Consider the following 57671-nt stretch of genomic DNA (forward strand, 5'->3'; position numbering starts at 1 on the left):
CCGTCCTGAAACGGACCCTGTTCCCGATGGACGACCACCGGTGGGAGACTGGGCAACGGCTAAAGTTGAAAAAAGCATCAGAAGAGTTAAAAGTCGGATTGTCATGATTGGCAACAGATGGTTTTTGATTATAATTTTAGATACAACAACAATCCGGAATGTTTAATTCGATGAAAACCATACTGCTGGGATTAATTTTTTTTATGGCCACTCCTCAAACACTGACCGATTTTCCACTGGTTAAGTCGGCGACTGGAAAGGTGGTCCGGTTATCGGTCCCCCCTCCGGATGGAAATCAGATTCTTCCCAGACCAATAGATGTCTGGTTGCCACCAGGTTATGGTCAGGACACCTCGGCTCACTATCCGGTTTTATACATGCACGATGGTCAGAATCTGTTTGATTCTGCCTTGTCTTTTATTGGTGTGGATTGGGGGGTGGATGAGTGGATGACCCGGTTGATCAACGAGGGAAAAATTCGTCCGGCCATTGTGGTTGGTATCTGGAACAGTCCCGAACGGGTTGCTGACTACATGCCGGAAAAACCAGTGAAAACCTTAAACCGATCCATCCTTTCAGAGTTATTTAAACGATTTACCGATCTGAACAAGAGTGATGATTATCTGAAGTATCTGGTTTTCACGCTTAAGCCTGAAATCGACAGGCAATTCAGAACAATGCCAGATGCCCCCAATACGATCATCATGGGATCGAGCATGGGAGGGTTAATTTCATTGTATGCCATGTGCGAGTACCCAGCTGTTTTTGGAAGTGCCGGTTGTGTAAGCACACATTGGCCGGCTGCTGACGGACTGGTGCTTGGATATCTGAAAACCAACCTTCCCAACCCCGGATACAACCGATGGTACTTCGATTTCGGGACTGAGACGCTGGACAAGGATTACGAACCATTTCAGGTCAGAGCGGATACCATCATGCAACAAGCCGGGTATCAACCGGGTAAGGATTGGATCACCCTGAAGTTTGAAGGCGCCGATCACTCTGAACGATCCTGGAACAAGCGCCTGGACAATCCCTTGTTGTTTCTGCTCGGACGCTAATTCCGGCTCAGTTTCTCAATCCGTTTTCTGATTTCGGATTCACAAACTTTACAGAAGGCTGGTCGGTTTCTCGAAAACATGATACAATCGATTTCGGGTCTGTAAACACCTTTTGCCAGATAGCCTCCTCCCTCAAACGCACCGGTTATTCCCATCAGTGAATCAGGGGAGAGGAAAAACCTGGTGAGTTGCTTTTCATGGCGGAACAAGGCTTCCATCTCAGAAACTGGTGCTCCCGACGCGGTCAGTTCCCTCCTCTTTTTCTGGATTTCCACCATGGCCGAGTCATAGCCCGATTGATTCCATGGAGTTGGAATCCGGACGCCTGGCGACAGCAAGGATTCCCATTTGGGCCTTCCGCCCGGAAGTGAGGACAGGTTTGGTTCACGGGGTTCCGGACCTGCCTTAACCACGTACGCAATCTGAGAAGTGTAGTATTCATCTCCCAATCCGGCGAATGAATGTCCGAATTCATGAATAAATACGTAGGGAGATTGTTCATTATCAGAGGCTGAAACCGCATAAAGGTTGTAAATACCACCACCTCCATATTTCCTGCTATTCACCAGAACCAACAAGACATCCCAGGGATAGGAAGCTGCCAGGTTCATGATCATTCCTGGATCTGAGCTGAGAATATACCGGTCAGAATTGAAAAAATTATAGGTAAAACCCAGAGGGCCCTGTGCCCATTTCTGATTAACCGGGTCCGGAATTCCTTCCGTTTCTGATGGGATCATGGCAGCACGAAGGTTAAACCGGTCTTTCATGGAGAGAAATGGTTCTGTGTTGAATAAATGACCGGAAAGACGGCCTGCGTCGTTAAAAAATTTCGCAGTATCAGCCTCGGTGTATCCATCCCCCAGAATCAGTACATCCACCTTTCCCTGGGGTTCTCCTGATAAAAAGAAGTCTCTTCCAACCTGTCTGACGGGCGGCGAGAATGGAACCAGACCAGAATCCGGAACCCTTAAGCTCAACATGGGATGAAAGATACCGAGAGAGTCATTCCAGACAGACAGAACCAGATCGGCTGACACAACCGGTTTTGGAAAACGAACCGATTCCCGAAAAATCTGAACAACCGAGTCGAGTCCATCCTGAGTGGTTTTATATTCACCGAAAATGCTGTTGAATTCTGTAGCGTAGAGAACGGTTCCGGAGTTCATAATCTTCAGCTCGGCGCGGTAAAGTGCATGGCCAGCCAGTGAGTCTGAAAGGTCCTCAGGTCCGGGCCAGGGTCCTTCTGTTACCCATCGGTCCGGAACCACCTTTTCTTCCCAGGCATGCCCGACATGGGAATATTCAAAACGGATGGTGGTTGAAAAATCGAGGTTCCGTTGAGTGGAGCATGACAACCCCGTAAAAACCAGAATGAGTAATAAAAAAATTCTGAACATGGTAAAATCTCCCTTCAGGCAATATACAACTTCTTTTCCTGCTTTGAATCGGTTAAAAACAGGCCGATATTCTGAACACGAACAACCCATATTATGAATGCCCCTGCTTCTTTTCTCAACCCGCTGATCCCTGTTTTCAGGTTTTGTCCTTCATGCGGTAAACAGACCTTCTCACCAGAAAGTGAAAAATCATTTTCCTGTTCTGCGTGTGGACTCCGTTATTTTATCAATTCGGCCTGTGCTGTTGCTGTAATTCTGATCAACGACAACGGAGAGCTTTTACTCACGCGACGTGCCTTTGAACCAGCCAAAGGTTTACTGGATCTTCCCGGCGGATTTGTGGATATCGGCGAACCTGCAGAAGCAGCGATGAGACGTGAAATCCGGGAGGAATTGGGTTTGGAGCTTTCCTCTCTATCATTTCTGTGTTCCCGACCCAACCGGTATGATTATGCAGGGGTTACCTATTATACCACCGATCTGACATTTACTTCCCCTCTTCCTTCTGGCACCCATCTTTCACTTTCTGATGAAATCGATTCTGTGGAATGGGTCCGACCCGAATTGATTCCTTTTGACCGCATCGGTCTGGAATCGATCAGGGAGATTCTGCGTTACTATCAAACCAAACAGACCGGAGCATACCGATGAAAAAAATCACCTGGAGTTTTCTGATCATCCTGATCGGCTGGAGTGTCTCACTACATGCCTCGCTTTCCCCTGAAGCCCTGCTTTCTCTGAAACAGGTCAGTTCTGCAAGCATGCATCCGAACGGACAGCTGATTGCTTACACCCTGATGATTCCCCGTTCGGCTGGCGACAAACCCGGCCCCGCCTATAATGAATTGTGGGTTTATGATATCAAAACCGGCAAGTCACGTCCCTTCATTACCGGAAAGGTGAATGTGAGGTCGGTGGAATGGTCAGTCAACGGCGAGTCCATTCTGTTCCTTACCACGCGGGGTTCGGTTCCCCAGGTTTTTGGAATTTCATTGGCTGGCGGTGAAGCACAAGCACTGACCAACCACCCAACAGCAATCAGGGCGTTTCGTGAATCGGGCGATGGGAAAACACTTTACTTCACTTCACAGGAACCCGAGGATCCTTCTCAGAAGAAATTGAAGGACCAGGGATATGATTTCATTTATTTCGAGGAAAACTGGACACACATCAACCTGTATGAATCAAAACGTGATGCAACAGGGACCTTCGGCTCGGCCAACCGACTGACAGACGGGATCACCGTCAGAGAGTTTGAACTCAGTCCGGACGAAAAAACGATTGCTTTTTCGGGAACCCCTAAAAACCTGATTGATGATGAATATGTGGATAACCGGATTTACCTCCTTGATCTTTCGACCGGTACCTATAACCGGTTCAGTTCAAACAAGGGAAAACTCGGCACTTTTTCATGGTCTTCCGACTCAAAGTCCCTTGTTTATACAGGTGCTTTTGATGAAAATGATCATGCAGTCAGCCAGTTATTTTACCATCCGCTTGGAACAAAAGAAGCGATTAATCTGACTCCCGCTTCTTACCGGGGACATATCAGTGAGGCAACCTGGGCAGATCCATCCACCATTTTGTATCTCGCCGCTGAAGGGACCTCCACCTCATTGTATTCGGTTTCGCCTGATGGTAAAAAAAGGCAGAAGGTGTTCGATACAGCGTCTTCCGGGTTGGTATTCAGCTTTCCAGATGAATCGCGTGATCGTAAACGCCTGACCATGGTTGCTTCCACTCCAATGTCCCCGAATGAATTGTATATGGTTTCGCGGGGTGAAAAACCGGAACGGCTCACGGTTTCCAATCCTGTTCTGGCATCGGCCACCCTGGGAAAACAGGAAGTGATCACCTATTCTGCTTCTGATGGAGTTCAAATTGAAGGCCTGTTGATCTACCCCGTCGGATATGAAAAAGGGAAAACATACCCACTGATCACCATCGTACATGGTGGACCTGAATCCCATTATTCAAATGGTTGGATTACCGGGTACGGGCAACCAGGACAGGTATTTGCTGCCAAGGGGTATCTGGTATTTTATCCGAATTACCGGGCCAGTACAGGTTATGGTCTTGAATTCGCCCGTGCTGGATTCGGAGATGCGGCGGGACGTGAATTTGATGATATCGCCGATGGAATCCGGTTCCTGTTCAGGCAGGGCCTGGCCGACTCCCTTCGTTCAGGAATGATGGGCGGTTCCTATGGTGGATACGCTTCCGCCTGGTTTGGAACCCGTTACACCGATCTGGTCAGAGCAGTCCATATGTTCGTTGGTATCAGCAACGTTATATCCAAAACCGGAACCACCGATATTCCCCGGGAGGAATTACTGGTTCATGCAGGAAAGCCCATCGATGAAACCTGGGATTTTTCCCTGAGAAGAAGTCCCATCTATTATGCCGGACAGAGTAAAACAGCCTTTTTAATATCGGGTGGAACCGAGGATACCCGTGTGCATCCTGGTCAGAGCCTTGAAATGTACAGGGCATTGAAGCGACACAACCATCCGGCTGTCCGCCTGGTTCAGTATCCCGGTGAACCACATGGCAATCTGAAGCAAACCAGCCGTGCAGATTTTCTTTTCCGCACCCTTGCCTGGATGGATTGGTACGTCCGGGATCTGAAGCCGCTGAATGGACCGATGCCACCACTCGACATCAGTCATTCCTATGGGTTAAAATGAAAAAGGGGGCCTTGCCCCCTTTTTTACTTTTTCGTTGTAAGTCCCAAAGGAATATATAATGGACACCAGGCAATCAATGAGGTGGCAAAAAAGACCAGACCAATCAATCCCCACCAGGATTCAAAAACATAACCTGCACCCATGATACCGATACCGGCAATTGCACGAATGATGCGATCAATGGTTCCAATATTCTGTTTCATCAGTTATTTCCTTTTTTTGGTAATGTTTCCGATTAGAGTGTAAAGTTTTAAAAAGGTGTCAGGAAAAGTCCGATATGAATCAAGACCGTCTGAATAAGTTACTGCAATTTTTGGAAAAGGATCCTGATGATTCCTTTACCCGTTATGCGATTGCGCTTGAATACCAGAAATCGGGACAGACAGAAGAAGCCATCCGGTATTACACCCGGTTAGCAGAAATCAATCCGGCCTATCTTGGAACCTGGTACCAATTGGGCTGGTGTTATGAAAAAACCGGAAATGAAGAAAAGGCCAGGGAAACCTACCGTCTTGGAATTCAGCAAGCACGACTGCAGGGTAACCAGCATACCCTCGCCGAACTTCAGAATGCGCTGATGAAACTGGAGTTGGGCGAGGATATTTAATTCATATCAGTCGTCATTCCGGACGACCGGGTACTTGTCCTTCAGAGAAGTTTTGAGTTTTTCATAAGCGGCCTGCCGGGTCAGGGCGATTGCCTTTGCAGACAGATCTGCCTCTTCGGGACGCACTTCACGCTTATCGGTCACCATCAGAATATGGAAACCACCGGGTGATCTGAAAATATCGGATACTTTATTTTTTTCCATTGAAAAAGCGACTTCTTCAATATGGCTGATCAGGGTTCCACGGCGGATGTATCCAAGATCTCCGCCGAAACGAGCAGATCCATCTTCGGAGTACAACCTTGCCAATTTTGAAAAACCAGCTGTGCCACTTCCTTCAGCTTGTTTTCTGACCTGATCGAGTCGGCGGTAAGCCGATTCAACCTGCTCTTTCGGGGCAGAAACCGGAACTTTCACCATAATCTGAGATACTTTGATTTCAGGAAATACATCGGATTGTTTCAGAGAATCCATGATGGCGGAAGATGCAACGGTAATGGAATCGGTAATGGTAGCTTTCAGAAAGGCATTCACTCGGCTGGCATCCCTCAGATCATTCATCCAGTCTTCCTCTGTGATACCACTTTCACGCAATTTTTGCTCAAAGACTGAATCGGACTGAACGGAGGCCTTAATCATCTGTGATTGGCGATTAACAAAGGCGGTGTCGTACTCGAACCCCGCTTCTCTGGCTGCAAGCGTCAGACGGGCATTGTTAATCATTTCCTCCAGCAACATATCAGTCAACCGGACACTATCCTCGCTGGAATAGTTGCCAATCCGTTCAAGGGCTTGTTTCACAGCCAACTGATACCGGGTTTTCTTAATGGGATAATCACCTACTCTAAGCAGTTCATCATCCGATGTGCCCGAACAGGAGAATAAGATCAGGGTTGAGAGCGAGAGGTAAAGAAACGTTTTCATAGACTTCCGATGAATTGATAAAATAAAAAAAGGGGAAGGTGTCCCCGTACCTTCCCCTTTGACAAACGGGATAAGGTGTCCCCACTCCTTATCCCTGACAGGTGGAGTAAAGTGTCCCCATACTTTACCCCTTGCTATTGGTGATGCCAGGCTTGTAGGATCCCGACACCACACCAATTTGGAACAAATTTAAAAGGCGATGGTATGATTGTCAATACGGGCTGGTCAGGATTTTTTTTACAGCGAGGCATCTCCGCGCCAGACCTGGTATCCCCCGGCCAGATAGTAAACTTTACTGAACCTGTTTTTAGCCAGCAGAATGGCAGCTTTTTTAGAACGCGATCCACTTTCACAATAAATCACCACCGGACGGTCCCGGTAGCTTTGCAACCGCAGATCATCCGGCTTCAGTTGCTTCAGTTCAATATTGATTGACCCGCCGATTTTCCCAAGTTTCAGTTCAGGTTCCGTACGGACATCAACAAGAAGAAAATCCTTATTCGGCTTATTGGTTTTCATGTACAGTTTCAGTTCGGCCACATTCAAACGCTCGAAATGTCCGCCTTTGAACCTGATATAAAACTGCTCGCTATATTTCCAAATGATAATTGCCGCAACGGCCAGAATAATGATAATACTAAAATCCATAGGTTTCCTGTCTGAAAGAGTGCAAAGATACTACAGCCGGTGAAAATCCCCCAGAACCCCTTCTATTCCATCCTGACGCTGCTGCCATTCGGATTGCAATCCAATTTTCCTGATTGCAAAATCGGCCGTTTCGGTCAGGGTCCTGAATGAGTAAACTGGCATATCGGGAAGTGTGGAAAGAAATTCACGGTTCTTCCCTGCCAGAATCCGGCTGTCCAAAACGGTTATCAACCCCTTATCTGTGTCTGACCGGATGAGTCTTCCTGCCCCCTGCCGGAATTTTAACCGGGCGATTCCATGGTACCAATTCCAGAAACCTGCACCTTCAACTGCCTGTCGGTGTCTGATTTCAGGATCATCAACCGGGCTGAAAGGTAATTTGACAATAATGACCTGGGAACAGGTGGAGCCCGGAAAATCGACACCGGTCCAGAGGCGATCCACACCTATCAGAACCGACTGCTCCAGATTGGTGAATTGTCTGATCTGATCCACACTCGCTCCTTCCTGCCGGATTACGAGGATCCCGGTCTGTTCGAGCGGGTCGGCAATGGCCTGGTAGATGGCTTCCATCTGCTCGTAACTGGTACACAGGATCAGAGTTCGTCCATTGGTGACCGCACTTAAATACCCACAGGTCGCACTAACCTGGCTGATCCATTGGTTCTTCAATGACGGATCACCGGCCCGGAAAGATTGAATCCAGGTGGTGACCCCAATGGCCGCCTGTTCCTGATAGTGAAAGGGTGATTCGATGACGTTGGTGACGACGGGTACGGACCGGATACCCAATTCATTGCAAAAGAAATCGAAGGACTGGTCCAGCGTCAGAGTTGCGCTGGTAAAAACCCAGGAGGGCACCTGATCGAACATGTGACCAGAAAACTGATTTCCGATATAAACAGCCTTTTTGCCAAGATACCAGTCCTTTTCCCTGAGCAACAGATAGTGACACCAAGCTGAGGACGGATAATCTCTGGAAAACTCGGACAGGCCGGAAATGACCTGATCGAGACGGTTTATAAAAACCAGAAAAGTGGGATTGACGGAAGGTCTGATGGATAACGTACCCGCCTCTTTCCATTCCGAAATCAGTCCACGGATATCCTGAAGGGGTTCAAGAAGCGGCTTGATCCAGGCCGTTAAGGAATAGGACGATTCAATCTCAGGAAAATCGGGAAGGTAAGCGGTCGACTTCCCTTTCATATGAACCGAAAACCATCGGTTTACCTGATGAATACCCTCTTCAACCTGATGAAACAGGGTGGCCAGATCGAAGCCGGCGTTGGGATGCCCATTCACACTGAGGCCTGTGTGCCAGCCCGGCTGATGCCGGCTTCCCCTTGCAAGCGAAAGCAACCGCCAGCAGTCACGGGCCCCTACCTCGGTACTCATACTGCTTCTCAGAAAACCCGGAAACAAGTCGGCTTCATCAACAATGACCGTCCTGCAGGTTTCCAGCAGAAAATCTGGCATGTTAAAAAATTTGGCGTGATTGATAATCACCAACTGTGACCGCCCCGCTTCTTTCAGAACCTGATCATAAACACAATGACCAAAATACTCACAGGTCGATTTGAAACATGACACATCAGAACGGACCATTTCAATGATATCGGACAACCCCGGGATCATTTGGTATAAGGCTTCAGGAATAGATTCCAGATCCACATAATCCCGGTAGGCCGTCAGGTGTATGAGATAAACCAGAACAAAATAGTCCGCCTCATTATGCCGACCGATTCCCTCCTCGGTCAGAAGACGCAACCGGCGCCTGACCGATCCCAGACAGCAATAATTCTGCCGGCCCTTCAGAATGGCGGTTTCAATGGAGCGGAATGCTTCGGGGAACCATTTTTTCAGTGACCTGATTTCCTTCCAGAAAATCTGGTGCTGGAGGTTCTTCAAAGCGGTTGAAACAATGATACGCTGGCCCGGATTTAACCGTAAAAATTCCATGGCGGGAATCAGATAACCAAGGGATTTACCGGTTCCGGTACCTGCTTCAATGAGCAACGGATCCCCCTGATTGATTGCACTGACAACAGAGCCGGCATATTGAATCTGCTGAGGTCTGGCCCGGAATTTTCCAGAGGTTTTCGCGGGAAGACCGGTCTGGAAATAATCGACGACCAACGCTTCATTCACCGGTGCCATGCTCATGGCAGGCATTCGCTGATCGGCCCCGGGTTTCATTCGCAGTAAATTTCTCAGATAGGCATCCAAAGAAGTCAGTTGTACAGACATGAGTCCGGCCTGATCGCCTCGGATGGCTTGAAATTGATCCAATCCGGCGAGCACGGAAGCAAAAAACCGGAATAATCCGGAAGATTCTTCCAGTGGTTTCATCAACGTGGCCAGAGTGGCCAGGTGCTGGTCGGTGCCGATCGCATGGTTATAGAATCGGAGAAGATCGGTCAACCGGTTCATCTGAGGTGCTTTCCCGGGCTGGTGCAATGTATGATGGACCAGCGACCACAGATCGGAGGGGTGTGCACTCTCGCGTTGGGGATGAGTGATCTGAAACATCAACCGAAGATCGATCCAGTTACCCGCCGGCCAGGCTGGATTGTAAGCTTTTAATCGCCGGATCAGGGAAGGTTCATTCCAGAAGAGAACGAAATCGGAGCCGGCGATTTCCTGTTCAAGCAGCGCCAGCATTCCGGACCGGGTGGCCTGCCTGATTGAAAAACCGGCCTCTTCTGCATGTTTCTTTTCTGATGGGGTGAGCGGATCTGAATCGGAGCAGAAAAGCTGAAGTTGGGTGGTTTCCCGGTCACTGACCATGTCGGATACCTGAATACGGGTGATCCGGTCGGTAAACCGGGAAGGTCCCGTCTCGGTTATTTCCACCAGCGTGACCCGAATGACCGGTTTAAACATTTCCGGCGTCGTCATTGAAATTGCCCGGTTTCTCACTGGAGGTTACTTTTGCATCATGTTAAAATGGATCATCGTCTTATCAGTATTCGGAATCAACCTGACCATTGATCAGGTTTCAAAATCCTTGGCCCGTCTCCATCTGGAGTACCTGGTTTCCACCAGCTACTTTTCGGATTTCTTACGGATAATCTACGTGGAAAATACGGGGGTTGCTTTGTCCTTTGGCAGTGACTGGTCTCCGATGGTCCGGTTTCTCTTATTTAATGTTCTGGTCCTGATTATTCTGATTGTCCTGATTGTTTATCTGATCAGAACGTTTCATGAACAAACCACTCTGAAACTGATTGCCTTCTCCCTGATCTTGTCGGGAGGAGTGGGCAATCTCATTGACCGGTTCATGAGAGAAGGTGCTGTGACTGATTTTCTGAATGTCGGATTTGGCACCTTCCGGACGGCCATCTTCAACTGGGCCGATTTTTGTGTTACCACCGGATTGCTGATCCTTCTGGCACTCAGCATTATTGAAACGATCCGGTTGCGCCGGCAGGAGAATCCCGCCTGAACCATTTCCTATTCTGGTTTATGGCCACCGTTCGTGCCGGATTCATTGCGGCCGGGCTCTGGCTACTCTTTGCTTCCGATTCCACAGCCGACCCGTTTCTCAGAATTTTATTCGGAATTGTGCTGATTCTGTTTGGTGCTTTCAGGCTGATCAGGCAATTCAGTTAAAGCTCCACTTCCAACCCCTTCACCCCATCGGGCAGCCACCAACCCTGAACCGGTTCCCAACCTGCTTCTGCAGTCCAGACGATCAATCCATTCACGACTATCTGAACAGGCCGGTCCCCTTCCACGATCCTGAAAGAAGCCCGTTCTCCCGGATTCAGAAAGCGGGTGGAATGGTCATGCCGCGAGCCAACGGGACAAAACGTACCCGGCACGACGGACACCCACCCGGCCACTTTATCAAAAGCCTGTTCCGGGTAATAAAACGTTGAAGCCCCGTTCATGAGGTGGTTTTTAAGGATTTCGGCCGACTCATCCCCGGTCAACTGAACCGATGTCCCCGGCCGGAGGACACCAGGAGTTCCTTTCACAACTACCTTTGCTGAAAGCGGATGCAATGCACCGATATCTGCAACCAGACCCACCAGGCGCTCATGGCCATTTATCTGTTCCATTGGGACCATGTTAATAGCCAGATCGGCTTTAAATGTCTGACTTCCCGCCGATTGAACCATCAGGTCTGTCAGTTTCAGGTCGGCCAGCAACGGGCCATTAAACGGAATTGCTTCATACCCTTCCGGAGACCCGTTCTTCCAGTTTCCCGAGGCAATATCAACCAATGAGCAAAGGAACAGATGAAGGTTTAACTGCCGTACAAAGGGTTTATCGGGATTCTCATCTCCGCCCGATTCGATCAGAATGGTGGAAACTCCCCACTTTTGCATGTTATCACCAAAACAACGGCTGCCGAAGGCGTCATCGTACTTTCCGGTATGATTGGGTCCGGCCACACGGTCAAGTTCCTTTGCCAGTCGCGAGATGAGGCATTTAGCCCGGTCTCTGACCTCGTTGTTATCGCGATTCAGATTAAAGGCCGGAGCCAGTAAACTGATTCTGGCCACCTTTCCGGTATTTCCAACCGTGTATCTCGGATTCTGATCATGCAGATTAAAACCCCAATGCGGATCAAACTGATCTTTCTCTGATTTGAGAATCCGGGCCTCTGAAGATGCCAGTGCACCTGCATCTCTGTTCAGGTCGATTCCGGCGGCATTCCGTCTCTGAAAACGTTGTGCTCCATCGGGATTCAGCATTGGAATGCACCGGATGGTGACGGAAGATCTGAGTGATTGAATGACAGGCAGATCTGGGTACTGATGTAAAAGAGACCATAAATCGAGAAGAGCAAGCGTTGCGGTTGGCTCATTCCCATGCATCTGACTCCACATGAGGATCCGGATGGGGCCGTCTCCCCAGGTCAACCGGTGAACCGGCCGGCCCTCCATGCTGAAGCCCGCCACCTCCGGACTGAACCCAAGAATGGATTCCAGATGGCTGGTTAGTTCCGGTTGGGTAATCCGGCGGGATTGAGCTGGTAGAAACCGATACTTTTCTTCGAAGATTTTTGAGGCGAAATCGGTTAAAGACTGGTTCATAGCCACGGTCCGCTGTCGAGTTCAGAGCGACGGAATCCGCCGATCCAGGTATCTTCAACCGATCCGGGGAAGGTAAATCCTTCGAAAGGAGACCATCCGCATTGAGTTCTTAAGCCGTTCTGCTTGATGGTTACCGGCTTTTTCATATTCAGAACGGTCAGATTGGCCATATAACCGGGTTTGATTTCTCCAAGACCTGCTCCGATTCTGGAAGGATCGAGAAATGGTGCAGAAAAACGACCCGGGTTTACTGCACAGACCTGCTCAATAATGGAAACCGGTACCTGTTTTTCACTGATGAGCCAGGTTACAAAGGCCCCGTAGGTATCGAGATGGGTAACCCCTGAGGTTCCTTTTTCCTTTTCTTCCCTGCTGTGAGGGGCATGATCGGTGGCCAGGTAGTCAATATCTCCGTTTTTAAGCGCATCCAGAAGCATGTCTTTATCCCGGTTTTCCCGGAGGGGCGGATTCATCTGAAGCCATTTGTGATTGGCAGGTGTCAGCATGGACTGATCGAAGAACAAGTGTGTGGGAGTGACCTCACAGGTAACATCGACCCCTTCCATCTTGGCACGAAGGATTTTTTGAAGACCATCACCGGTTGAGTAATGACAAAGTTTTCCACGCAGCCCATAAGTGCGGATCAGTGCAAGTGCAAGATCGGTGGCCCTGATCTCGGCCATTGCAGGGCGGCGACGTTCGTGTGTGGATTGTTCCCTGTTCAGATCCAGAACAACCGGATCCTCACAATGAAAACTGATGGGTAAACCAGCATATCGTGCCAGAGTCTGGGTCAGTGTTTCATCATCTTTGAAAAACAAATCACCAATCGAGGGACCCATAAAGGCTTTATATGGTACGTTGACCGATAAAGGCAGCGTAGCCGGACCGATACCCGCATAAATCACCAGGGGAATATGGGAGGACACAGTTAACGCATGTTTTGCTTTCCAGGATGCATCATCGACGGGTGGAACCGGATTGTTGGGCATGTCTGCAATATGGGTGACACCACCATTCAGGGCAGCCAGACTTGCAGACCGGAAACTTTCCTTATAAAGATGCTTACCTGAAACATCTTCCCTTGCGTGGACATGAATATCACCAAATCCTGCAAAAATCAGACAGGAATCCGGATAATTGACATGTTCGTTGCCATCAGGCATCTGAACGGAATGAATCAGCCCTGTTTCGCGGTTCACCGTAATGGACAGGCGCTGAAGGGTCCCCTTACTGACAACCGGACCCGCAATGGTTAAAAGACTTGGGTACATACAGGTTATTAAATTTTATCTAAAATCTATATTTTTAACGGTTTAACAAAACGGATCTTCTATGAAACCACTTTCCATTTTGCTTGTTTTGGTCGGTTTACTGGCATTGGCCTGTCAGCCAGAAAAAAAAGCCGCTGAGGATAACCGGAAGTCACTTCCCTATAAATCTGGTCTGGGATCCCCTGAATTGGGGAAAGTAAACTCACCCTTTATCGATGCCTATGTGATGCGTGACTGGACCCTTACCGAAGTGGAAGGCGGAGATGACAATCTGATGGACTGGAAAGGTGAAGTGATTGTACTGAATGTATGGGCGACCTGGTGTGGTCCTTGTCTGACAGAGATTCCTTCTCTGGAACGCCTTGATTCCTTGCTGGGTGATACACCTGTGCGTTTTGCGCTGGTCTCTGCCGAAGAACCAGCCGTTGTTAAAAAATTCCTCGATGATGTAAGAATCGGTTTACCGGTTTACACAGCAGAAGAACTGCCTCCGGCATTTCAATCGCAGGGAATTCCGGCTACTTATATTATTGATAAACAAGGAAATCTGAAATCCTTTCACCTGGGATATGCACAGTGGGATGAGCCTCAGGTGGTTGGCTACCTGAAAGGGTTAACCTCCCTTTAGTGGCCGAGGACCAACCGCGCCGCTTCTTTTACATTATCAAAAAGCCGGTTATCGGCAGGTGCAAATGAATCGGTCCGGTTTATTTTTCTGATCAAACGTTTCCCCTGATCGGTTTCAGACACTCTCATCAATCCCTGTGAGAGCAGTTTCATGGTTTGTTCCTGGTGATGCGGACTGTTGGTGGCCATACCGACCACATCGCCCGGTATCGGCCGGCTGAACAGGATGGGCCTGATCTGGGTCCAACCGTCCTTATCCTTCAGGAATTGTTTCCAGGCATTGTCCTGATTGGTTGTATCATTTGAGAAGGATGCACCGGCATCGACTGTCCGGTTAAAAACAGCATTCACCACTTTATCATGTCCTCCCAGAAACACCACCTGCCTGAACCAGGTATCCGGCTGAATCCCCCGAAGTCTGAGCTCCATTTCGGGAAACAAACGACCGGCCGTGCTGAGCGGATCTGCAAAACCAATAACTTTTCCCTTCAGATCTTCCAACGACCTGATTCCGGAATCATCTCTGACAAAAATGGCTGAGTAGAAATAGGGTTTGCCCTGACGGACCGAGGTCAGCAGGGGTGTGACACCGACTTCATTTACAGCATCCACATAACTCATGGGAGCCAGCCATGCCAGATCCACATGCCCGGTCCGCATGGCTTCGATCAGAGAGGCATAATCCGGCGCAACGAAGGGCCTCACTTCCATACCTGTTTTCTGACTGATCAGGGCCGAAAGAGTATCGGCAGTCAGTTCAATTTCCTCGATGGCAGAGCCGGGGATGAAGCCGAAAGTTACCGTATGACGGTCATCTGACGCGCAGGCGGACAGAAGAAGGATTGAGATGGCGGCCAGCAGTCTTATCATTGTTTATAACCCTGAATAATGAATTCGAGCCGTCGTCCACTGGTTTTCAGGTTCCCCGCCTGCGTGGCAAGCTGCCCCAACTCACCGGTCAGGCGGTCTGCTTCACGATTGATATCCTCCATGTTCCGGGCAATCTGACCCACTGCCTGCAACTGTTCCTGAGTAGCCCGGGTAATCATTCTGACCGAACCCACGGTTTGCTGATGCTGATCGGTGAGATGTCCGACCAGTTTTTCCAGGTCGTGCAGACTTTTCGTGCCACGGGTAACCGAATCACCGACATGGGTAAACATCAGCCCGGACTCACGGGTGTGGTCCACAATATCATTCAATTGCTTTCTGATCTGTGCCAGGGTTTTTTCGGTTTCCTCTGCCAGTTCCCTGACCTCGCGGGCCACCACCTGAAACCGCTGAACCTGTTTTGCAGATCCAACCGATTCGAGCTGAGCATTGAATGCAATCAGTTTCAATTCTTCGTTTATTCGGTTCACAACGTCGGCAATACGGTTAATCGCCTCGATTTCAGCGATGTTCTTATCGAGCAGCTGCCTGAACTGAGAGGACATCTTTTCAATCTCGTCCATCTGGTCAGTGATGGATTTCACCGACCTGTTTGCATCATTCAGCTGTTTCCGGTTTTGGGTGGATTGCTTTTCGATGATTCCGGCGAGAGAAGAAACCGACTGGGTACTCTGTGTGATCTGTGATGCAGAAGCCGTGATCTCATTGATGGACTGATTCAGATCCTGAAATGCTTTTTTCTGACTATTAAGAATATCCCCCATCTGATCGGAGTCCGCTATGAGCTGAGACCCGGTTTCACGGATGGCCCCGGACCAGAGGGCCTGAAGTTCAACATAATTTCCAATTTCGGTGGCCAGTTCCCTGATAGAAGTAAACCTGGATTTCTTTAACTGATCGAGGTAACGCTGACCGCCACTATCCAGCGAATGAATAGATCGGTTCAGCATGCCGATCTGATGGATCAACCGGCCGGCGGTCTGCCGGTACCCAACCCATACAGCAGCAGCGATCAGACCATAAAACAGGAACGATACCCAGACAAACCACCAGAAAAACTGATCATATTCCCCCATCTCCTGAACTGTGATCAATCCGGCAGCAGGCAGGTCTTTAAGGCGTAGGTTGTTTCGGACCAGGATCAGGGTCTGGCCATTGGGTGTGTGGGTGATGTGCCATGAAATGGTGTCGCCATCGACGGGCACGGTTTTATCCCATGAGACCTGATCGGGTAATCCGCGCATTTCTGCCAGTGGTGACCGGATTCTAAGAAAACGGTCCTGATCGGAAAATCCATAAAACGAAACCGGCAATTTGATGCAGTAGGCATTAAGGGAACGCCTAGTTTCAATCGGAATCACCGCCAGATCGTCGGGCGAATCGGCTTGCCTGAATTCGGCCTGATTGCGAAGGACAAAGGAGGCCCAGTTCCCGATCCGACCCAGATTGATCACACTTTGCTGAAGATAAATTTGAGAAAAAACCCAGACGGTTAACAGCCACAATCCGGCAGGAACCAGAATAAAGGGCAGAACCCGCAAGCTGTTTTTTATAAAACCCTTTGTCATTACAGATTTTCGAAAATAATCCGGGTGGCAGCTGATTTGTTCAATGTATAGAAATGCAGACCGGGAGCACCGCCGGCAATCAGTTCGCGGCATTGGATCATGGCATGTTCCAACCCGATCAGGGCCACTTCGGTCGGATCGGATTCCACTTCGGTCAGGGCTTCAACCAGCCGGGGCGGAATAACAGCCCCGCACATTTCGGAAAACTTTTTGATCTGGCCGAAATTGGTGATTGGCATGATACCGGGAATGATCCGGCAATGGATACCGGCACGGGCTGCGCGATCGACAAACCGGAAGTATTCATCATTATTGAAAAACAGCTGAGTAATGACAAAATCGCCACCCTCGTCCACCTTCCGTTTCAGATTTTCGATATCGGCTTCCGGTGAGAGAGCCTCCGGATGGGTTTCAGGATATCCGGCCACTCCGATACAGAAATGGCCGCCCATTCGGATATGACGAACCAGTTCACTGGCATACCGGTAGCCGTTGGGAGGAGGAACCCAGCCTGAATCTCCTTTGGGCGGATCGCCGCGAAGGGCCAGGATATTATCGATGTTTCTAGATTTAAGTTCATTCAGGGAGTCCTGCAGTTCATCGGTTGTATGCCCCACACAGGTAAAATGGGCCATGACTTCGAGCCCGATCTGGTTCCGGATGGTATCAACGATGCCAAATGAACGATGCCGGTTAGAGCCACCTGCCCCATAGGTCACCGACACAAAGTCCGGATTCAAGGGTTTCAGCCTGTCAACTGTCCTGAGAAGGGTTTCAACCCCTGCATCAGTCTTGGGGGGAAAGAATTCAAATGAAAAGGTCTTTCCTTTTTTTTGCAGAATATCCGAAATTCTCACTGATGATTCCTTTGATTAAACCATTGCCGGATCAACAACTCAACCTGTGAAGGTTCAGCAGGACCGGGTATAGAAAACTGAACAACGGAGCGGCTTCCACCACCGCGCAATCCGAATTGTTCTTTGATAATAGGTAATATTTCCCTGATATCCGGGATATTATCCGACGATGTGTATAAAATGCCATCGATTCCTCGACCGACAGAATACAGGAAGCCGGCCGATCGGGTCTTTTCTGCAAGATAGGAAGCCATGACCGATAAATCTTCAGGGGATTTTCCATCAAGGGATCGGATAATGAATCCCTGGGCAGGCAACTCGTTAGCAAGAGCAGCTGCTTCCAGCAGGTTCAGCCGTTTTCTGTATTGCCCCAGTTCTTTTCTGAGAGCCTTTTCGGAATCGGTCAGTTGCCTGATCCGTTCTGTTAACTCATCACCCGTTGCACTGACGATCACTGACAGATCACGCAGCAACCGGGATTTTGAATGGTAATCTGCCAGAGCTCTGTCACCGCATAAAAACGAAAGCCGGATGCGATCCGACTTCATTTTTTCGGAACGGAGCAGTTTAACCGGACCCACTTCGGATGTTTGCCGGCAATGGGTACCCCCGCAAGGAGTCACATCGAAGCCCGAAATGTCAATCAGGCGGATCGTGCCATAGACGGTGGGTTGTTTTCTTAAATCGAACCTGGAAAGATCTGACTCAGAGACCAGATGTACTGCAACCATTCTTGCTTCATTCACAATCTGGTTGGCCAGCCCTTCAGCATCAGCTGCCATGCTCTCAGAAAAACCCTCCAGAGGAAGATCAATCGTGTTCTGGGTTTCACCCAATGTGCTGGAAAGGGTTTCGAGTCCGCCCACCAATTCAAATGCACGTGAGAGAATATGCTGTCCCGTGTGCTGTTGCCTGAATTGCCGTCGGCGGTTACCATCTATACTCGCCTCGAAATCCCCTTCCGGCACGGGACCTTCCATCAGATGGACGATGGTGCCATCCCCGGTTGCAATCACTTCTTTTACCACCACATCATTGATCAGACCCGTATCATGCGGCTGTCCGCCGCTGGTGGGATAAAACCAGGTTTCGGGTAAAATCACGGCTGGTTGTTCATTGAACAAGGTTTGGGTAAGGCCAGTGCCCGAAAAGGCAAGCCGGTAGGAATCGTGGTAATACTGTCTGATGGTCATGGGATTAACTGATTAAAAGTAGGAAACCGGAATTTGATTTTAAAATGAAAATCTTGTTGTGGCGGTCACGTTTTGCTAATCTGTGTTGCTGTTTCGGACTGGAATGATTGTAAATTCAATATTTAAACCATTGGATATTAAATGACCGCTACCTTTCACCGGCTTTTTCTGATTCCCGTTGCCTTCACCCTGTATTCCTGCACAGGTGATCCTTATCATCAGTCAATTGAGGACTGGCATCAGTCTCGGATTGAAAATCTGAAACGTCCCGATGGATGGCTGAGTCTGGTCGGACGTGATTGGCTCAAACAAGGAGTAAATACCTTTCCGGGATTCGGTACCATTACCGTGGATAGCAGTACCTTTTCTGTGGATTTCGAAGAGGGTCTGGTGGTTTCTCTGCTTTCTCCGGGGGGTGAACTGGAAGGTATAAAAGCCGATCAGACAAAAATCAGGATTGGTACCAAAACCCACATGATCATCCGCCGCGGCAATGACCTGGCGCTCAGAACCTGGGACTCTGAATCACCGGTACTGAAATCCTTTGAAGGCATAGACCGTTACCCTACCAATGAGACCTGGAAAATCACTGCCCGGTGGGAACCTCTGGCGGCCCCTGAAAAAATTGTAATCCCGACTCAATTGGAAACCTACAACCCGGAAGCCGAAATACGCGGACGGGCCGTTTTTACCTTTGAAGGAAAAACCTATTCGGTTCTTCCCACAGTTGAAGATTCCGGAAGGGCTTACTTCCTGGTTTTTGGTGATGAAACCAATGGTCCGGAAACCTACGGGGGTGGCCGGTTCCTTTATATGGATCCACCTGAAAACGGTCAAATGGTCCTGGACTTCAACAAATCCTACAATCCGCCCTGTGCTTTTACGGCTTACGCCACCTGCCCGGTGCCCATGCCTGAGAATAAACTACCTTTCCGGGTAGAAGCCGGGGAGAAAAAACCGACGGGACACTGACCCTCCTCCCAATCGTTTTCTAATCCGGCAACCCTTCCGCCCGTTTTGATTATTTACGACCTTTATGGCTGACCATAAACCATGAAGGACCCACCATGATTGTACTCGTTGCCGACAAATTCGAAAAAAGCGGACTCGAAGGTCTTAAATCCATCGGTTGCACGGTTATTTCAGACCCGGATGCAAAAGACGATTCCCTGCTTGCCTCTCTGAACCAAAACAAACCAGATGTGCTGGTTGTCCGATCAACCAAAGTCACCGCTCCGATGATGGAGATTCCATCATTAAAACTGATCATCCGGGCGGGTGCCGGTTATAACACCATCGATGTGAATGCTGCCAGTAAAAAAGGCATTTACGTTTCCAACTGTCCGGGAAAAAACTCCATTGCAGTTGCTGAACTGGCGATGGGACTTATCCTGAGTTTAGACAGACGCATCCCTGAAAACGTTGCCGACCTGAGAGCCGGCAAGTGGAATAAAAAGGAATACAGCAAAGCCGACGGATTGTTTGGCAAAACACTCGGTCTGGCAGGCCTTGGAAACATCGGCAAGGAAGTGGCTCTCCGCGCCAAAGCTTTCGGATTGCATGTCATTGCCTGGAGCAGAAGTCTGACCCCTGAAAAGGCAGAATCACTGGGAATCGGATTTTGTGAATCACTGACTGCACTTGCTGACCATTCAGATATCATCAGTGTGCACCTTGCACTGAACAATGACACCCGCGGACTGCTAACAACCGGATTTTTCAACAGCATGAAGCCGGGAGCCTTGTTTATCAACACATCAAGAGGTGAAGTGGTAAATCAGGGTGCTCTGCTTGCCGCCATTGAATCCAAGGGGCTTCGTGCCGGACTTGATGTATTTGAAACCGAACCGGAAGCAGCCACGGCCGACTTTACCGATGCAGCAGGAAAGCATCCGAAAGTCTACGGAACCCACCACATTGGCGCCTCCACCAATCAGGCCCAGGAAGCCATTGCAGCCGAAACCGTTCGTATCGTGAAGGAGTTCAGGGAAACCGGTCATGTACCGAATGTGGTCAACCTGACTAAAAAATCACCCGCGAGCTGGCGACTGGTTGTCCGGCACCTGAACCGTCCGGGAGTACTGGCATCGGTTCTGGATGGAATCCGTGCCGAGAACATCAACGTGCTGGAAATGGAAAACATTGTTTTCGCCGAAGCTGAAGCAGCGGTTGCACGGCTGAATCTTCAGGATCAGCCCCATGCAGAAACCCTCGGACGGGTGAGATCCATCAATCCGAATATTCTGGCCATTGATCTGGTCGAATTGAAGTAACCTGTTTTATAAGCCAATTGCCTACAGAAGGTCTAAGATCCTTAACCCCGCTCCGGCGGGGAAGGAAAGGAACTTCTGATCTGTTAATGCCACTTATACAGACGAAGTCCTATGGCTGCCGTTATCAGCCCGGTGGCGCTGAGAATGATCAGGGCTGGTATGGAGTCGATTAACCCGGCTCCTTCATTAAACACCGCCCTGATCGAATCGGCCAGGAGGGTGAGAGGCAGGTATTGTATGAACGGAATGACGGCTTCCGGAAAGTTATGATAGCTGAAAAAGATACCCGACAGAATCATCATGGGCATCGAAACAGCATTGATGAAACCAACCCCGATCCGGGTATTATCGGCGCGGCAGGAAAGCAATATGGCGATTCCTGTGAAGGACAGGTTTCCAACCAGAAACAACAGACCCAAAGCCAGTAATGATCCGGTGGGCAGCAGGTCGAAGTAAAGCCAGGCAAACACCATCAGAATAACCACTTCCACCACACTCAATACGATACGTGCCGCCATCAGTGAAATCATGAATTCATGCTTTTTCATGGGAGTGGCCAGCATCCTTCTCAGCAACTTTTTCATCCGGTATTCGATCAGACCAAATCCGATTCCCCACAAGGCCGAATTCATGATTCCGAAGGCAATCAGACCCGGCACAAGAAAATCAATGTAGCGGGTTCCGATCAGGGTCAGTTCGCGGACGGTAGCCAGTTGTGTGCTGTTGCCTGAAATGGCTTCGGTCAGAATGTACCACGAAAGCTGGGCATCCGTCGAGGCCGGATCAAACCGAACAATGGGTTTTCCATCGGGGCCGGGCACCAGATAACTGGTGATGATACCACGTTTCAGCATCACAATGGCAGAATCCTCGGTTGCGGAAATGAAATGAATCCGCTGTTTGCCCGAAACAGGTGAATCGAACTCCAGAACCGACTCACCCCCGGACAGGTAAGTTCCAAGGACTGAGGTGGTATCCCAGTTACCGGGAACCACGGCAATGGTGCGGGAAAGTTCAGGTTTGGAAGTAAAAGCCACACCCAGAACCCAGGCGATCGCCAGCGGAAAGACCACCGCCCAGAAAATGATTTCGGGTTCTCTGACAAATTCCCTGAACTGTACTTTGATCAGACTGATCAGTGACTTTGATATAATTTTCATTGGATTTTTCTGCTAAATGGTTTTATTGGCTACTGGCTACTGGCTGCTGGCTACTGGCTATTGGCTATTGGCTGCTTGCTACTGGCTATTGGCTATTGGCTATTGGCTATTGGCTATTGGCTATTGGCTATTGGCTACTGGCAATTGGCTATTGGCTGCTTGCAATTGGCTATTGGCTGCTTGCTACTGGCTGCTGGCTATTGGCAACTGGCTGCTGCATTTATTCACTCAGATGATGCCCGGTCATTGAGATAAACAGATCATCGAGTGTGCGTTTGCTGCACTCAAGATCACTCAGTCCAAGTTGATGATTATCATTCAGTTCCATGATCTTTTTAAGAACTGCCATTGTGTCAGTGGTCACCAATTCGGTGGTTTCTGCGATCTGGTTTACCGATAACACTTTTTCCCCGACCGGTAGCCAGGCCGGCTGAAAGGTTGTGACCGTCCGGAACCGGATGAGTTCCCCGCCCCCGTGCTCATTCAGCAGTTGGTTCAGAGTTCCGCTGGCGAGGATATCACCTTTATTCATCATGACAATCCGGTCGCAGAGATACTCGGCTTCTTCCATGTAATGGGTGGTCAGTATGATGGTGGCCTTCCTCGATTTTAACTCCATCAGCAGATCCCAGATTTCGCGGCGGGCGGTTGGATCGAGGCCCGTGGTCGGTTCATCGAGCAGAAGCAGTTCCGGATCATTAATCAGCGCAAGCCCGATGGCCAGTCGCTGACGCTGCCCGCCGGACAGGTTCACGGTATAGGCCTTCACTTTTTCCTCAAGCCTGATTTGTGCAAGAATTTCCTTCACCCGTTCAGATCCGATGGAAAAGAAGGAAGCAAACAGATCGAGCGTTTCCCCAACGGTCAGTTTATCGATGAAGCGGGTTTCCTGCAAAGAAAGACCAATCCGGCGACGCAGTTCCTGTTCAGCCGTTTGCCAGGTTTTCCCAAAAAGCAGGATACTTCCTGAATCGGGTTTCTGAATGCCTTCAATCATTTCGACCAGTGTGGTCTTTCCTGCCCCGTTCGGACCCAGCAAGGCAATAAATTCACCAGCCTGGATGGTCAGGTTCAGATCCTTGACAGCATGAACATCTTTAAACCGCTTGTTTACCTGCCGGATATCTATCACCGGTTGATTCATGATCTCAGCCTTTTTTGAATTGTGACAGCATCTGCTTTACGGCATCCTTATGAACGGTAAAGCTCAGCATTTTTAACTTTACAAAGTCTTCCCGGTAGAAATAATAACCGGGTGCCTCTTTATGATTCCGTGATCCGGCACCCGAATCCTTTATCAGATACCAGAGCTTACCCTCTTTTACAGTTTTTCCTACCAGATGAAGGGCATGGTCGTCGGTGCTGGTCCCATTCAGGAACCGGTATTGACGTGCGGATTCATTAATCGATCCGGCCGGCAGGTCAAACTCAGGAACAATGGCAATTCCATCAAAACCATCAATACCAGCCTCGGACACATCGCCACCGATGGCCAGCGTAAATCCCTGGTCCAGTGCGGAATTGATCAGATTCATAAAATCATTCAGCGGAACGTTGTGATAATCGGCGCTTCTCCACCAGTTGTCAGGCACTTTATACTCAGCTTTGGTAAAGTAGGGCGCTTCCATGAGGCTCATGAAATCCACATAGTCACCTGGATTCAGTCTCAGAACCTGTTTCAGATACTCCTGCGGTGAATAGGATTTATTACCTTCCTTCACAACGGTGGGTGGTTCCCCCAGATGGTGATTCAGAATGGATCTGATTGTTGAAATCACCCACTCTTCATTCCAGGAGGCACTTGCCTTCACACCCTCAAGGAAAGCTTTGATTTCATCGAACAGCGGACGGTGGTCATGGCACTGCTGACCTTTTTTCATTCCATCATACAGTTCAGCAGGAATGGCCCCGTACAGGGAAAAAATTCTTGCGACTGCATTGGTTTCACTTCCTTCTCCGATAAAGCTGTTTCCGCGTTCCCGCACAAACCGGCGGGCCTTTTCAACGTATTCCCAATAAACCGTGTAGAGTTCTGACAGCTTAACCTCACGTCCGGAAATCCGTTTAATTTCAGATTCATAAAAACTGGTGGTGGCAAAAGACCAGCAGGTTCCAGTAATCCCCTGAGAAATGGGAGCTGTGTGCCAGATGGGTTTGAAATCATTAAACGCAGGTTTGCTGATGCCGGAGAAATCGGCTTTGAAGATTCTCCTGTTTTCACCTTCCCTTTTCTGAAAGGCGCCAGCAATGGTTTCCAGAGAATCATAGAACCCTTTTCTGACCGGAACAAACTTTCCGTCCGTTTGTGCAACAAGTGCCTTGCTCGTTAAAATGAGAAGGCACATTAATGAGAAAAAGAACTTCATGACACGCTCCTTCAGAAATGCGACAGAAAATGACCAATTACATCGGGAATCAGCACCAACGTGGCAAGAACGCCTCCCAGTGCCCCACCAAGGTGAGCCTCATGGTTGATCTGACCATATCCCTGCCGGCTGGCATAAATCGACAGACCCGTGTAAAGGATTGCAAAAATCCAGGCAGGAATACCGACCGGAATCAGGAATAAATAGATGTCTTCCATGGGATAGAAAAGAATAAAAGAAAACAGAACGCCCGAAATGGCACCCGAAGCACCCAGACTGTAATAGCCACTTTCCCGGTGGTGAAACCAGATGGTCAGCGCATCACCCACCAGCCACGACACCACGTAAATGACCAGAAAAAATCCAGATCCCACTGTGGATTCAAGGGCAAATGCAAAGAAATAGAAAGTGATCAGGTTAAATAACAAGTGCGCCCAGTTGGCGTGCAAAAAGGCACTGGTCACCAGACCCTGAAGGTTCTTACCCTGAACAATGGAATACGGGTGAAGGAGCCCTCTTTCCAGAAAAGCCGGATTTTTAAACAACGCGTACAGGCTCGGAATGGCGATCAGCAGGAGCAGAATAGAAGCAGCAGGATTTGAAGCAATCATATTAATCGAAATGATGGTTTATAAACAAATCAGCCGGGTGAACCCGGCTGACACGATTCAAAAGTAGCCGAAAACCGGATTGTTACAAATCGGTCACGCAGCCCTTCGAGGCAGACGCAACCAGTTTTGCGTACTTGTACAGCACACCGCTGGTTACACGTAAAGGAGGTTCAACCCAGGCGGTCCGGCGTGATTTCAGTTCAGCCTCGGTCAGATCAACCACCAGTGTATTGGTTTCTGCATTGATGGTGATGATGTCACCATCCTTCAGCAGACCGATCGGTCCTCCCAACTGGGCCTCTGGTGTGATATGCCCGACCACAAAGCCATGCGTTCCGCCCGAAAACCGGCCATCGGTGATCAGAGCGACCGATTTACCCAGTCCGGCTCCCATGATGGCGGCGGTGATTGACAGCATTTCACGCATTCCAGGTCCCCCTTTCGGACCCTCATACCGGATCACAACCACATCACCGGCTTTGACCTTTTTTTCTTCAATTCCGATGAGAGCGGCTTCTTCACCATCGAATACACGGGCCGGACCAGAAAACACCAAACCTTCTTTTCCGGTGATCTTGGCAACCGATCCGTCGGGAGCGAGATTCCCGTACAGGATACGAAGGTGTCCCGATGGCTTCAGAGGTTGATTGACCGGCATGATCACCTTCTGTTCCGCTTCCAGATCGCGGCATCCTTCGAGGTTTTCTGCAAGGGTTTTACCCGTTACGGTCAGACAGGAGCCATCGATCATGCCATGTTTCAGAAGCAATTTCTGAACGGCCGGTACGCCGCCGACTTCGTATAAATCCTCGAACACATATTTTCCTGACGGTTTCAGATCGGCCAGATAAGGAACCTTGTCGGACACATTCTGAAAATCATCCAGCGAAAGCACCACTCCAGCCGAATGTGCCATGGCCAGAAGATGAAGGACTGCATTGGTTGAACCACCAAGGGCAATGGTCACAGAAATGGCATTCAGGAACGCCTGCCGGGTCATGATATCCCGTGGCTTAATGTCTTTTTCGAACAAATGCATCATGGCCTTCCCTGCAGCCCGGCATTCAGCCAGTTTTTCCACGGCATTGGCCGGAATAGACGAGCTGTAAGGAAGCGACATACCGAGCGTTTCGATAGCCGCGGCCATGGTGTTGGCTGTGTACATGCCACCACAAGCACCCTGACCTGGACAGGCGTGCTTCAACACATCATTCATATCGGATTCAGTGATTTTTCCGGAAAGAAACTCTCCGTAGCTTTCAAATGCAGATACAATATCCAGCTTGCGCTCACCGAGCTTACCGGCCCGGATGGTTCCGCCGTAAACCATGATGGATGGTCGGTTTAACCGGGCCATTGCCATCACCGATCCAGGCATGTTCTTATCACAACCCGGCAAAGCAATACAGCCATCATACCACTGGGCGCGCATTACCGTTTCGATGGAGTCGGCGATTATATCGCGACTGGGAAGACTGGCCTTCATCCCCTGTGTACCCATGGAAATGCCATCCGATACTCCGATCGTATGAAACACCAGTCCCAATCCGCCTGCTTCATTGCATCCCTTTTTCACCTCCTGGGCCAGTGCATTCAGGTGCATATTGCACGGATTTCCGTCCCAACCCATGCTGGCAATCCCAACCTGAGGTTTGTTCATATCAGCATCGGTAAGGCCGATACCATACAACATGGCCCGGGATCCGACCTGACTGGTTTTCTGGGTAAGCTCGCTGCTGTATTTATTTAATTGAGAGGACATAAAACACCTGTTCTGGTTAAATAAGCGAGGCAAAGATAGGAAACGGCCTTGGAGATTTCGAAAAACGATCCTGAATCACCCGATCTGGCAGTCCTGATCTGCAAGAGGATTTCACAATGCAAAACCATCTGTGCCCACTCACTTTAGAAAGTAAGGAGCAATTATCAATTGGAACCGGTACCACAGAACTGATCGGGAAATCATGCTTAAGTACTTCATTTTCATACCTTTAAATAACGACCAGACGAGATTATAATCCGATTAATCTTACCCTTGTGGACTGTTATGTGCCGGCGGGCTTCCGTAATTTCGGTTATGAAAACTAACCGGAGGAACCATGGCAACGAACCGTGACCACCTGGAACCGGTCGTCGACCCTGCCTATTGCAAGGGATGCGGCCGGTGTATTGACGCCTGCCCCCATCATTGCATCGAAATGGGCCATGACATCAACCCACTCACTGGCCTTACACCCATCATTATGAATCTGGAAGCCTGCTCCCACTGCGGTCTCTGCGTGGTAGCATGCCCTGAACCTTACGGACTTCACATGGAAGATGTGGAAGATTATTCGGTGGTTGGTAAGGATACCTTTGACGGTGTGAAAAAGACCCGTCCCGACGCAACCGACCTTCCCGGAAAACGGTTGCCGATGGATCCGGGCCTGCCCCTTCTGATTAAGGGAACCTATGCCTCCTCGATCGGAGCCATTCTGGCAGGATGCCGCCATTTTTACGGGTATCCGATCACCCCTTCCACCGAAGGAGCTGAACTGATGGCCAAACTTCTCCCTAAACTGAATGGGATTTTCATTCAGGCCGTCAGTGAAGTGGCCACCATTAATATGATGTACGGAACTGGTGGTGCCGGACTTCCCTGCATGACCTTCACATCCTCACCTGGATTTTCTCTCATGCTCGAGGGGATTTCCTACATGATCGGGGCCGAAGTTCCCGGTGTGGTTGTCAACATCATGAGAGGTGGTCCTGGTCTCGGAAACATTGCCCCCGAACAAAGTGACATCAAACTGGTTTGCCGGGGTCTGGGTCATGGCAATACCCACGCCATTGTACTGGCTCCCGCCACTCCGCAGGAAATGCTCGACTTCACCATGCTTTCCTTCGAACTGACCTTTAAATATCGTCACCCGGTTATTCTGGTGGCCGATGGATATCTGGGCCAGATCACCGGAAAAGTCACCCTTCCCGATCATTTCATTCAACCAGGGCTGCCTGCCTGGGCCGTTTCGGGTGACGCCATGCACCGCGGCAATCTGATTGCGTCCATCGACATCACCGAAAGTGATTTGGAAGCACGTAACATCCGCCTGAATGAAAAGTATGACCGGATGATTCAATCGGAACAACGGTATGATGAATTCTTCTGTGACGACGCGGAAATCCTCATTGTGGCTGTTAATACACCTGCTCAGATGGCCAAGGGAGCCGTTCAGGAACTCAGACACCGGGGAATCGCTGCCGGCTTGTTCCGTCCGTTAACCTTGTGGCCATTCCCTTCGGCCGGATTGTTAAAAAGAATGCCACAACTCAGACAACTGGTGGTGGTTGAGGCATCGAACGGTCAGTTGGAAGATGAAATCAGACTTCAATTAAATAAAGCTGGTGTGTGGCCGCTCCCGCCGATCGACCATGTAAGACGGTTCGGTGGCATCTTACCACAATCCTCGGAAATCATCACCAAAGTCCTTGAACTGGAAGGAGTGGGAGTATGAGCGTTTTTTACAGTACTTTCGAACGCCATGCTCATGGCGAGGGATTAAAAGGGCATTCCACTCATTACTGTCCGGGTTGCGGACATGGACTTGCTCATAAATTCCTTGCAGAGAGCATTGATGAACTTGGCATTCAGGACCGGACCATTGCCATTTCCCCGGTAGGATGTTCGGTTTTTCTCTATTATTACCTCGATGTAGGAAACTCACAGGCTGCCCATGGTCGTGCACCGGCTGTGGCTCTCGGTCACAAAATGGCAAATCCGGAATCCATTGTGATCAGCTATCAGGGTGATGGCGATCTGGCATCGATCGGATTGGCAGAAATTATCCACGCCGCCCAGCTTGGGCTGCCAATCACAGTCATTTTCGTGAACAATGCCATTTACGGGATGACCGGTGGTCAGATGGCTCCCACCACCCTTCCCGGAATGAAAACCATGACCTCTCCGTACGGACGGAATCAGTTCATGGGCAGTCCGCTCAGAATGGCTGAAATGATCGCCCAGATAGATGCTCCCATCTATGTCGAACGGGTTGCTCTATTTGATTCAAAGCAAAGAAACCGTGCCAAAAAGGCCATCAAAAAGGGCCTTACCCTTCAGATGGAAAACAAAGGTTTTTCATTCGTGGAAGTTCTGGCCGAATGTCCCACTCACCTTCACATGACCCCGACTGATGCTCAGGAATGGGTGAAATCCACCATGATCACCTGGTTTCCTCTCGGAGTAAAAAAGGATGTGGAACCTGCCAATACGTTCCAGTTTGATAAACCGGTTTTCAAGGCAGATACCCTTCGCCACCTGGCGGGAGCCTCAAATGAAAAAGTGAAAAAATTCTCTGACGGATTTCCTTCTCATGTTGCTCCGCTCGATATCAGTCTGAAACTGGCCGGATCAGGAGGCGATGGTGCACAGACGGCGGCGTTGCTGATCACACGTACTGCAATCAACGAGGGATTTGATTCAACTCATATTCCCAGTTACGGTCCTGAAAGCCGCGGCGGAACCAGTTATGCCGATGTGCACATTGCTGAGATGGAAGTATTGTCACCTTCTGCTCCTCATCCGAATATCCTGCTGGCCTTTAATCAGCCCAGCATGGATAAATTTGGTCCGAAGGTGAAGGAAGGCGGAATCATCGTTGGCGACAGCACGGTCATTCATACCATTCCCACGCTTGAAAGAAACGTGCGGGTGGTACTGGTTCCTTTGAGTGATCTTGCCAAAAAACTCGGGAAAGTGATGGTGAAAAATGTCGTGGCTCTGGGAGCGCTTCAGGCTGCAACCAACCTTTTCCCGCCCGAATCATTTCTGACGGCACTCCGTCAGGCACTGAAAGACAAACATGACCTGATTCCGCTGAATGAAGAGGCGTTCCGTGCCGGAATGGCTTCTGTGAAAGAGGAATAAGGTACCGTTTTTTATCGTTGCTGAAGGGCATGAGGGTTCCGAAAAACCAGTCATGCCCTTTTTCTTTTAATTACGGATTTCGCGTGGATGCCGTTTCCGAAGACGATGTATGGAAACGGAGGAAATTTATTGGACTGATTACAACTCTGCAATCATGGCAGAAACGCTCATCCCCGAACCCACCGCCGCCAGCAGAATCTTATCCCCTTTTTTCAGCGAGTAACCCGGTTCTTCACCACGAAGAATACGATCGAGCAAAACGGGAACCGATGCAACCGCATTGTTCCCCATCCATGAGACAATCAGCGGGAGAAAGTCATCGGGCCAGGTTTCATCTCCGAACTGTCTGAATAACCGGCGGGTGATCGATTCCAGCATTTTGGTATTGGCCTGGTGAATCAGAAGCATCCTGATGTCCGATGGCTGAAGGTTTGCCTTACGGAGCAATGCGGCTAACGATTCGGGAACTGTTTCGATGGCATATTCATATAAACGATGTCCATCCATCTTTACATACAGATTCTCGGAAGGTTCATCAGGTCCGTATGAACGGCCCATCTTCAGCAAACGATTGTGAATTTCTGTATCGGTCCGGGTCAGATGGTTCATTAACCCGGATGAACCGGATTCATCACCCGACTCAAGAAGAACGGCCCCTGCACCATCGGCAAAAATCATGACGTCGCGGTCATGCGGATCTGATACCCGGGACAAGGTTTCCACCCCGATAACGAGGGCCCTGGTTCCACCTTCGGTCAGTAACCAGTTTCGGGCCTGAATAAGTCCGAGGATCCAGGCAGGGCAACCAAAGTTGATATCCCAGGCCACACAGAACGGATTTCTGATCCCCAGTTTTTGCTTAATACGGGAAGCCACTGATGGAATCAGGTCGCCGCGGTTGGTGCCCTCTGCAATGTCCCCAAAGTTCTGGGCACAAATGATGATATCAACCGATTCCGGATCGGCGCCAACGGATTCCAAAGCACGTTTTGCTGCAAAGAAGCCCAGATCGGAAGTTACGTGCTGTGGTTCGATCCACCGGCGTTCCCTGATCCCTGTGATTTTTGAGAATTTGCGGATAATGGTTTCTGAATCATCGGTCACAGGCGTTCCATCCGGCTGAAAAAACCGGTGATTTAAAAAGGCCTCATTCGGCACCACCCGCTCAGGTAAATAACTGCCGGTTCCTGCAATCCGGACCACTTTTTTCATCATGCGTGCAAATATCCGCTCCCCGGATACGATTTGAAAACAATTCATTACTTTACATAAGTTATGTTATTATTCTGTTCATATTCTGCTTTTAAATTCGCCGGATGGAACATGTATCTTTGAAGTCATGCTTAGCTTATCACTTCATTACCCCGAAATCACCGCTGGTCTGGTCATGTTTATCAGAAAATCAGTCCGGGAACCCGGATTCAGCAAAGTGGTTCTTGGTCTTTCTGGCGGAATTGATTCTGCTCTGGTGGCCGCCCTGGCTGTAAAAGCCCTCGGTCCGGAAAATGTACTGGGCGTCAGAATGCCCTATCAGACATCCTCTCCCGATTCACTGGCCGATGCTCAGCTCGTGGCAGATACCTTTGGTTTCCAGCTCGAAACAGTTTCTATAACGGAAGCCTGTGAGGGACTTTTCTCATTGAGTGGTGAAACGAATCAGAACCGGCGCGGAAATGTCATGGCCCGGATGCGGATGATTGTTTTGTTTGACCGCTCCCAACGTGATTCCAGGCTGGTTCTGGGGACCTCGAACAAAACCGAACTGATGCTTGGTTACGGCACCTGGTACGGAGACATGGCCTCGGCGGTTAATCCGGTTGGTGATTTGTACAAAACACAGATCAGAGAGCTATCGGAATTTTTAGGTGTTCCCCAGCCTGTGATTAAGAAAAAACCCTCCGCCGATTTGTGGACCGGTCAGACCGATGAACAGGAAATGGGATTTTCGTACGACGATGCAGATCAGATCTTATACAGAATGGTGGATCTGCGTCTTCAGGATGATGAAATTGCCCAGGCAGGATATCCGCTGCCACTGGTCCGGAAAATCAGAGGAATGATGATCCGTTCGCAATACAAACGCCGGCTTCCCCTGATTCCGAAACTGACTACCCGTTCAGTCGGTACCGATTTTCTCTACCCCCGTGATTGGTACCAGGCCTTCTGATGACCGCTGAACCCGGCACCCTTTATCTGGTTTCAACTCCCATTGGTAATCTGGAGGACATGACATTTCGTGCGGTGTCGGTTTTAAAATCCGTTTCCCTGATTGCTGCCGAAGACACAAGGAATTCGGGAATCCTCCTCTCTCATTACCAGATAGCCACAGCGGTCATCAGTCTTCATGACCACAATGAGCGGAACCGGACAGCTTCGGTTCTGACCCGTCTGCAGGCGGGCGATTCAGTTGCACTGATTTCAGATGCCGGCACACCCCTGATATCGGACCCTGGTTATTTCCTCGTCCGGGAAGCCATCCGGAATTCCATCCGGGTTGAAGCCATACCCGGTGCAAGTGCGCTTCTGACGGCGCTTGTGTCATCGGGCCTGGCATGCGATCAGTTTTATTTTGTGGGATTCCTTCCGCAGAAAAAAGGACGCAGATCCAGACTGCAGTCCCTTTCAACCATACAGGGAACGCTGGTTTTTTACGAGTCTCCTTTCCGTATCCACTCCCTGATCGAAGATTGTCTTGAAATTTATGGCAACCGTCAGGCCGTCCTCACACGTGAACTGACCAAGAAATTTGAAACCATTTACCGTGGTGACCTTCAGTCCCTGAAAACCTCCCTTTCCGGTCAATCTCTGAAAGGTGAAATGGTTCTGCTGGTGGAAGGCCTCACCCGTCACCTCAGACAGGACGATGATCATGATCAGCCGGATCCACTCTATTCTGTTCCCAGGCCCTGAAGAGCCAACCTGGAAACTGATGATCGTTGGGGCCCTTTGCTGGGTGCTCAGCTATCCGCCATTCAACCTGTCTTTTCTGGCCCCCGGACTGCTTCTCCCGGTTTTTGCCATTCTCACCGGACACAAATCCCACCTGAGAAAAACAGGAGAGTTTTACCTCTATTTGCTTCTGGCTCATTCACTTACGTTGTACTGGATTTGCTTTTCAACCTTTGCAGGTGGGGTGCTGGCCATTCTGGTCAATCCGGTTTTTATGCTGTTCCCGGTCCTGATCTGGCTGCTGACCCATCAATGGGTTTCCCGTCGATATCAACTTTTTTATCTGGGTTGCCTCTGGATCGGATTCGAGTATCTGCTCAGTTTATGGGAGCTTGCCTTCCCCTGGATGCTCCTGGGTCACAGCCAGTTTTTGTTTTCCTGGGTTCTGGAGTGGGCATCGGCTGGCGGAGTGTGGCTCGTTTCATTTTTTGTCTTTCTGTCATCCTGGTGGTTGTGGGAATCTGGTCAATCGCATCAGAAAACTGGCAACTGGTCCAGATCTTATCTGATGACCGGCCTGGCGGGCTTTCTGTTCATCATGGCGGGAGGATGGCTTCTCTCCCTTCAACCGGTTCAGGAGGATGGATCGGTCCGTGCTGCCGTTATTCAGCCCAATGTGGATCCTTGGGCCAAATGGGATGGCGACAACGAATATCAGAATCTCGTTCAGCTAACCGGAATGACCCGGAAGGCTGCTGAAACCGATTCATTGATACAGCTTGCCATCTGGCCTGAAACCGCCGTTTCCTTTTATCTGCTGGCCGATCGCGGACGGTTTGCCCTCGATGATATCCGATTACTGTCTGCCCAGACCGGCATTCAGGTGGCGACCGGGTATCCGCATGTAACATATTTTGATGATTCAACACTGGCTCCCCCAAGTGCGCGGTACAGCCGAATCCAGAACCGGTACTATCTGCATTACAATGCAGCAACCCTGATCGATTCGGGTCGCTCCCAGATTCCCTATGGCAAGATGATGCTGGTTCCCTTCGCAGAGCGGGTTCCCTGGGTCGATTCGGTCCCCTTTATGAAGGACCTTCGTTTCAATCTGGCCGGACTTGGCGGATGGGGTAAAGGACAGGATACCGTGGTTTTTGCGCTTTCAGGACAGGATTCAATCCGGTTCCCGCTCGCCATCTGTTACGAATCGGCTTTTCCTCATCTGATCAGGGAGTTCACCTTAAGGGGAGCCACTGTTCTGGCCGTCATAACCAATGACGGCTGGTGGGGTCACACATCGGGTTATTCACAGCATTTCGAATTTTCCCGGCTCCGTGCCATCGAAAACCGCCGGTGGGTGATCCGCAGTGCCAATAACGGAATTTCGGGTTTTATCGATCCGCACGGAAAAGTGATCCGGAAATCGGAATTCTGGACCGACGACATTCTCATTGAAACAGCAGGCCTTTCAAGTGGTCAGTCCCTTTTTATGCAGTGGGGACATTGGGTTCCGGTCACCCTTCTGATTTTGGGTTTCCTCCTGATTCCCATTGCCTTATTTTCACGCCTTTTTGTTAAAGCAACCATCCGAGATTAAACTGGAAAGTCCATTTGTCATGACTGAGGTCCTTTTACCGGTAATTGAATGGCTGAATGGTCATTCCGTCATCCTTGCCAGCACCTCCCCCCGCCGTCAGGATCTGTTAAAAGCGTTGGGAATCCGGTTTACCGTACAGGTTCAATCCATCGATGAAACGCATGCTGGTCTCCCCTCGGACCCACCCCTGCTTGCACAGCAGCTTGCAGCCGATAAGGTCAACGCAATCAGACCCGATTTTCCCGGCTCCTACATTATCGGGGCCGATACAGTTGTTGCCTGGCATGGGAAATCGGTTGGAAAACCCGGTTCAGCCGATGAGGCAATCCGGATGCTCAGGAAACTCAGCGACCATCAGCATCAGGTTTATACCGGTCTCGCCATTGCAGTTCCTGGTCAGGAAACCCTTCATGTGGCCGTCGAACAGACCGATGTCCGGTTCAGGCACCTTGGGGATGATGAGATCAACGCCTACCTTCAAACCGGGTCACCGCTCGACAAGGCTGGTGCCTATGGCATTCAGGATCCCATGGCAGCCACGTTTATCATGGGAATCCGGGGAGACTATTACAATGTGGTCGGATTTCCCCTCCGGCGTTTTTACGAACTGATTTCCAACATCCGATCTGGCCAGTGAGGGCCCCTGTGCTTCCGGTCCTGTTTATTGTTGGTCCGACTGCAACCGGTAAATCTTCCCTTGCCCTCAGCCTGGCAATCCGTCATCAGGCTCATATTTTATCACTGGATTCCCGGCAGATTTACCGTCACATGTCCATCGGAACGGCTCAGCCTTCAGAAGAGGATCTGAGCAGAGTTCCGCATCACTTCACGGGTGAGCTGGATCCGGCAGGTTCCTGGAATGCTTTCGATTGCTTCCAGCAGGTACGCGAGAGAATCAAATCGCTACGGGCAGAAGGAGTCCCTGTCATTGCCGCAGGTGGAAGCGGCTTGTACTATTCGGCCGTCGTACATGGAATTGCAGACATTCCTGCCGATCAGGAAACCCGGCTTCGACTCGAAAACCGCTTACACGCCGAAGGAAAAGATGCCTTGTTCGCCGAACTTCAGCAAGCAGATCCTGAATCGGCTCAACGGATGGATCCGACGAAAACCCAGCGGCTCATCAGAGCACTCGAAGTTCTCACCTTCACCGGCAAACCCATCAGCTGGTGGCAGCGACAGGATCCTCCATCTCCCTTTCCATTCCCTTACAAATCCATTGGTCTCCATCTGCCAAAACCGGAATTGGAGGCCTCCATCCGGAAAAGAGTGGAGTCCATGATCCGTTCGGGACTGGAAGAGGAAGTCAGGCACCTGCGGTCACTTGGTTTCGACTGGACCTCCAATTGTCTGCGGACAGTGGGATATTCCGAATGGAGAGAGTATTTTGAGGGGAAAACCAGCCAATCATCGGTTGGTGAGCAGATTGTCATTCAGACCCGCCGGTATGCCAAACGGCAAATGACATGGTTCCGGCGTGAAACCAACATTCACTGGCTTCAAGCCAGCGACAGCAACCTGTTCTCTCTCGCAGAAAAATACTGGACAGAATAAATGGGCGTGATTAATTATATATGGATCGGACTGATCCTCATTTCTCTGGTCTTTGCTGCCATCAACGGGAAGATGGCCGAGATCACCCAGGCTGCCATTGAGTATGCCAAAACCGGAGTGGATATTTCCATCGGTCTGGTGGGAATCATGGCTTTGTGGCTGGGTATCATGCGGGTCGGAGAAAAGGCAGGTCTGATAAACCTGATTTCCAAACTGATATTTCCTGTGCTTAAAAAACTCTTCCCGGGCGTCCCCGGCGACCATCCTGCTCTCGGATCGGTGGTGATGAACCTGTCAGCCAACATGCTGGGGCTGAACAACGCCGCGACACCGCTCGGACTGAAGGCCATGGAAGAATTGCAGAAACTCAATAAAGTGAAAGACCGGGTAACCGATGCCATGGTCATGTTCCTTGCATTGAACACCAGCAGTGTTCAACTCATACCCGCCAGCGTGATTGCTATCCTGATCGCAGCGGGTTCCACCAGCCCAACCGACATTATCATCACTGCCCTGCTGGCCACCACGGCTTCGACTCTGACAGCCATTGTGGCTGTGAAGGTTCTTGGACGATTCAACAGGGAGTCGCAGCATGACTGATTTTCTGAAGTCCCTGTCCGAATGGGCCATTCCGGTCATGATCGCCGGGATTCCCCTGTATGCAATAATCAAACGGATTCCGGTGTATGAAGAGGCAGTTGAAGGTGCGAAGGAGGGCTTTCAGGTTGCCTTAAGAATCATTCCTTTTCTGGTATTGATGCTTGTGGCCGTAGGCATGTTCAGGGCATCAGGCGCATTGGATTGGATGACCAGCTTACTGTCACCAGCGCTGGCAGCAGTGGGATTTCCCGAAGAATTGCTGCCTCTTGCCTTGCTGAGACCGCTTTCAGGAAGTGGATCTCTGGCCATTGTCACCGACCTGGTCACCACCCACGGTCCAGATAGTCTCATTGCGAAAATGGCGGCTACCATCATGGGTTCAACTGAAACCACCTTTTATGTGATCACCGTCTATTTCGGCAGTGTGGGCATCCGGAAATTTCGTCATTCCATTCCAGCAGGTTTGCTGGCCGATCTTGCCGGAATCATTGCAAGCGTGATTATTTGTCGCTGGGTGTTTTTGTGAATCAACCCGATATATGGGCCGTTTGTAAACCATTCGGAATGCTCTCTCAATTTTCTGATACAGCCGGCAGACCCACCCTTGCCGATCTGAATCACCGGTTTCCTGTGACTCATTACCCCATCGGAAGGTTGGACATGGATTCGGAAGGTTTACTTCTTATTGCCAGTCACCGATCCTTTGTTCACAGGCTGTTACATCCCGATTATGCCCATGAACGTGAATATCTTGCTCAGGTGGAAGGCATTCCCGATCCGGCTTCCCTCGATGCCTTCCGCAAGGGGATTCAACTTTCCGACTGGAAAACCCGGCCATCCTTTGCAGAATCCATTCCCTCTCCAGACTGGCTATGGCCCCGTCAGCCACCCGTCCGTTACCGAAAAACAGTTCCCGATTCATGGATCCGCCTGATTCTGACCGAAGGAAAAAACCGTCAGGTCCGTCGGATGACAGCAGCAGTGGGTTTTCCCACCCTTCGTCTTATCCGTATCAGGATCGGTCCTGTTCAACTGGATTCTCTTCAACCCGGTGATTGCCGCCGGTTAACCGCATCTGAACGATCCTATTTCCTTTCATGACTCCTTTAGCAGACTGGTTTTCACCAACTTCATTCTACCACCACTATCTGCAAGGCGCGCCGACGGCCACAAGTTTGTTTCCTGCCGATTACCGCCAACCAGATCAGGTTACCCGACTGTTCCGACAGTTAGAAGCCTTTGATTCCTCCATACGGAACCGGATGGCAGATGAACTGCTTCATCAGTATGGAAACCAGGTCACCGAACAAGTCACACGGTCCATCCTGGCGCTCAGGAAACCAAACAGTCTGGTCATCGCCACTGGTCAGCAGGCAGGTTTTTTTGGTGGTCCCCTTCTGACCCTTCTGAAAACACTGTCAGCCAAAAAGTGGGCCGATCAATTGACTGAATCCCATCCGGAATTTGAATTTATTCCTGTTTTCTGGGTAGAAGCTGAGGATCATGATTTCAGAGAAATCGCCCTTTACCGTCAGCCAATGCAACCGCCATTCACCACTGATCCCACCGGTCCGGCGTACCTGTCGGCGGGTGACCGCCCTATTCCGGAAAGCTGGAATGAGAAATTGCAGGAATTGACTGCGCTGCTCAATGGTTTTCCCAACGGTCCTGAAACCCTCGCTTTAATTGCACAGCATTACCAGACCGGAACCACATTTGGTCAGGCGTTCGCCGGATTGATGCGGGATTTGCTGGCTCCTTTGGGAATTCTGGTTCTGAATCCATCCACCCCAGAATGTAAACGGCTGGGGCTTCCCGTATTTGAATCAGAGATTCTAAGCCGGAAAAGCGGGGTTTTTGTCCAAGAATCCACAGAAACCTTGACGGGGGCTGGTTTTCAGCAACAGATACAATTTAAACAGGTTAACCTTTTCTGGAAGTCTGACACCGGCCGGCATCGACTCGATTTCAGAGATGGTGTCTTCTATCCGGCCGGATTGGAAGAGACGCTTTCACCGGAGGAACTGATCCTTCAGGGCCGTGACCAACCAGAACGGTACAGTCCGGGTGTGATTCTTCGTTCGCTGTGGCAAAGTACCCTGTTTCCGGTTGCAGCTGTGATCACCGGTCCGGCCGAGACAACCTACTGGGCCCAGTTTCCCTGTTTGTTCGCACATGCCGGAGTTCCCTTTCCGCTGGTGATACCACGGGCCTCTGGTGTGGTGCTGGAACCAGCGATTCAACGCCTCCTGGGAAAAAACCAGTTGTCGTTTTCACGCGATCTGGCCGGAGCCGGATGGGTGAAAGAAATTTTGCTTTCCGGTCAGCCTGCCTTGCCGGATGAAGAGTGGTTCTACTCAAAACTGGATTCTGTGTTTGGCGATCTCTCCGGTTCCATTCAATCGATCGACCCAACCCTTGCCGATTCCTGGAATCAGGCCCTCTCCCGCAGCCGGCACCTGGCCGGACAGGTGTTTGAAAAAGTTCAGAAAGCAGCACTCCGTCGTGATGAAACCCGGTTTCAGCAATTGACCAGAATCAGGGAAAATCTGTTTCCCGACGGGCAGTTACAGGAACGTTCCATTTCCTGGATCTACTTTGTGGCTCAGGTGGGCCGCACCTTTCCCAATCAGATTGCCGGTCAGCTGACAACCAACCCCGTTTTTCATCTTTTCAGCACCCATCCTTCTTTCGGATGATTTTATCCGGGACTCGTAGAATTATTGGATATTGAATGTTATTTTTATTTGTCAATAAAACAGGAATCCTGTCATGAAAAAACGGTTTTTACTTTTATCATCGGTTCTGCTGATCGCCGGATTGGTGACCGGACAGCAAAGTCTGCCCTACAAATCCTATATCATTGCAGGAAAAGTTCATAATCCACAACGCACGGCGTCTTCAAACTATGTGGTGCTTCAGGAAGTGGTTGCCGGGTATCCGACCGAATATGACCTTCTGTTGTATTCCATCAGCGACAACCTGATGTATAACATCACCGAAGACCGGAAATCTACCTATAATGTGTCCCCGCCGGTTCGTGTTGTCAGTCCGGATGGAAACTGGGCCTTGTATTATTCCTTTAAATTCAGGAAAAACTCGGTCTACATTAAAAATCTCTGGTCAGGAGAAACCATCACCGTCACCGAAAATGCCGATCCGTATTTTCTTTGTGCCTGGTCGCCGGATGGAACCAAAATCCTGTTTGGTGAAGAATCGGGGCTGATTAATACGCCCAACACCACAGTTCGTGTTTTTGATATTGCCACCCGGTCCAACCGGGAGTATACCCTTACCGATAATGAGGAGCATACCATAATCAGAGGTCATTCTCAGCCAGCCTGGGCCTTTGATGGTCGTGGATTTTTTTACAACACCTACCTTAAAAAGGATGGCGATTACATCTTCCACTATGATCTCGAAAAAAATGTTCTCCGCAAGGTAGTGAAGGGTACCAAAGGCAGAATGAACCTGAAGACCGGTGAGCTGCTCTACATCGACAACCACGTGCTCATGGGTTATTCTACCACCACAAAGCGAACCCGTGTGATCTTTGATGAATTTCCCGTTCAGAAGGACGAAGAGGCGACCTATGATATCAGTATAGATGGGGATTTGGTCGTTCTGACGGCCAAGGTTGGTGAATTTGCCTCGGGGAGCAACATCAATAACCTGTTTGTGGTTGATTTGCAGAATCTGACCAGTTACCGTATACAGATGCCCGAAAAATCATTGGGCTATCCGCAGTTTATTTCAAATACAGAATTGGTTTTTCAGATTAAAGGTCTGGTGCAGGCAGGAAAAGAACAGAATTATGCTCTCGAAAATAAACTGTTCAAATCCGACATCGAGGGCCAACGGATTCAGCAGTTGTTTGCCTGGGATTAATACCCGGGTCAGTGGGTGATTTCAAGTATCTTGAAAGAGAGTTTCCCTGCTGGAACTGTGATTTCAACCGTTTGCCCGACTTCATGACCCAGAAGGGCCTTTCCAATCGGTGAAGTGGTCGATATTTTTCCGGTGGTAATATCAGCTTCCTGTTGTGAAACCAGTGTGTAAGTGAATTCCTTGTTCTTTTTCAGGTCAAATACCTTCACCTGGCTGAGAACCGTCACTTTTGAACTATCCAGATTGGATTTGTCAAGAATTCTGGACTTTGACAGAGTTTCTTCCAGTTTGGCAATCCGCATCTCAAGATGTCCCTGTGCTTCCTTGGCCGCATCATACTCGGCATTCTCTTTCAGATCGCCATGTGACCGGGCTTCGGCAATTCTTGCAGCAATTTCACGACGTCCGCGCGATTTCAGATCGGAAAGTTCTGCTTCAATTTTCTGCCGACCTTCCAAGGTCAGGTAGATGGGACTATCAGACATGAGAAACTCCTAAAAAGCAAAAAAACCTGACCATACGGGCCAGGTTTGAGTGGTTGAATGGCATAAAGATAGACCCATGAGTCATATTTGTCAATGAAAATCGATCTGACTGTGATTGTAGCGGTTCATAATGAAGAAGCGGCCCTTCCTGCCCTTCTGAATTCGTTGCGACCAGACCCTTCTGATGAAATTTTTTTTGTCCTGGACCGGTGCACAGACCATTCCGGAACCCTTATTCAGGAATGGAAAACGCCGGCGAAAAAGAGAGTCATTTCCCTTTCTGAGAACCCGTGGGTTCAAGCCCCAAAAAAGTTTGCAATCCTGACCGGAATTCAGGCCGCTGCCAATGAGCACCTTTTGTTTACCGATGCAGATTGTGTGGTTCCGTCCGATTGGATGGACCTGTACAGGCAGGTCTTCCCGGCTGCAGATGTTATCATTGGATTCTCGCTTCCGGTTTCTGAAACAGGATCAGGAATTTTAACATCCATTCAGCGTGCCGATGCCTTAATTACAGCCGTTACCTACCGTACCATGACTGCAGCCGGACTCCCATACATGTCAGTCGGACGAAACTGGGGATTCAGAAAATCCATCTTTCAATCCAATTACCTGACCTCTCATCAATCCGTCAGAAGCGGTGATGACGATCTCTTGTTTCAGAAATTGATTGCCCAGCCTGGAATCCGACTTCAAATGCTTCAGAACCATCAGGTCAGTACCAGAACCATCGGCTCCTGGCCAGCACTACTACGACAAAAGACCAGACATTTTCAGGCAGGAATCAGATATCCCTGGTCAATGAAACTGATTCTTCCCCTGGTTTTTTCCTGGATTTATGTGGTTTTGGGTCTGATTGTTACCTCGATCGTGCTGGGATCTTCCGTGTTGGGATGGACTTCTCTGGTCGGATACGCAGCCATTCATGCACTTTGGATGCGTCGTTGCCGCTCTCTTGAACAAACACTGACTAAAAGTGTGACACCTGTCATCCGAATATGGCTCAGCACAGGGTTGGTTTTTTTCCTTTATCCGCTGATTTCCGTATTTTCGCACTTCTTTAAATCACGATGGAAATAATCATTTGACTTCAGGCCTTACCGGATTTATTCGTTTTGTAAACCAGAATAGCCGATGGATGATCTGGAGTCTGAAGGTAATTACCATTGGAATTCTGGTCTGGATCCTGACCTATATTGATTGGGACCTGCTCTTCCAGACCTCGGCACAGGCCAATTTTTCCCTTTTGGTGGTGGTTCTTCACCTGGCCATTCCCAATTTGTTCTTCTCCTGGCTGAAATGGGATTATGTGGTCCGGTTTCTCGATCATACCGTTCGCCGGCGCGATACCTTTTCCTCGGTTCTTTCGGGTGTGGCTCTTGATACGGTGACCATCAGCCATTTCGGAGACTACGCCGGTCGAATGATCAATCTGGCAAGGTATCCGAAACTGAGTCTGGTATTGCTTCAGTTTTTCGAGAAAGTTTACCTGACCGTTATCTCGATTTTCTTTGGTTCCCTTTCCCTGATCATTATCAGTCTGAAAATGCCAGAAACAGCCTCGGGCGGAACGATTCTTTTCTGGATTGGTGTGGTGCTTCATCTGTTCTCATGGATCAGTCTGGTGGTGAGTTTCAGGCCTCACTGGACAGCCAGTCTGATTTCCGGATGGACCTTTCTGCCGGTGTCCTTCCGCGCACAGCTGACCGAAACCTCACGCAGGATCCGGATTGAAGATTGTGTTTACCTGTTTATTATCAATCATCTGAAGTATTTTACATTCATCATTCAGTTCTATCTGATCGTACTTGCCTTTCAACCCATTTCAGCTCTGGACGGATTTCTTGGTGCATCGGCCACGATGGTCGTCCGAACCATTCTTTCCGGCCTGACCATTGGTGATCTTGGTATCAGGGAATTATCCTCCATCTATTTCTTCGGTCAGTTTGGAATCAGCCTCGAAGTCGCCTTTTTCTCGGCCTTACTGCTCTTTATCATCAACCGGCTGGTTCCTTCTCTGTTCGGAATGGGAATCATTCTTGCCAGTGAAATCAAGTTTGAACCAGTGTCCCGGCAATTCAGGTTTTTCCGAATTCCCGAAAAACGGCATCCAGCCAGAAAAACCACTCAAAACGGACCCCGCATTCCATCATGATCTGGCTGGTGACGGCCGCATTACTGGTTTATCTCATTCTGCTGGGTTGGTTCTCCCTTGGCCTGGTGAGGCTCAGGCGACAGAAATCCGTTCATCACGATCAGTCCCCCGCAATCACCGTCATCATTCCGGTCAGGAATGAGGAAAAATCCATCCGTTCGTGTCTGGAATCCATCTGGTCAGGCTCCAATCCAGCCTTTATCAGACAGATCGTGGTGGTTGATGATGAGTCCAACGATGAGACCGTACGAATCGTTACTGACCTTAAAACCACCATACCGGTGCTGATCTGCGTTCCCTGCTCACAATTTCCACAATTCAATACCATACGCAGCCCCAAAAAACGCGCAGTCCGAATTGGATTGGAAGTGGCCCTTACCGACTGGATAGCGCTGACAGATGGCGATACACGTGTACCGGCCAACTGGCTTGAACACATGTGTTCAAAGCTCAACCCGGAAACCCGACTTGTGGGCGGACCTGTGGAGTTTAACCAACCGGATCAATGGTTTTTCAAGTGGCTTCATGCCGAATTCGCCGGCCTGATGCTGGTAGCAGCAGGATCCATCGGATTTAACCGCCCGACTCTGATCAACGGGGCAAACATGCTGCTTTCCAGAAAAGGATTTTTTGAGTCGGGTGGCTATGGGTCAGATCAGGCAGTTATCAGCGGAGATGATGAAATGCTGATGCACCGGCTTCACCGGAACCAACCAGGGTCGGTTGCCTACTGTCTTTCCCGGGAGGCTGTCGTTACCACCGACCCGCCTGGGTCCACTGGTGAATGGATTCATCAGCGGCTGAGATGGGCGAGCAAATCAACCGACTACACGTCCTTACCTTATCGGCTTTTCCTCGCTTCTTTCTGGTTCATTCACGCCATTTTTCTAACTGGATTTATATGGTCTTTGGTTACCCTGAACGGATGGCTTTTCCTTCTGCTTCAGATAAAAACCCTGGCCGATCTGGGATTTCTTCTGACAGCTAACCGGCTTTTCCTTTCAAAACCCATTCATTGGACAACACCCATCTGGTCCGAATGGCTTCAGACCACCTACATGGTTCTGACCGGACTCGCTGGCCTCAGGAAAAGGTTTTCCTGGAAAGGCCGCAACTGGTGATCATCTCGAATCCGCTTACCATCTGGCTGAATCAGTGGAAGGTGCCCGGTTTCTGCATTCCGGGCCAGACAAAGGCCAACACCATCTGGCTGACCATCGACGATGGCCCTTCCCTGCACATCAACCGTCTGATGGATTTCCTGGCGGAAACAAACACCCCGGCTTTGCACTTTTTCAGTGCGGATAAAAAAGATAGACTGCAGCAGCTTCCCGAAATTCCGGCTGGTTCGGCCATCGGGTTGCATGGCTACTCACACTGCCGGTATAACCAGCTGACACTGGATGAGCTGATCGCGGAAATTGATCAATGCCGTCAGTCTCCGCTGACCAGATATCCCCTATTTCGTCCGTGGTTTCGTTCTCCCTATGGTTCGTGGCGGCCCGGGCTGCACACATTACTCAGAGAAGCAGGCTGGAAACCATTGTATTGGGGATTCCTCGCCGGTGACTGGGTTCCTTCTTTTCAGCCGGAGCAACTGCAGAAACTCAGCAGTCAATGGCTGAAACCGGGGATGATAATCGTCCTCCACGACAAAGACCATCAAACCGACCGGCTAATTCAATCCGTAGAGGTTATTACCCGGATTTGTCATGAACACCACTTTTCCATTGGAAAATGGACATGATACTTTTGGTTTTTTCACTGGGGCTGGCGTACCTCTGGATTGGCCTGAAACTGGCATCCGCTTTAAAAAAGGAAGACAAACCAGCCACCACCCCACCCGACGGATTTTCCTTGATCATTCCTTTCCGGAATGAAGATAAACGCCTTCATCTCGTCCTGGCCAGTTTGACTGAACAAAAACTTCCCGACTGCCCGGTAGAGGTGATTTTTGTGGATGATGGCTCCACCGACCAATCCGTCGCTCTCATCACCAACACTATCATTCCAGGTATTCCAATCAGAATCATCCGATCCGCTGGAGAAGGAAAGCCCGCCGCCCTGGAGACGGGCAGGCAGATGGCCCGCTATTCCTGGCTGATCACCACTGATGCCGACATGAGGCTTCCGACCGGCTGGTTGGCGAATCTGGTTTCCTTTACAGATGACAAAACCGATCTGGTCTGTGGTGTAACCCTTGCAGACCGAAGCGGTTTTGCAGGTTCGTTACAGACACTGGAAACCACGCTATTAATGGCAGTGGCAGTTGGCATGCACCGCCATGGTCATCCTTTGTCGGCTACAGGGAACTCCATGGCATTCCGGGCCAGTTCCATCGCATCGGCAGGCGGCTTTGAGTCAGTCGAAGGTTCTCCCCGCGAAGATCACGCCATCTATCAGCGGCTGGCCAGCCTTGGTTTCGTAATCAAATATCGTCTGGGCCCCGGGTCACTGGCACAAACACCTGCAGAGCCGACTCTGACCACCTGGCTTCGCCAACGCCGTCGCTGGTTTGGTTCTCCCATGGGTCTGACCCCGTTTGTTCTATTTTCGATGTCTGTATTTTCACTGGTCTGGTTTCTGTTTGTCTGGGGTCTGCTGAGCGGATCGGGTTGGATGGCCATGACCGCGTTTCTTTTCAAATTGACAGGTGACCTGCTGATTGTTCAGGCTTTTGGCCGGCAGACAGGTCATCGCACACCCTTACCAACTTTGATTCTGTTTGAACTCATCTGGGTGGTTCCTCTATTTTTGTTACTCGTTAACCGGTTGATCAATCCGGTGGTGGTGTGGAAAGGCAGGCGATACGGATGAAACCGGTTTTGGCAAATTATTATGTAACCAACCGTTGCAACGCCAGTTGCGATTTTTGCAACATCTGGGAAGATTTTAAAAGTCCCTTCATCCGTCTTGAAGACGCAGAAGTCAATCTGAAAGATCTGAAGCGACTTGGAGTTAAGGTTATCGATTTCACCGGTGGTGAACCATTGCTCCACCCTAAGATTGATGAGTTGCTCCGCATGGCCAAATTAAATGGATTTCTGACCACCATCACCACCAACGGTCTGTTATATCCGAAAAAAGCAGAATCCCTGGTCGGGTTGATTGACCTGCTGCATTTTTCACTCGACAGTCCGGTAAAAGAAGAACATGACAAGCACCGTGGAGTGGCCTGTTATGACAAGGTCTTTGAATCGTTGAAACTGGCACGGTCTCTGGGTGAGTTTCCAGACCTTCATTTCACGGTCCGGAATGACAACATTGATCATCTGGATACGATGATTGAACTGGCCAGAGAACACGGGGTGGTACTGATCATCAATCCGCTGTTCAGCTATGGTGATCGCGGCGATCAGCTGACTCCGGATGTGTTGGACCGGTTAGAAACATACAGCGGGCAGGCGGGTGTTTACCTGAACCCGGCATTTATCGATCTGCGACGACAGGGCGGGAATCAGATCAAGGACCCGGTCTGTAAGGCGGTTTCATCAACCGTTGTCATCAGTGCCCGGAATGAGCTGTTACTTCCCTGCTACCATTTTAATAACCAGAAAATTCCGCTCAATGGCAACCTGTTTGAAATCCGGAAGTCAGAAACGGTCCGTGAAGCAGAAAAGAAACAAGGACGATATGATTTTTGTCAGGGTTGTACGGTGAATTGTTACTTCGAACCTTCATTTGCCATCTCGGCAAACCGGTACATGCTGAAGTCACTTCCTTCAAAGCTTCGGTATTCCTTCACCAAATTTGTTACCCAACGTCTTCGCAGGAAACAATCCGGGCCGGTTTAACCAACCTGCAACTTTATTCCATCTTCGGTCTGTGTCCCTGAAACAGGACCTTCAATCCGCGGGAAAAAGGCTGCTCCCACATTCAATAAATTGACCCGACCGATAAACATGGCAAGAATCAGGATTCCTTTCGAGAGGTCCGAAAGCTCCCCGTTACAGAATCCCGAAGACAATCCAACGGTACCAAAAGCTGAAACGGTATCAAACAGGACCTTCATAAACAGGTAGTCTGGATTCAGAACTATCAGAATAAGAGCTGCCAGAAAGATAAAGGCGGTACTCATCACATAAAGTTTAACCGCATTGCTGATCGAGTTCCGGGCAATAACCTGACCAAACAGGCGAACACGCGTCAAACCTTTAAAACTATCCCTCAGGTAGGCGACCACCAGTGCAAAGGTGGTTATTTTAATGCCTCCGGCCGTTCCCTGCGGTGCAGCACCCACAAACATAAGCAGGACCAGAAACACATAGGATGAGGCAACAAAATGGGTGGTATCGACAATGTTGAAACCGGCTGTACGCGAGGTAACCGACATAAAAAGCGAATGAAACCACTGCTGAATGGTTCCATAACCACCAATTGACTGCGGATTCGACTGTTCAATCAGAAAGAAGAACACCGTTCCTGCCAGCAACAGAATGAAGGTCCACAGAATAACCACTTTAATCTGGACGGTGGTGGCATGTCCTTTTATTTCATCGAGCATATCGGCGGCTTTCAGCCTTGTTGCCTCGGTGATGGTATACAATCCGATAAACAACCCTTCAAATCGCCCCTGGGTCATGACCCGGGTTTCAATATTGACAATCAGACGGTTGGCCGCTTTTTCGGCCACTACCAGAAAAAGACGTTCCAGACCAATCAGAACAGGATAACCGATCCCACCCAGAATGATAAGAAGCATGACCATTGAAGAAAACGGGAAATTGTCTGCAAAAGGAACCAGTCCGTCATAAAAAATCGAAATGCCGGCATTGTTAAAGGCAGAAACACTTGTAAACAGAGCCAGCCAGACCCGTTGCCAACCCGATACTTCATCAGCGAAGAACCACAGAAAGACAAAGCCGACCATTTCAATGGCAATGGTGATCCGGATGGTGGAATAAAGAAAATACAAGACGGTCCGGCTGGCACCATGGATATCGACTATTTCACCCAGAATCCGGTGCGAAAGAAACCCCCGGTCGTTATACTGTCCGTACCAGATTAACCTGAGGAAGGCAATAACCGATATACCACCGACCTGAATGAGGATCATGGTAATAAACTGACCGGCAAACGTGAATTTCGAGAAATCAGTCGTGAGAAGGCCGGTTACACAGGTGGCTGAAACCGATGTGAACAAGGCATCAATGAAAGGAAGACCGTTTGACGATTCCGAGATCCACAACAGAATGGATCCGACCAGAATGAAGAGAAAGAAGGAAAGAAGAGTAAGCTGGGGCGCTGAAAGAGACCGGAAATAACCAGAGGACATAAAAAAAACCGGGCACCTTCAGTTCAGGTACCCGGTAAATGTGGTAGAAAGAATCAGAAACTGTTTACAGCGTCATCAACCGACTTGTGACACTCAAATACTTTGATCAGTTGAGTGACTACCAGGAGTGATTCGATTTTTTGCTCAACGCGAACCAGTTTCATGGCACCGCCCGCATCTTTCACTGTGTTCAGACAGCTGACGATGGCACCAAGTCCGGAGCTGTTCATCCATTTAATATTACCCAGATCGAGTACGATTTTGGTATGCCCGTCTTTCACGAGTTTAGCGACTTCATCACGGACCTCTTTGGTCTCATCGCCGCCCATCAGTTTTCCATTCAACTCGAGAACCGATACAGGTCCGACATGGCTGACCTTGATACTCATTGACTCACTCCTGAAAAATTAAGGAACCAAATATCGGCTGATGTAAAAATAATGTCAACCCAAAACTGGAAAGCATCTGATTGTATGATTTTCTCCACTTTTTGAACGGGACTTCGGGTGTCCTGTATCTTTGTATATGCTTAAACTTAAAGTGGAGACTCCCCGGGGCTGGGTTGACCAGGTGATGGAGTCACCTGCCGATCTCGTCACCGACCACATACACTGCGAACAAAAGGCGGTTCTCTCTGCCCTTTCTCTGATGAATGCCTGGCCGGATCATACCGAACTGGTTGCAGCCATGGCTGATCTGGCTGAGGAAGAAGCATCCCACATCCGGATGGTGATTGATTTCGCCCGTGAACGCGGGTACGCTTACCGGAAGGCCGGTTCAGACCGGTATGCCAGCCGGTTACACCCACTCATCCGCAAAGGAACCACGTTTAAACTGCTCGATCAGCTGCTGATTTCGGCCATTATTGAAGCAAGGAGTTGTGAGCGGTTCGATCTGATTGTCCGGTTCTCACATGATGCTGGATTCAGAAATTTCTACCGGACGCTCTTTGAGTCAGAAGCGCGGCATTACGCTTTGTTTGTCAATCTGGCATTGACTTATTATAACCGTGAGGTTGTTTTTGCGCGATTGGACGAATTGTTGAATGCCGAAGCCGATATCATCGGCTCCCTGCCTCCAGAACCCTGTATGCATTGACCTTCAGACTGTTAAATCGCCTGCAGGAATCAATGAGGCCGTCCGGTTAAATTCCTGTTCAAATTCCTTAATCAGATGGTAAATGACCTGATCAATGGGAATTTCCCGGGTTGTTATGGCCTGCATGGATGTCATGACTTCAGCGTTTAAACCGCAAGGCTGAATGCGGGAAAAATAAGACAGATCTGTGTTGACATTCAGAGCAATGCCATGAAAGGTGATCCACTTTTTAACGGCAATCCCGATGGAGGCAATTTTCCGGTCTCCTATCCATACACCGGTATAACCTTTTACTTTGGTGCCTTTTATTCCCCATTTACTCAGAGTCCTGATCACGATATCTTCAAGACTTCTGAGGTAAAAATCGAGATGGGTGTGAATGGCTTCCAGATTCATGATCGGATAAATAACCAATTGTCCCGGGCCATGGTAGGTTACATCACCACCCCGTTCAATTTCAATCACCGGTATTTCACCGGGATTAAGCACATTCTGCAGGGCGTCCTTTTTCCTTCCCACTGTAAACACGTGAGGGTGTTCTACTAAAAGAACGACATCATCGCTGCTGTTGTCTGAGTGGAGTTGTTCAACCAGCTTTCTCTGAAGCACAAGCGTTTCTTCATAGGGTTTTACCCCCAGATTAACAAACCGGATCAATTCTTTCACAGCAGTGCACGTCCCCCGTCAACAGTTAATACCGAACCAGTCATGAAGGTACTTTTCAGGATAACATCAATCAACCGGATCACCTCCTCGGGAGAGCCGATCCGGTTCAGCAGAGACCGGGATTTTGCGAAGGCCAGTTCTTCTTCTCCTGCTGCATCGAATGGGATGACAGTCCCGGGAGCAATGGCATTGACCTGAACAGAAGGTGCACAGGCAATCGCCAGTTGCCGGGTCAGATGGATTACACCCGACTTGGTGAGCGAATAAACCAGATAACGGGTCCAGTTCAGACTGCCTGCTGTATCGGCGATGTTGATGATGTGCCCGGTTTTCATATGTGGAATAAGAGCCTGGGTCAGGAAAAACAACCCTTTCAGGTTGATGGCAAACAGTTGTTCCCAATCTGAATCATTAACGGTCCCAAGCCTGGTTTCCCTGATCACGGCCGCATTATTAATCAGAACCACCGGCGAACCACCCGACAGGGTTACCATTTGTCCGACTGTGGCGATATAATCCTCAGCCTTCAGGTTACAGTAGTCGAGTGAAAAAAAATGAAAACAGGGGTGGTCAGCCAGGTCGAAAGGCAGTACGGGTTCCTTCTCGTGTGAAGTGCCAACCACCCGATAGCCGGAAATAAGCAAATGACGCGTGATCGCCAATCCGAGACGTCGGATTCCACCCGTTACCACGGCCACCGGCCTGTTATGATCAGTTACCTGAGAAGTCATAGATGGCAATCGCACCGGCGACACCGGCATTGAGTGAATCGATTAGTGGGTTTTTTCCGCTGATATGGATTGAAATGGCCGTTTCGGGAATCCGGGAGGCCAGCATACTGCGGAAACCATGAGCCTCATTTCCAACCAGCAAAACCAACGGGTCCTGTTGGGAACTGACAGATCTGATGGGACTTCCATCCATTTCCAGACGGTAAATGCGGTGCGAAAGTGCCAGTTGGTTCAGTAGCCCCAATTCACGGTCATCGTTCACAACCGGGATCGAAAAGCACGAGGCCGCCGTGCTTCGTATCACCTTTGGTGAAGTCCAGTCGGCACAGTCTGGTGTCAGCAGAACCGCATCCCAACCAAACCAGGCAGCCGTCCGGATAAGCGTCCCCAGGTTACCAGGATCCTGAACATTGAAAAGGCACAGAATTTTTTTTACACCGGTTTGGGAAAGCTGATAACCAGCCCACGGATTTCTGACGATGGCCACCACAGGCTGAGGGTGGCCGGTTTCGGTCAATTTTTCAAGCTGACGCAGTGTAACCAGTCTGATACAGGATTCAGGAAACGGTTTTAACCAGGAAGGCAGAGAGGTTTCCTCGCCGGGATACCAGAAAACTTTTTCGACCCACTGCGGATGCCGGGCCAGGTCTGTGATCAGATGAATGCCTTCTGCCAGAAAGGTGCCCGTTTCTTTACGGAATTTTTTCTGAAAAAGGGCGGAGGCTGCCGACAGCTCGGCTTGTGAAGCCGGGCGACTCACCCGGCTTTTTCCATTTCCAGATAGGATTTCACATAATTCTGATAGTTAAGAGAGGACTGATGCAGACCTTCGATTTCTGCCGGGGTCAGATCCCGGATGATTTTGCCGGGAACGCCGGCCACCAGAACGCCTTCAGGAACCACAAACCGTTCACGGATAAGCGTTCCTGCTGCAACGAGGGAATTTTTATTAACAACGGCCTGGTCCAGAATGGTTGCGCGCATGCCAATCAGAGCAAAATCATGTACGGTACATCCGTGCAGCATCACACCGTGGCCGATGGTCACATCATTTCCGATCAGCGTCGGAAACTGATCATGTGTCACGTGAATTATCGACCCATCCTGCACATTGGTCCGCTCCCCGATCCGGATATGGAACACATCTCCACGGATCACAGAACCAAACCACACACTGCTGCCTGCACCGATTTCAACATCACCAATGATGTAACATCCTTCGGTGACAAATACCGATGGATGGAGTTTGGGAAAGGTATTCTTATAAGGTAAAAGCCGTCCTTTCATGTACGACATGGTTTTCTCCGATTTATAAGTGGAAGGTGGTCATTCTCCCCGGGTAGTCAGGCTGGAACCATCCGGTCTTTCATCAGACTGATAAAGTCCCTGAACAGATAGTGACTGTCATGCGGCCCAGGTGATGCTTCCGGGTGGTACTGAACAGAGAAAAACGGGAGGGTCCTGTGCCGGATCCCCTCAACGGTCTGGTCATTCAGGTTAAGATGAGTCAGTTCAACTCCGGAGGGAAGGCTGTCTGTATCAACAGCAAAGCCATGATTTTGGGCGGTTATTTCAATGGCACCGGTTTTCAGGTTCTTAACCGGGTGATTCCCTCCCCGGTGCCCGAATTTCAGTTTATACGTTTTTGCGCCCAAAGCCAGAGCGGCAATCTGATGTCCGAGACAAATTCCAAAAACAGGTATGCCCGATTCGATCAGTTCTTTCACCACCGGAATGGTGTACGTAACAGCCGCGGGATCTCCGGGTCCGTTCGAAAGAAAGACTCCCTGCGGCTGATAAGACCTGATTTCTTCCAATGAAGCCGAGGAAGGCAGAACGGTGACCTCGCATCCGGTCTGATTAAGGATTCGGAGAATGTTTTGTTTGATGCCGTAATCTATCGCAACAACACGGAATCTGGTATCGGGTTGTCCGTTTTGATCATATCCGCTTAACTGATGATCGGGTTTATAAACATAAGATTCACGAGTGGTTACTTCCGAAGCCAGATCGGCTCCCACCATGTCGGGACTTTCCTTGATTTTCTGAACCAGTTCAGCAACCGGGGTATCCATGTCGTGGGTAATGAGACACCGCATGGCACCTTCATTCCGGATGGCGAGTGTGAGAAACCGTGTATCGACTCCTTCGATACCAGGAATATTGTGTTTCTTAAGAAAGTCCGGCAAGGAATGGGTGGCGCGCCAGTTTGAAACGGTTTTTGAAACTTCACGGCAGACCATTCCGGTCACATGAAGCAGGCGGCTTTCCATATCCTCTTCATTGACTCCATAATTCCCGATATGCGGGTAGGTAAAAATGATGGTTTGCCGGCAGTAAGACGGGTCGGAAAGAATTTCCTGATAACCAGTCATGGAGGTGTTAAAGACCAATTCTCCAAACCGGTCGGTGCGGGCGCCAAAAGACGTACCGCGTACTTCGGTGCCATTCTCGAGAACGAGACGGGCAGCAGGGGCCGTGGGGTTCATTTCTTCCTTTTCTGATTTGTGCAAAGAAACGATTTGGGCAGGATTTCTTCAACTTTACCGATGAGTTTTTACCACCGTGGAAGCCCATGCACCCGCAATGACCATGAGAATGGCGGTGGCATATAACCATAACAGAAAAATGAATACTGCCCCAAAATGCCCGGCGCTGGTCTGGATCGGATCCGAGAATCCGATCAGCTGATCAAGAAACAGGGTCAGTGATACCCAGACTGTTCCTGTGAATCCGGTGATCATGGCCACCCTGCGGCTTCTGAGCGGAAGCGGGGTCCCCACCTTGATCAGAACAAAAAGACAGGTCGAAACAAACACAGTCACCATTACCACCCGGTACCAGAACCAAGGATTGGCTGTCCCGTCATTCTGTCCTGCCGGGGCGAATCCAAGCAGCCAGATAAGACCGCCACCCAAGGCTCCAAGCAGCAGAATCAAGGCAATGGCCCGGCTTCGGATACGCCAGGCTCTGGTATAACCTTCCTTTCCGCAATGCTTTTCCAGAAACCTGAAATACCGGCTGATTCCTGAAGTGGATGACCAGGCAAACAGCACCACCGAGGTAACCAGAAATCCCGAAACGGGTATCTTTCCAATCAGAGGCCCCATGGAATCAAATCCGGAACGAAGCACAGGTGGAAGCCAGGAACTGAGTATGCCGATACCAGAGGCAACGGTTCCGGTATCGGCACCCAACTCGCGGTAAAGCAAAGACAGGATAAGAACGGTGGGAATGAAGGAGAGAAAAAAATGAAACGCCAGCGCCGCCGAGGTTCCCGGTATATCAAGCTGCCGGATCGAACCGGCCAGTTGTTTCAGACGTTTGGATTTACTTCCGGCGGGCCGCTTCTTCTTCGGCTTTGCGGAGGGCAGCTTCCCGTTTTTCAATGTCGAGTAATTTCTGGCTGAGGGCGTTTTTCATTTCTTCAAGTTCAAGGCGGCGTAGGGTCAGGCTTTCATCAATCCGGGTAAATTCTTCACGACTCCAATACCCCCGATCCTCGAAATAGCCTTTAAAAAACCAGTTCCGTTTCAGAGCTTCCATGTTTTCTGAAAAGGCAAACACACCATCTTCGAGTTTTTTAACAACATCAATAAACTCGGTGGTGCTGGTGCGGATATCTGCATACAACGAATCACTGGAAACCAGTTTACCCACGGTTCCCTCGCCGCGGTTGATTTTATCCATGATCTCAGATACAGACACCGATACCTGCGAAACGATCTCAGCAATTTTCCGGCTCTGATCATTGAAGGCATTAAAGGCACTGTCCACCGAAACTGCTGCACTGGAGAGATTCCGGTACAGACTTTCATCCTTCACCAGTTTTCCAAGGGTTCCCTTGCCCTTCCGGACCGAGTCGGCGATGGCATCAATGGTTTTTACGATGCTGGCAATGTCGCTGGATGCATCGTAAAACTGCCGGGTGATATCGGCAAACTTGACGGGTTCCAGAGATTGAATCATTCCGTTCCGCTCAACGGGCGGTGCGGATTCCGTTCCGGGTTCAACGATAATCAGTTTGTAGCCGACCAATCCTTCTGTTTCAATCCGTGCACGTGAATCGGTTCTCAGCAGCGGATCAAATTTGCGGCTGATCTCCATTTCGACTGTCACCTGATCCCCTAACTTCCTGGGCGGAAGAATGCTCAGAATCTTTCCGGCATTGATACCGGAAATACGAACCGGCGCACCGGTTTCGAGTCCGTTGATATCGGTAAATCGGGCATTGATAACCGTGGTTTCATCGAACCATCCCTTTCGGTCACCCAGACTGATGATTCCGACAAAGAAGACGATAAAGGCAAGGAAGACAAAAATGCCGAGCCGGAAAACAGATGCAGAAGAAAGTGCCACAGTTTACCTTTTTGCCAGACTGGTTTCGTAAAAATTCTTAACCAGCGGATGATCAGAAATTGGTAAGTTCTGAATATCACCATCAAAAACCAACTGACCATCTGCCAGCAGAATGGCCCGATCGGCCACCCTGAATGCACATGGCATGTCATGAGTCACCACCAGACCAGTGGTACCAAACCGGTGCTGAAGCGTTTTGATCAGTTCAGCGATTTCACTGCTTGTGATGGGATCGAGGCCGGTGGTTGGTTCATCATATAAAATTATGGAGGGATTCAGGATTAAAGAACGGGCCAATCCCACCCGTTTCCGCATACCACCCGACAATTCGGAAGGCATTTTTCCGATGGCCCCTTCAAGACTTACCCACTTTAACGATTCCTCCACCCTGCCTCTGATTTCGTCTTCATGAAGCATCAGATGGCGTCTCATGGGGAAAGCAATATTTTCATAAACCGACAGGGAATCATACAAGGCTGCACTCTGAAAAAGGAACCCAGTGGTCTTCCTGAATTCCTGCAGACCGGTATCCGAAAGACCAGCCAGATCGGTCCCTTCAACTAAAACCGATCCTGCATCAGGATCGAGCAGACGCACTATATGTTTGATCAGAACGGATTTCCCGGTTCCGGACTTTCCGAGGATGACGGTGGTCTCCCCTTTTCTGAAGGTTACCGTGATCCCGTTCAGGACGGTCAGATCACCAAAGGATTTGTGGACGTTCCTGAATTCAATCATCAGAAAAAGAGTAAGGAAATTTTGACGAGAACCACTTCTGCTACGATGATCAGCAGCGATCCGATCACCACGGCATTGGTGGCCGACAAACCGACCCCGACTGTTCCGCCCGTGGTCTTGTATCCGTTGAAGCAGCCAATGAATCCGATAATCAGACCGAAAACCGTGGTTTTCAGGACCCCGGGAACAATATCATCGAGTCCCAGAAACCGGATGGCTGAAGTGATGTACTCAGAAAAAGAAATCGATCGCTCGATGAGAATCCCGATATAACCGCCAAGAATGGCAATCACATCGCAGTAAATGGTCAGCAGAGGCAAGGCCAGAATGGCTGCCATGATTCGGGGAACCACCAGATAATTAAAAGAATCGACCGCAGAGACATCGAGGGCATCAATCTGTTCGGTCACCCGCATGGACCCCAGTTCAGCACCAATTCCGCTGGCAACACGGCCAGCAACCACCAAAGCAGTGATAATCGGACCGATTTCACGGATGACTGAAATGGAAATCATGGAAGGAAGCAGTGTTTCGGCGCCAAATCTGGCCAGAGTGGCATTGAATTGCATGGAGAGGACCACACCAATGGCCAGTCCCGAGATTCCGACGAGAAGCAGGGATCCGGTCCCGATGGCATCCAGTTGCAGCCAGAATTGTCTCCACTCGAACGGGTACCTGATCAGGGCCCGTCCGGTATCGCGGGCAAAGAGGGTGACTTCACCAAACCAAAAAATGAATGTACGGAATCCGGACACCGTTATTTAAGAAATCTGGAGAGAAGGGATTGGACGGTTTGTTCGTCGAAAGCACCTTTTTCGATGGTTTCTCCCAACTTATCGGCAACCATATCGAGAACCCGGGTATTTTTAAGCAGGTAGCCAACGGTTACACCCAAAGCAAGCGCAATTGCAGCGGCGGCCAACGGATTCTTGTCGACAAATCCAGTGATGTCGACCATGGGGGGGAACCCTTCCACATCCCGACGGGCTTGTTCCCTTTCTCTCAGTTCATTCTGAAGGCGTTCGATTTCGAGTTTAAGTTCGGCGGTGGTGGGTTCCTGTGTCATGTCTGATCCTGATTCCTGATAAAGGCATTAAAATTTGAACGGATGAACCTGGTAAACCAGGCAGGCTTGGCGACCAGCAGGATAAAGCCGGTGGTAAGAACAAGCATGATGTAAGCCGACACCACGTAGAGCAGAATCTGCAGGGCAAAACCAATAACCAACGCAGCCATAAAGCCGGCCAGAATCACGCCAATCACATAAAACAACCCACCTGAGCCCATAAAAAGAGCCTTGATGAGCTGATCGGCCTGTCGGTCTTCCGATTCTGCCACATACAGCCGGGCTTTCAGATCATCAATCTGGCGGACCAGATGATCATCCGGTGCTGTGACCGGGGTTTTCAAACGTGAAAACCGGCTATTTCTGAGGATCATCCTGCTTTTTGGAACGCGTCGTCATCAGACCAATCAGCAGACCGATTCCGAAGGCCGCACCGAGCACGACCATGGGTTTTTTACGGACAAACTCT

The 57671-nt window shown here is 49.8% G+C and carries 62 protein-coding genes (2 of these 62 cut by a window edge); 29 read left to right on the top strand and 33 right to left on the bottom strand.

What is annotated here, in order from left to right:
• On the bottom strand, positions 1-105 hold the start of the coding sequence (locus HUU10_00220) for a TonB-dependent receptor (protein ID NUQ80007.1). The gene continues 2319 nt to the left of window position 1, outside the view; only the first 105 of its 2424 coding nucleotides appear in the window; its start codon is at positions 103-105; the stop codon falls past the left edge of the window.
• A 65-nt stretch (positions 106-170) separates the two neighbouring features.
• Here HUU10_00220 and HUU10_00225 point away from each other — a divergent pair, with 65 nt between their 5' ends.
• Entirely contained in the window at positions 171-1061 is an 891-nt protein-coding gene (locus HUU10_00225; protein NUQ80008.1) for a hypothetical protein, read from the top strand.
• On the opposite strand, the gene HUU10_00230 is transcribed toward HUU10_00225, so the two are convergent.
• Entirely contained in the window at positions 1058-2461 is a 1404-nt protein-coding gene (locus tag HUU10_00230; protein NUQ80009.1) for a peptidase M64, read from the bottom strand. The genes HUU10_00225 and HUU10_00230 overlap by 4 nt on opposite strands.
• Positions 2462-2554: 93 nt before the next feature.
• Here HUU10_00230 and HUU10_00235 point away from each other — a divergent pair, with 93 nt between their 5' ends.
• Both HUU10_00235 and HUU10_00240 read left to right on the top strand, forming a co-directional pair.
• Positions 2555-3112 (top strand): NUDIX domain-containing protein, encoded by a 558-nt coding sequence (locus tag HUU10_00235; protein NUQ80010.1) that lies wholly within the window; start codon positions 2555-2557, stop codon positions 3110-3112.
• Positions 3109-5148, top strand: a complete 2040-nt coding sequence (locus HUU10_00240) for a S9 family peptidase (protein ID NUQ80011.1) — start codon at positions 3109-3111, stop codon at positions 5146-5148. The genes HUU10_00235 and HUU10_00240 overlap by 4 nt, the downstream gene beginning before the upstream one ends.
• Before the next feature lie 23 nt (positions 5149-5171).
• Here HUU10_00240 and HUU10_00245 read toward each other — a convergent pair whose 3' ends face one another.
• Positions 5172-5351, bottom strand: a complete 180-nt coding sequence (locus HUU10_00245) for a DUF2892 domain-containing protein (GenBank protein NUQ80012.1) — start codon at positions 5349-5351, stop codon at positions 5172-5174.
• A 74-nt stretch (positions 5352-5425) separates the two neighbouring features.
• Here HUU10_00245 and HUU10_00250 point away from each other — a divergent pair, with 74 nt between their 5' ends.
• On the top strand, positions 5426-5755 hold the full coding sequence (locus tag HUU10_00250) for a tetratricopeptide repeat protein (protein ID NUQ80013.1): 330 nt from the start codon (positions 5426-5428) through the stop codon (positions 5753-5755).
• 6 nt (positions 5756-5761) lie between these two features.
• Here HUU10_00250 and HUU10_00255 read toward each other — a convergent pair whose 3' ends face one another.
• The 3 genes from HUU10_00255 to HUU10_00265 form a co-directional block, all read right to left on the bottom strand.
• On the bottom strand, positions 5762-6679 hold the full coding sequence (locus tag HUU10_00255; GenBank protein ID NUQ80014.1) for a peptidylprolyl isomerase: 918 nt from the start codon (positions 6677-6679) through the stop codon (positions 5762-5764).
• A gap of 237 nt (positions 6680-6916) precedes the next feature.
• Positions 6917-7327 carry a rhodanese-like domain-containing protein gene (locus HUU10_00260; GenBank protein NUQ80015.1) on the bottom strand — a complete coding sequence of 137 codons (411 nt, stop codon included), beginning with the start codon at positions 7325-7327 and terminating at the stop codon, positions 6917-6919.
• Positions 7328-7357: 30 nt separating this feature from the next.
• Complete coding sequence (locus HUU10_00265; GenBank protein NUQ80016.1) at positions 7358-10225, bottom strand: ATP-dependent DNA helicase; 2868 nt, start codon at positions 10223-10225, stop codon at positions 7358-7360.
• A gap of 40 nt (positions 10226-10265) precedes the next feature.
• On the opposite strand from HUU10_00265, the gene lspA reads away from it, so the two are divergent.
• Both lspA and HUU10_00275 read left to right on the top strand, forming a co-directional pair.
• Positions 10266-10772 (top strand): signal peptidase II, encoded by a 507-nt coding sequence (gene lspA / locus HUU10_00270; protein ID NUQ80017.1) that lies wholly within the window; start codon positions 10266-10268, stop codon positions 10770-10772.
• 20 nt (positions 10773-10792) lie between these two features.
• Positions 10793-10939: a hypothetical protein gene (locus tag HUU10_00275; protein NUQ80018.1), complete on the top strand. Its 147-nt coding sequence runs from the start codon at positions 10793-10795 to the stop codon at positions 10937-10939.
• Here the strand turns inward: HUU10_00275 and HUU10_00280 are convergent.
• Together HUU10_00280 and HUU10_00285 are read right to left on the bottom strand one after the other, a co-directional pair.
• The gene (locus HUU10_00280; GenBank protein NUQ80019.1) at positions 10936-12372 is read right to left on the bottom strand and encodes a peptidase M14; all 1437 of its coding nucleotides are present in this window, start codon (positions 12370-12372) and stop codon (positions 10936-10938) included. The genes HUU10_00275 and HUU10_00280 overlap by 4 nt on opposite strands.
• Complete coding sequence (locus HUU10_00285; GenBank protein ID NUQ80020.1) at positions 12369-13646, bottom strand: amidohydrolase family protein; 1278 nt, start codon at positions 13644-13646, stop codon at positions 12369-12371. The genes HUU10_00280 and HUU10_00285 overlap by 4 nt, the downstream gene beginning before the upstream one ends.
• A gap of 61 nt (positions 13647-13707) precedes the next feature.
• Between HUU10_00285 and HUU10_00290 the strand changes: the two genes are divergently transcribed.
• Entirely contained in the window at positions 13708-14274 is a 567-nt protein-coding gene (locus tag HUU10_00290; protein ID NUQ80021.1) for a TlpA family protein disulfide reductase, read from the top strand.
• On the opposite strand, the gene HUU10_00295 is transcribed toward HUU10_00290, so the two are convergent.
• From HUU10_00295 to HUU10_00310, 4 genes are read right to left on the bottom strand one after another with little or no spacing between them, the layout of a single operon-like run.
• Positions 14271-15143, bottom strand: coding sequence for a phosphate/phosphite/phosphonate ABC transporter substrate-binding protein (locus HUU10_00295; protein ID NUQ80022.1), 873 nt, complete (start codon positions 15141-15143; stop codon positions 14271-14273). The two genes, HUU10_00290 and HUU10_00295, sit on opposite strands and share 4 nt — an antisense overlap.
• Positions 15140-16732 (bottom strand): hypothetical protein, encoded by a 1593-nt coding sequence (locus HUU10_00300; protein NUQ80023.1) that lies wholly within the window; start codon positions 16730-16732, stop codon positions 15140-15142. The genes HUU10_00295 and HUU10_00300 overlap by 4 nt, the downstream gene beginning before the upstream one ends.
• Entirely contained in the window at positions 16732-17589 is an 858-nt protein-coding gene (gene metF / locus HUU10_00305; GenBank protein NUQ80024.1) for a methylenetetrahydrofolate reductase [NAD(P)H], read from the bottom strand. The genes HUU10_00300 and metF overlap by 1 nt, the downstream gene beginning before the upstream one ends.
• Positions 17586-18782, bottom strand: coding sequence for an alanyl-tRNA editing protein (locus HUU10_00310; GenBank protein ID NUQ80025.1), 1197 nt, complete (start codon positions 18780-18782; stop codon positions 17586-17588). Before HUU10_00310 ends, metF begins: the two co-directional genes overlap by 4 nt.
• 141 nt (positions 18783-18923) lie before the next feature.
• On the opposite strand from HUU10_00310, the gene HUU10_00315 reads away from it, so the two are divergent.
• Both HUU10_00315 and HUU10_00320 read left to right on the top strand, forming a co-directional pair.
• The gene (locus tag HUU10_00315; GenBank protein ID NUQ80026.1) at positions 18924-19754 is read left to right on the top strand and encodes a DUF1684 domain-containing protein; all 831 of its coding nucleotides are present in this window, start codon (positions 18924-18926) and stop codon (positions 19752-19754) included.
• 95 nt (positions 19755-19849) lie between these two features.
• On the top strand, positions 19850-21055 hold the full coding sequence (locus tag HUU10_00320) for a hydroxyacid dehydrogenase (GenBank protein NUQ80027.1): 1206 nt from the start codon (positions 19850-19852) through the stop codon (positions 21053-21055).
• An 83-nt stretch (positions 21056-21138) separates the two neighbouring features.
• Here HUU10_00320 and HUU10_00325 read toward each other — a convergent pair whose 3' ends face one another.
• Positions 21139-22215 carry an ABC transporter permease gene (locus HUU10_00325; GenBank protein NUQ80028.1) on the bottom strand — a complete coding sequence of 359 codons (1077 nt, stop codon included), beginning with the start codon at positions 22213-22215 and terminating at the stop codon, positions 21139-21141.
• Positions 22216-22231: 16 nt separating this feature from the next.
• On the opposite strand from HUU10_00325, the gene HUU10_00330 reads away from it, so the two are divergent.
• Positions 22232-22465, top strand: coding sequence for a hypothetical protein (locus tag HUU10_00330; GenBank protein ID NUQ80029.1), 234 nt, complete (start codon positions 22232-22234; stop codon positions 22463-22465).
• Here HUU10_00330 and HUU10_00335 read toward each other — a convergent pair.
• The 4 genes from HUU10_00335 to ilvD all read right to left on the bottom strand — a co-directional run bounded on the left by HUU10_00335 (position 22436) and on the right by ilvD (position 26954).
• Entirely contained in the window at positions 22436-23359 is a 924-nt protein-coding gene (locus HUU10_00335) for an ABC transporter ATP-binding protein (protein NUQ80030.1), read from the bottom strand. The two genes, HUU10_00330 and HUU10_00335, sit on opposite strands and share 30 nt — an antisense overlap.
• 4 nt (positions 23360-23363) lie before the next feature.
• Positions 23364-24581 (bottom strand): peptidase C1, encoded by a 1218-nt coding sequence (locus HUU10_00340; GenBank protein NUQ80031.1) that lies wholly within the window; start codon positions 24579-24581, stop codon positions 23364-23366.
• 11 nt (positions 24582-24592) lie between these two features.
• Positions 24593-25192, bottom strand: a complete 600-nt coding sequence (locus tag HUU10_00345; GenBank protein NUQ80032.1) for a rhomboid family intramembrane serine protease — start codon at positions 25190-25192, stop codon at positions 24593-24595.
• Positions 25193-25274: 82 nt separating this feature from the next.
• The gene (gene ilvD, locus HUU10_00350) at positions 25275-26954 is read right to left on the bottom strand and encodes a dihydroxy-acid dehydratase (protein NUQ80033.1); all 1680 of its coding nucleotides are present in this window, start codon (positions 26952-26954) and stop codon (positions 25275-25277) included.
• Between the two features lie 337 nt (positions 26955-27291).
• On the opposite strand from ilvD, the gene HUU10_00355 reads away from it, so the two are divergent.
• Together HUU10_00355 and HUU10_00360 are read left to right on the top strand one after the other, a co-directional pair.
• Positions 27292-28686: a 4Fe-4S binding protein gene (locus HUU10_00355; protein ID NUQ80034.1), complete on the top strand. Its 1395-nt coding sequence runs from the start codon at positions 27292-27294 to the stop codon at positions 28684-28686.
• Positions 28683-30098 carry a 2-oxoacid:acceptor oxidoreductase family protein gene (locus HUU10_00360; protein ID NUQ80035.1) on the top strand — a complete coding sequence of 472 codons (1416 nt, stop codon included), beginning with the start codon at positions 28683-28685 and terminating at the stop codon, positions 30096-30098. The genes HUU10_00355 and HUU10_00360 overlap by 4 nt, the downstream gene beginning before the upstream one ends.
• A gap of 138 nt (positions 30099-30236) precedes the next feature.
• Here HUU10_00360 and HUU10_00365 read toward each other — a convergent pair whose 3' ends face one another.
• Positions 30237-31313, bottom strand: a complete 1077-nt coding sequence (locus tag HUU10_00365) for a ketoacyl-ACP synthase III (GenBank protein ID NUQ80036.1) — start codon at positions 31311-31313, stop codon at positions 30237-30239.
• A gap of 124 nt (positions 31314-31437) precedes the next feature.
• Here HUU10_00365 and HUU10_00370 point away from each other — a divergent pair, with 124 nt between their 5' ends.
• The 10 genes from HUU10_00370 (at position 31438) to HUU10_00415 (ending at position 40629) form a co-directional block, all read left to right on the top strand.
• The gene (locus tag HUU10_00370) at positions 31438-32265 is read left to right on the top strand and encodes an NAD+ synthase (GenBank protein ID NUQ80037.1); all 828 of its coding nucleotides are present in this window, start codon (positions 31438-31440) and stop codon (positions 32263-32265) included.
• Positions 32265-33008 carry a 16S rRNA (cytidine(1402)-2'-O)-methyltransferase gene (gene rsmI / locus HUU10_00375; protein ID NUQ80038.1) on the top strand — a complete coding sequence of 248 codons (744 nt, stop codon included), beginning with the start codon at positions 32265-32267 and terminating at the stop codon, positions 33006-33008. Before HUU10_00370 ends, rsmI begins: the two co-directional genes overlap by 1 nt.
• Positions 32968-34587, top strand: coding sequence for an apolipoprotein N-acyltransferase (gene lnt / locus HUU10_00380; GenBank protein ID NUQ80039.1), 1620 nt, complete (start codon positions 32968-32970; stop codon positions 34585-34587). Before rsmI ends, lnt begins: the two co-directional genes overlap by 41 nt.
• A 19-nt stretch (positions 34588-34606) precedes the next feature.
• Positions 34607-35224, top strand: a complete 618-nt coding sequence (gene maf, locus HUU10_00385; protein ID NUQ80040.1) for a septum formation protein Maf — start codon at positions 34607-34609, stop codon at positions 35222-35224.
• Positions 35225-35232: 8 nt separating this feature from the next.
• Positions 35233-36141 carry a tRNA (adenosine(37)-N6)-dimethylallyltransferase MiaA gene (gene miaA, locus HUU10_00390; GenBank protein ID NUQ80041.1) on the top strand — a complete coding sequence of 303 codons (909 nt, stop codon included), beginning with the start codon at positions 35233-35235 and terminating at the stop codon, positions 36139-36141.
• 6 nt (positions 36142-36147) lie between these two features.
• Positions 36148-36741, top strand: a complete 594-nt coding sequence (locus tag HUU10_00395) for a nucleoside recognition protein (protein NUQ80042.1) — start codon at positions 36148-36150, stop codon at positions 36739-36741.
• Positions 36734-37267 (top strand): spore maturation protein, encoded by a 534-nt coding sequence (locus tag HUU10_00400; GenBank protein ID NUQ80043.1) that lies wholly within the window; start codon positions 36734-36736, stop codon positions 37265-37267. The genes HUU10_00395 and HUU10_00400 overlap by 8 nt, the downstream gene beginning before the upstream one ends.
• A gap of 38 nt (positions 37268-37305) precedes the next feature.
• Positions 37306-37842, top strand: coding sequence for a pseudouridine synthase (locus tag HUU10_00405; protein ID NUQ80044.1), 537 nt, complete (start codon positions 37306-37308; stop codon positions 37840-37842).
• Positions 37839-39440, top strand: coding sequence for a bacillithiol biosynthesis cysteine-adding enzyme BshC (bshC, locus tag HUU10_00410; GenBank protein NUQ80045.1), 1602 nt, complete (start codon positions 37839-37841; stop codon positions 39438-39440). Before HUU10_00405 ends, bshC begins: the two co-directional genes overlap by 4 nt.
• Positions 39441-39513: 73 nt before the next feature.
• Positions 39514-40629: a hypothetical protein gene (locus HUU10_00415; protein ID NUQ80046.1), complete on the top strand. Its 1116-nt coding sequence runs from the start codon at positions 39514-39516 to the stop codon at positions 40627-40629.
• A gap of 8 nt (positions 40630-40637) precedes the next feature.
• Here HUU10_00415 and greA read toward each other — a convergent pair whose 3' ends face one another.
• Complete coding sequence (greA, locus tag HUU10_00420) at positions 40638-41114, bottom strand: transcription elongation factor GreA (protein ID NUQ80047.1); 477 nt, start codon at positions 41112-41114, stop codon at positions 40638-40640.
• Positions 41115-41207: 93 nt separating this feature from the next.
• On the opposite strand from greA, the gene HUU10_00425 reads away from it, so the two are divergent.
• Genes HUU10_00425 through HUU10_00450 form a run of 6 tightly spaced genes read left to right on the top strand, consistent with a single transcriptional unit; the run spans position 41208 to position 47063 of the window.
• The gene (locus HUU10_00425) at positions 41208-42194 is read left to right on the top strand and encodes a glycosyltransferase (GenBank protein ID NUQ80048.1); all 987 of its coding nucleotides are present in this window, start codon (positions 41208-41210) and stop codon (positions 42192-42194) included.
• 4 nt (positions 42195-42198) lie between these two features.
• Positions 42199-43269, top strand: a complete 1071-nt coding sequence (locus HUU10_00430) for a flippase-like domain-containing protein (protein ID NUQ80049.1) — start codon at positions 42199-42201, stop codon at positions 43267-43269.
• Positions 43266-44390 carry a glycosyltransferase gene (locus HUU10_00435; protein ID NUQ80050.1) on the top strand — a complete coding sequence of 375 codons (1125 nt, stop codon included), beginning with the start codon at positions 43266-43268 and terminating at the stop codon, positions 44388-44390. Before HUU10_00430 ends, HUU10_00435 begins: the two co-directional genes overlap by 4 nt.
• Entirely contained in the window at positions 44387-45016 is a 630-nt protein-coding gene (locus HUU10_00440) for a polysaccharide deacetylase family protein (protein ID NUQ80051.1), read from the top strand. Before HUU10_00435 ends, HUU10_00440 begins: the two co-directional genes overlap by 4 nt.
• The gene (locus HUU10_00445; protein NUQ80052.1) at positions 45013-46086 is read left to right on the top strand and encodes a glycosyltransferase; all 1074 of its coding nucleotides are present in this window, start codon (positions 45013-45015) and stop codon (positions 46084-46086) included. Before HUU10_00440 ends, HUU10_00445 begins: the two co-directional genes overlap by 4 nt.
• On the top strand, positions 46083-47063 hold the full coding sequence (locus tag HUU10_00450) for a radical SAM protein (GenBank protein NUQ80053.1): 981 nt from the start codon (positions 46083-46085) through the stop codon (positions 47061-47063). Before HUU10_00445 ends, HUU10_00450 begins: the two co-directional genes overlap by 4 nt.
• Here the strand turns inward: HUU10_00450 and HUU10_00455 are convergent.
• On the bottom strand, positions 47060-48544 hold the full coding sequence (locus tag HUU10_00455) for a hypothetical protein (protein ID NUQ80054.1): 1485 nt from the start codon (positions 48542-48544) through the stop codon (positions 47060-47062). The two genes, HUU10_00450 and HUU10_00455, sit on opposite strands and share 4 nt — an antisense overlap.
• A gap of 53 nt (positions 48545-48597) precedes the next feature.
• On the bottom strand, positions 48598-48933 hold the full coding sequence (locus HUU10_00460) for an STAS domain-containing protein (protein NUQ80055.1): 336 nt from the start codon (positions 48931-48933) through the stop codon (positions 48598-48600).
• 136 nt (positions 48934-49069) lie between these two features.
• Between HUU10_00460 and HUU10_00465 the strand changes: the two genes are divergently transcribed.
• Entirely contained in the window at positions 49070-49642 is a 573-nt protein-coding gene (locus HUU10_00465; GenBank protein NUQ80056.1) for a tRNA-(ms[2]io[6]A)-hydroxylase, read from the top strand.
• 3 nt (positions 49643-49645) lie between these two features.
• Here HUU10_00465 and lipB read toward each other — a convergent pair whose 3' ends face one another.
• The 12 genes in view from lipB to HUU10_00525 are tightly spaced (at most 54 nt apart) and all read right to left on the bottom strand, a layout consistent with a single transcriptional unit that may run on beyond the window.
• On the bottom strand, positions 49646-50308 hold the full coding sequence (gene lipB / locus HUU10_00470) for a lipoyl(octanoyl) transferase LipB (protein NUQ80057.1): 663 nt from the start codon (positions 50306-50308) through the stop codon (positions 49646-49648).
• The gene (locus tag HUU10_00475) at positions 50305-51039 is read right to left on the bottom strand and encodes an SDR family oxidoreductase (protein NUQ80058.1); all 735 of its coding nucleotides are present in this window, start codon (positions 51037-51039) and stop codon (positions 50305-50307) included. The genes lipB and HUU10_00475 overlap by 4 nt, the downstream gene beginning before the upstream one ends.
• The gene (locus HUU10_00480) at positions 51020-51799 is read right to left on the bottom strand and encodes an RNA methyltransferase (protein ID NUQ80059.1); all 780 of its coding nucleotides are present in this window, start codon (positions 51797-51799) and stop codon (positions 51020-51022) included. Before HUU10_00480 ends, HUU10_00475 begins: the two co-directional genes overlap by 20 nt.
• The gene (locus HUU10_00485) at positions 51796-52335 is read right to left on the bottom strand and encodes a gamma carbonic anhydrase family protein (protein NUQ80060.1); all 540 of its coding nucleotides are present in this window, start codon (positions 52333-52335) and stop codon (positions 51796-51798) included. Before HUU10_00485 ends, HUU10_00480 begins: the two co-directional genes overlap by 4 nt.
• A 47-nt stretch (positions 52336-52382) precedes the next feature.
• Positions 52383-53528, bottom strand: a complete 1146-nt coding sequence (gene carA / locus HUU10_00490; protein ID NUQ80061.1) for a glutamine-hydrolyzing carbamoyl-phosphate synthase small subunit — start codon at positions 53526-53528, stop codon at positions 52383-52385.
• 54 nt (positions 53529-53582) lie between these two features.
• Complete coding sequence (locus tag HUU10_00495) at positions 53583-54428, bottom strand: YihY/virulence factor BrkB family protein (GenBank protein ID NUQ80062.1); 846 nt, start codon at positions 54426-54428, stop codon at positions 53583-53585.
• A complete protein-coding gene (locus tag HUU10_00500; GenBank protein NUQ80063.1) occupies positions 54370-55398 on the bottom strand; it encodes an MCE family protein in 1029 nt (342 codons plus the stop codon). Before HUU10_00500 ends, HUU10_00495 begins: the two co-directional genes overlap by 59 nt.
• Before the next feature lie 3 nt (positions 55399-55401).
• Entirely contained in the window at positions 55402-56136 is a 735-nt protein-coding gene (locus HUU10_00505) for an ABC transporter ATP-binding protein (GenBank protein NUQ80064.1), read from the bottom strand.
• Positions 56136-56897: an ABC transporter permease gene (locus HUU10_00510; protein ID NUQ80065.1), complete on the bottom strand. Its 762-nt coding sequence runs from the start codon at positions 56895-56897 to the stop codon at positions 56136-56138. Before HUU10_00510 ends, HUU10_00505 begins: the two co-directional genes overlap by 1 nt.
• Positions 56894-57202: a hypothetical protein gene (locus tag HUU10_00515; protein ID NUQ80066.1), complete on the bottom strand. Its 309-nt coding sequence runs from the start codon at positions 57200-57202 to the stop codon at positions 56894-56896. Before HUU10_00515 ends, HUU10_00510 begins: the two co-directional genes overlap by 4 nt.
• Positions 57199-57546 carry a hypothetical protein gene (locus HUU10_00520; GenBank protein NUQ80067.1) on the bottom strand — a complete coding sequence of 116 codons (348 nt, stop codon included), beginning with the start codon at positions 57544-57546 and terminating at the stop codon, positions 57199-57201. The genes HUU10_00515 and HUU10_00520 overlap by 4 nt, the downstream gene beginning before the upstream one ends.
• A gap of 13 nt (positions 57547-57559) precedes the next feature.
• A protein-coding gene (locus HUU10_00525; protein NUQ80068.1) for a hypothetical protein crosses the window boundary here: on the bottom strand, positions 57560-57671 show its 3' portion. 92 nt of this gene lie beyond the right edge of the window; only the last 112 of its 204 coding nucleotides appear in the window; its start codon lies off the right edge, out of view — the gene reads right to left on this strand; the stop codon is at positions 57560-57562.

The organism is Bacteroidota bacterium, assembly GCA_013360915.1.
In the GTDB taxonomy this organism is placed as follows: domain Bacteria; phylum Bacteroidota; class JABWAT01; order JABWAT01; family JABWAT01; genus JABWAT01.

Bases quoted from the DNA above. Each gene is read 5' to 3' on its own strand.
- HUU10_00225 (NUQ80008.1), top strand. From the start codon at position 171: ATGAAAACCATACTGCTGGGATTAATTTTTTTTATGGCCACTCCTCAA.
- HUU10_00230 (NUQ80009.1), bottom strand. From the start codon at position 2,461: ATGTTCAGAATTTTTTTATTACTCATTCTGGTTTTTACGGGGTTGTCA.
- HUU10_00235 (NUQ80010.1), top strand. From the start codon at position 2,555: ATGAATGCCCCTGCTTCTTTTCTCAACCCGCTGATCCCTGTTTTCAGG.
- HUU10_00240 (NUQ80011.1), top strand. From the start codon at position 3,109: ATGAAAAAAATCACCTGGAGTTTTCTGATCATCCTGATCGGCTGGAGT.
- HUU10_00245 (NUQ80012.1), bottom strand. From the start codon at position 5,351: ATGAAACAGAATATTGGAACCATTGATCGCATCATTCGTGCAATTGCC.
- HUU10_00250 (NUQ80013.1), top strand. From the start codon at position 5,426: ATGAATCAAGACCGTCTGAATAAGTTACTGCAATTTTTGGAAAAGGAT.
- HUU10_00255 (NUQ80014.1), bottom strand. From the start codon at position 6,679: ATGAAAACGTTTCTTTACCTCTCGCTCTCAACCCTGATCTTATTCTCC.
- HUU10_00260 (NUQ80015.1), bottom strand. From the start codon at position 7,327: ATGGATTTTAGTATTATCATTATTCTGGCCGTTGCGGCAATTATCATT.
- HUU10_00265 (NUQ80016.1), bottom strand. From the start codon at position 10,225: ATGACGACGCCGGAAATGTTTAAACCGGTCATTCGGGTCACGCTGGTG.
- lspA (NUQ80017.1), top strand. From the start codon at position 10,266: ATGTTAAAATGGATCATCGTCTTATCAGTATTCGGAATCAACCTGACC.
- HUU10_00275 (NUQ80018.1), top strand. From the start codon at position 10,793: ATGGCCACCGTTCGTGCCGGATTCATTGCGGCCGGGCTCTGGCTACTC.
- HUU10_00280 (NUQ80019.1), bottom strand. From the start codon at position 12,372: ATGAACCAGTCTTTAACCGATTTCGCCTCAAAAATCTTCGAAGAAAAG.
- HUU10_00285 (NUQ80020.1), bottom strand. From the start codon at position 13,646: ATGTACCCAAGTCTTTTAACCATTGCGGGTCCGGTTGTCAGTAAGGGG.
- HUU10_00290 (NUQ80021.1), top strand. From the start codon at position 13,708: ATGAAACCACTTTCCATTTTGCTTGTTTTGGTCGGTTTACTGGCATTG.
- HUU10_00295 (NUQ80022.1), bottom strand. From the start codon at position 15,143: ATGATAAGACTGCTGGCCGCCATCTCAATCCTTCTTCTGTCCGCCTGC.
- HUU10_00300 (NUQ80023.1), bottom strand. From the start codon at position 16,732: ATGACAAAGGGTTTTATAAAAAACAGCTTGCGGGTTCTGCCCTTTATT.
- HUU10_00310 (NUQ80025.1), bottom strand. From the start codon at position 18,782: ATGACCATCAGACAGTATTACCACGATTCCTACCGGCTTGCCTTTTCG.
- HUU10_00315 (NUQ80026.1), top strand. From the start codon at position 18,924: ATGACCGCTACCTTTCACCGGCTTTTTCTGATTCCCGTTGCCTTCACC.
- HUU10_00320 (NUQ80027.1), top strand. From the start codon at position 19,850: ATGATTGTACTCGTTGCCGACAAATTCGAAAAAAGCGGACTCGAAGGT.
- HUU10_00325 (NUQ80028.1), bottom strand. From the start codon at position 22,215: ATGAAAATTATATCAAAGTCACTGATCAGTCTGATCAAAGTACAGTTC.
- HUU10_00330 (NUQ80029.1), top strand. From the start codon at position 22,232: ATGGTTTTATTGGCTACTGGCTACTGGCTGCTGGCTACTGGCTATTGG.
- HUU10_00335 (NUQ80030.1), bottom strand. From the start codon at position 23,359: ATGAATCAACCGGTGATAGATATCCGGCAGGTAAACAAGCGGTTTAAA.
- HUU10_00340 (NUQ80031.1), bottom strand. From the start codon at position 24,581: ATGAAGTTCTTTTTCTCATTAATGTGCCTTCTCATTTTAACGAGCAAG.
- HUU10_00345 (NUQ80032.1), bottom strand. From the start codon at position 25,192: ATGATTGCTTCAAATCCTGCTGCTTCTATTCTGCTCCTGCTGATCGCC.
- ilvD (NUQ80033.1), bottom strand. From the start codon at position 26,954: ATGTCCTCTCAATTAAATAAATACAGCAGCGAGCTTACCCAGAAAACC.
- HUU10_00355 (NUQ80034.1), top strand. From the start codon at position 27,292: ATGGCAACGAACCGTGACCACCTGGAACCGGTCGTCGACCCTGCCTAT.
- HUU10_00360 (NUQ80035.1), top strand. From the start codon at position 28,683: ATGAGCGTTTTTTACAGTACTTTCGAACGCCATGCTCATGGCGAGGGA.
- HUU10_00365 (NUQ80036.1), bottom strand. From the start codon at position 31,313: ATGATGAAAAAAGTGGTCCGGATTGCAGGAACCGGCAGTTATTTACCT.
- HUU10_00370 (NUQ80037.1), top strand. From the start codon at position 31,438: ATGCTTAGCTTATCACTTCATTACCCCGAAATCACCGCTGGTCTGGTC.
- rsmI (NUQ80038.1), top strand. From the start codon at position 32,265: ATGACCGCTGAACCCGGCACCCTTTATCTGGTTTCAACTCCCATTGGT.
- lnt (NUQ80039.1), top strand. From the start codon at position 32,968: ATGATCAGCCGGATCCACTCTATTCTGTTCCCAGGCCCTGAAGAGCCA.
- maf (NUQ80040.1), top strand. From the start codon at position 34,607: ATGACTGAGGTCCTTTTACCGGTAATTGAATGGCTGAATGGTCATTCC.
- HUU10_00400 (NUQ80043.1), top strand. From the start codon at position 36,734: ATGACTGATTTTCTGAAGTCCCTGTCCGAATGGGCCATTCCGGTCATG.
- HUU10_00405 (NUQ80044.1), top strand. From the start codon at position 37,306: ATGCTCTCTCAATTTTCTGATACAGCCGGCAGACCCACCCTTGCCGAT.
- bshC (NUQ80045.1), top strand. From the start codon at position 37,839: ATGACTCCTTTAGCAGACTGGTTTTCACCAACTTCATTCTACCACCAC.
- HUU10_00415 (NUQ80046.1), top strand. From the start codon at position 39,514: ATGAAAAAACGGTTTTTACTTTTATCATCGGTTCTGCTGATCGCCGGA.
- greA (NUQ80047.1), bottom strand. From the start codon at position 41,114: ATGTCTGATAGTCCCATCTACCTGACCTTGGAAGGTCGGCAGAAAATT.
- HUU10_00425 (NUQ80048.1), top strand. From the start codon at position 41,208: ATGAAAATCGATCTGACTGTGATTGTAGCGGTTCATAATGAAGAAGCG.
- HUU10_00435 (NUQ80050.1), top strand. From the start codon at position 43,266: ATGATCTGGCTGGTGACGGCCGCATTACTGGTTTATCTCATTCTGCTG.
- HUU10_00445 (NUQ80052.1), top strand. From the start codon at position 45,013: ATGATACTTTTGGTTTTTTCACTGGGGCTGGCGTACCTCTGGATTGGC.
- HUU10_00450 (NUQ80053.1), top strand. From the start codon at position 46,083: ATGAAACCGGTTTTGGCAAATTATTATGTAACCAACCGTTGCAACGCC.
- HUU10_00455 (NUQ80054.1), bottom strand. From the start codon at position 48,544: ATGTCCTCTGGTTATTTCCGGTCTCTTTCAGCGCCCCAGCTTACTCTT.
- HUU10_00460 (NUQ80055.1), bottom strand. From the start codon at position 48,933: ATGAGTATCAAGGTCAGCCATGTCGGACCTGTATCGGTTCTCGAGTTG.
- HUU10_00465 (NUQ80056.1), top strand. From the start codon at position 49,070: ATGCTTAAACTTAAAGTGGAGACTCCCCGGGGCTGGGTTGACCAGGTG.
- HUU10_00475 (NUQ80058.1), bottom strand. From the start codon at position 51,039: ATGACTTCTCAGGTAACTGATCATAACAGGCCGGTGGCCGTGGTAACG.
- HUU10_00485 (NUQ80060.1), bottom strand. From the start codon at position 52,335: ATGTCGTACATGAAAGGACGGCTTTTACCTTATAAGAATACCTTTCCC.
- carA (NUQ80061.1), bottom strand. From the start codon at position 53,528: ATGAACCCCACGGCCCCTGCTGCCCGTCTCGTTCTCGAGAATGGCACC.
- HUU10_00505 (NUQ80064.1), bottom strand. From the start codon at position 56,136: ATGATTGAATTCAGGAACGTCCACAAATCCTTTGGTGATCTGACCGTC.
- HUU10_00515 (NUQ80066.1), bottom strand. From the start codon at position 57,202: ATGACACAGGAACCCACCACCGCCGAACTTAAACTCGAAATCGAACGC.